The organism is Actinomyces gerencseriae DSM 6844, from assembly GCF_000429265.1.
GTDB classification, from domain to species: domain Bacteria; phylum Actinomycetota; class Actinomycetes; order Actinomycetales; family Actinomycetaceae; genus Actinomyces; species Actinomyces gerencseriae.
Genome location: NZ_AUBN01000014.1, coordinates 1 through 57,671, shown reverse-complemented (window position 1 = coordinate 57,671; position 57,671 = coordinate 1). Strand labels below are relative to the sequence as shown.

Sequence of the window (57,671 nt, the reverse complement as noted above, 5' to 3'; positions counted from 1 at the left end):
CCGTGATAGTGCCTGGAGCGTGCCGGCGCGCGCCCCGTCGCAAGCGGTCCGAGCGGCCACCGGCGGATGGTCGCACCGACCGTTCCTGCCCGATCGGACGACTGCTCGAGTGCTTCCCGTGCTACCGGGGGCGGCGCCCCTGGCTCAGACCCGTTCGATGACGGCGCCGAGCTCGGTCAGGCGCCTGGCGGTGGAGGACCGCAGCTCGCGGCCGGTGATGACGCGTTCGAGCTGGCGGACGTGTCCGAAGCGGGCGAAGGTCGAGTGACCGAACTTCGTGTGGCTGCCGACGAAGACGGCACGGTGAGCGGTCGCCAGGACCGTCTCCTTGACCTCCGCGACCGAGGCGTGCGGCGTCGTCAACCAGCCCTCCTCGTTCACGCCGTTCGCCCCGACGATGGCGAGGTCCGGCTCCATCTCCCGCAGCATGCGGGTGGCCCAGCGCTCCACCGCCGCCAGCGTGATGGGACGGATTCTGCCGCCGATGACGACGACCTGCGTTCGGGGCCTCTCCGCGAGCTCGATGGCGGTGGGCAGGGAGGCGGTCACGATGGTCAGATCGCGGTCGGCGGGCAGGGCGCGGCCGACGAGGAGCGGATGGAAGCCCTCATCGAGGAAAACGGTCTCCGCGGTGCCGAGGTGCTCCACGGCCGCCCGGGCGATGCGCTCCTTCTCGTCGACGAGGTGGGAGATGCGGAACTCGCGGCTCGACTCGAAGGAGCCCGAGTCGGCGGCGGCGACCCGCCCGTAGGAGCGCCGGATCCGTCCGGTGGACTCCAGAAGGCGCAGGTCGCGGCGAATGGTCTCGATGGAGACCCCGAAGAGCCGGGGCAGGTCGGCGACCGAGGTGCTGCCCTGAGCCCGCAGGTGGGAGACGAGAGCCTCCCGACGCTCCTTCGCGTCCGATGCGGGGCGGGCGCGCTCGGCTCCGGGGCGCTCCGACGCGGGGGCGGCCGGGGGTGAGGGCGAGATGGGCTGCGTGGAGGAGGGAGGCGAGACGGCCGAGGGCTGAGTAGGGGCCATATGTCGATTCTGACGCCGCTCGTGGCTCCGCGTGCGGAGTTCGAGCGTCCCGCCCTCCTTCGTCGAGATCGGTGCGCAACCGGACCGATCTCGAGCCGGAACTCGACCGATCTCGGCGAGGGAGAGGGACGGAGAGGAGGACGGGAGGGGGAGGAGGCCCGCGGCGCTCAGTGCGCGATGACGACGCCGAGGTTGCGCGGGCCGTGGACACCCTGGACGCGCACCAGCTCGATGTCGGCCGTCGCGCTCGGGCCCGCGATCCACGTCATGGGACGGGCGGGGTGCTCGCCGAGCACGTCCACCGCCTGCGGCACGGTCGGCACGATCGACTCGCGCTCCAGGACGCACACGTGCCTGTCCGGCACCAGGGTGATCGCCCGGCGCCCTTGGTCGGGCTCGCCGTCGAGCACGATGGTGCCCGAGATGGAGATGCCGACCCGCGAACAGGTGACGACGGCGTCGACGCGGTCCAGGTCGAGAGTCGCGATCGGTTGCTCGGGGGAGTCCTCGACGAGCTCGCGCCCGGACCGGGCGGCGGCCCGCTTATACGCCTCGGGCAGCCCGGTCGGCACGACGACGAGTCGCGCCTCGCCCAGCAGGTCGTCGATCGCCTCGGCGATCCCGGCATCGGCGGACTCGGTGCGCACGACGGCGTCGTAGTCCTCGAGCTTGTCCACCATGTCCGCCACGACCGGCGGGGATCCGGGGGCGTGCTCGCCGACGCGGATGTAGTCGCGCGGAACAGGCCGGGCCGGGCCGCGCTGGGAGCGGGCGATGGCGTCGCGGGCGCGTGCCAGGATGGCGGTGCGGGCATCCATCACTTCTCCTCCTCGTGACCGATTCCGGCCGACGGCGTCGGGCCCGCCGGTGCCGACGGCGACGGCGTCGCGGCGGCCGGGGCGGTGGATCGCGCGGCCGTCGTGGCGGCCGCGGCGGCCGGCGTCGTGGACCTCGCCGACGATCCGGGCGCCGCCGCCTCCGGATGTGTGCGGGCCCACCACTCGCGGAAGTTCTCGCTCGGCGCCTCGGGGAGGTCGCGGGCCCCGGTCCACATGGAGGCCGGGAAGGGCAGCGCGCCGATCCTGCCGTCGCGGCCCACGAGCCGGGACGCCTTGACGGCCTTCTCCGCCAGGCCCCACAGCCGACCGCTGCTCATGGCCGGTCGGGCGGCGCTCATCGCGACATCCCACATGTCCGGGAGCACCTTGCGCTTGACATCGACGGTGCGCGCTCGCAGGTGGATGAGGATCGTCGGGATGTCGATGCCCACCGGGCACGCCTCGCCGCAGGCCCCGCACAGCGAGGAGGCGAAGGGCAGCGTGTGCACCGGATCGTCGTCGGCCAGCCCCTGGGTGAGCTGGGGCGTGATGATGGCGCCGATGGGGCCCGGGTAGACCGAGCCGTAGGCGTGGCCGCCCACGTGCTGGTAGACGGGGCAGATGTTCATGCAGGCCCCGCAGCGGATGCAGTGGAGGGCCTCCCGCCCGATCGGGTCGGCGAGCGTCCGGGTGCGCCCGTTGTCCATGAGGATGAGGTGGAACTCCTGCGGACCGTCGCCCGGCGTCACCCCCGTCCACATGGAGGTGTAGGGGTTCATGCGCTCGCCGGTGGCAGAGCGCGGCAGCAACTGGGAGAAGATCTCGATGTCCTGGAAACGGGGGACGAGCTTCTCGATGCCCATGAGGGTGATGAGCGTGTCGGGCAGGGTCAGGCACATGCGGCCGTTGCCCTCCGACTCGAAGATCGAGACCGTGCCCGTCTCGGCCACGCCCATGTTGGTGCCCGAGACGGCCACCGGGGCGTGGAGGAACTTCTTGCGCAGGTGCGTGCGGGCGGCCCCCGCCAGCTCGACCGGGTCGTCGGACAGGTCCGGCGGGGCATCGCCCATGCGATCCAGGAAGATGCCGCGCACCTCGGAGCGGTTGCGGTGGATGGCCGGTACGACGATGTGGGAGGGCATGTCGTCGGCGAGCTGGACGATCATCTCGGCCAGATCGGTCTCGTGGGCGGTGATGCCCTCGGCCTTGAGGTGCTCGTTGAGGTTGGTCTCCTGGGTCGCCATCGACTTGATCTTGACGACGTCGTCCACGCCCTTGGACCTGATGATCGAGGTGACGATCCGGTTCGCCTCGGCGGCGTCGCGCGCCCAGTGGACGATGCCGCCGCGCGCGGCGACGTTGGCCTCGAAGCGCTCGAGCAGCTCGGGCAGATGGCTCATGACCTCGTTCTTGACGGCGCTGGCGGCCCGGCGGAGCTCCTCCCAGTCCGGCATCTCCTCCACTCGCACGGCCCGCTTGTTCCGGATGGTGCGCGTGGCGTGGCCCAGGTTGCGGCGCAGCTGGGTGTTCCGGAGGGTCTTGTGGGCCGCGGCCGGGAAGGTCTCGCCCCACCGCAGCGTGTCGTCGGGGATCTCGACCGTGGTGCGCCACCCGCCGGTGCGGGTCGCACGGGACTCGGCGTCCGGCACCGCCGGCATGCCCAGGAAGGTCTGACTCATCGGGCCGTCGCCTCCTCGGCGGTGGGGGCGAAGGACACGTTGCCGTCGAAGGGCTGGTCCTTGGTCGAGGCCAGGATCTCGGCCAGGTGCATGATCCGCACCCCCGAGTTCAGGCGGGACAGACCGCCGCCGACGTGCATGAGGCAGGAGTAGTCGCCCATGCACAGCACCTCGGCCCGGGTGGACATGACGTTGGAGACCTTGTCGGCGAGCATGGCCGTGGAGGTCTCGTAGTTCTTCATCGAGAAGGTGCCTCCGAAGCCGCAGCACACCTCGGCGTCGGGCAGGGGCACCAGGTCGATGCCGTCGACGGCCTCCAGGAGCCGCAGGGGGCGGTCGCCGACCTTGGCGATGCGCATCGAGTGGCAGGTCGGGTGATAGGTGACCCGGTGGGGGAAGGAGGCGCCGACGTCGGTCACCCCCAGGACGTCGATGAGCAGCTCGGAGAGCTCGTAGGTCCTCGCCGCGACCTCCTTGGAGCGGCGCGCCAGGGCGCTGTCGCCCACGTGCTCGGCCACGAGAGCCTGCTCGTGGCGGGTCGCCCCGGCGCATGAGCCGGAGGGGACGACGACGGCGTCCCACTCGCCGTCGAGCACCGGCTCGAAGGTCCTGACGTGGTTGCGGATGAGGGAGGATGCCTGCGTGAAGTACCCGGTGTTCGCGTGCATCTGTCCGCAGCAGACCTGGCTCTCCGGGAAGACGACCTCGTGTCCGAGTCTCTCCAGGATGGCGACGGTCGCCTGCGGCGCCTGCGGGAACATCGAGTCTGCTATGCAGGTCGCGAAGAGTGCGATGCGCACGGATGGACCTTTCGTCGACGTCATTGGCCGTTGCTGGCCGCCGTTGGCTCAGGCCTCACCGTAGGTGCACGGGGGCGCTTCGGGGGCTCTTCGTCGGGCGAGCTTGGGGCGACACATGCGAAGGGGCGTCGTCGCGGGGAAAAATGCGGGTCGCCCCGTGGTCGGCGCGGAAACGTCCCCCTGCGCCGGGGCGATCGGGCGATCGGGTTTGCGCAAGCGTCGCCTGAGGTTTATGACGGAGTGTCGCCAGAGCTCATGAGTGATGGACGCGGTCCGCGTCGGCCCGCGGAGCGCGGCGGATGCATGCGTCCGCCGCGCCGGATGCGAGGCGTGCCATGCGATGCCGGTTCGGCTCCCGGTTCCCTCTCCCCGTGGGGGAGAGCGCGGCGCCGGGACGACCGTTCCCGTCCAGCCCGCCCGGAGCCCCCTCCCCGTGGGGGAGAGAGGCCATGACCCTGCGGGGGAGGTTCCGGCGTCGGCCCTTTTCTAGCGTGAGGCCATGCGGCTCACAGCGTCATTCACTGGTTCTCGGGGCGTGCGCTATCCGGCGCCCGACGTGGCCCGGGGCTTCATGCTCCTGCTCATCGCGGGGGCCAACGTGTCCGTGTGGCCCACGATCGCGAATCCGGACTCGACCGGCGGGGAGGCGGCCGCCGGCGCCGGGGGCATGGCGGACGTGGCGGACACGGTCTGGGTCTGGGTGCGGACCCTGCTGATCTCCGGTCGTGTCTACCCGCTCTTCGCCATGCTGTTCGGTTTCGGACTGGTCACCATGATCAACCGGCGGATCGAGAGCGGTACGAACTCCTACCTCAGGGGACTGGATGGGGCGAGGGCGGGGCGTGAGCCGACGCCCGCGGAGATCTCCTGGGCCCATGAGCGGGCCACCGTGGACGCGCGACGCCTCGTGAGGCGCCGCGGGCTGTGGATGATCCTCTTCGGCCTCGTCCACGGCGTCTTCTTCTACGGCGACATCATCGGCACGTACGGACTGGCGGCGGTCGTCTTCGCGGGATGGCTGGCGCGGAAGCATCGCAGGCGGGCCATCGCGGTCAGCGTTCTCCTCATCCTGTGGCTGATCTGGACGCAACTGAATACGGGCGGGACCGCGGCGATCATGGGCACGACGTACGCGCAGGCCGTCGCTCAGGAGCAGATGCCGGCGACGGGGCTGCTCGTCTTCGCATCCAACGTGCGGCACTGGGCCATGAACACGGTCGTGACGCTGACGATGAGCAGCACCATTGTGCCCGCCATGTTCATCGGCGCCCGTCTGGCGGATACCGATGTCATGGCCGATCCCCGCGGGCATCGCCGCCCGCTGATCGTCGTCGCTCTCGGCGGGCTGATCATCGGTGCGGTGAGCGCCGTCGGCATGGCGCGCTGGATCACCGGCGGGAGGCTCATGTTCTGGGACCTCGCGGTCGCAGAGGTCTTCGGTCTGGCCGGGGGATGCGGCTGGTTGGCCCTTCTGGCTCTGTACGCGGGCGGGCCGAGGCCGGACGGACGACTGACCGGTCTGCGGTGGCTGGCCTCGAGCGTGGGTCGGAGGTCGATGACGGCCTACCTGAGTCAGACGGTCCTGTTCGGGGCTGTGTTCGTGATCGTGCCGGGGCTGCTGGGGACCCGACTGGTGGTGGGGGAGGCCGCGTCGGCGGGCATCGCCGTGGCGGTCTGGCTGGCCGCCGTGCTCCTGTGCGCGATCCTCGAACGAGGCGGCCACGCGGGGCCCTTCGAGACTCTGCTGCGCACGGCGGTGGTCCGCACTGAGCGCTCGCGCTCCCCCTCTCCGCGCTGTCCGCGAGATCGGTCGTAATCCGCGTCGAGATCGGTTCGGTTCCGGCTCGAGATCGGTCGGGTTCCGGCTCGAGATCGGTCCGGTTCCGGCTCGAGATCGGTCCGATGGCGGTGCACCCGGCTACCGGAACCACGAGTCGGGCATTCCTGTGCGAGTCCGACGACGCCGCCGTCGGACTCGCGCCGAAATGCCAGCCTCGCGCGAAAAAGCCCGACTCGACGCGGGGCCCGGGCCGGCGCCCTCAGGCGGGTGCTCTCAGGCGGGCATGTAGGCGCCGAGCCATCCCTGGGCGGCGATGAAGACCATCGCCCCCAGCAGGACGAGGAGGCCGAGCGAGAACGGCGCGGCCTTCTTGAGGATCTCCGCGTCCGTCCCGGGCGCCTGGACGGCCGTGGTGACGACGGCGAGGTTCTGAGGCGAGACGATCTTGCCCAGGCCACCGCCGATGGTGTTGGCCGCCAGGAGGATGCGCGGGTCCAGCCCCGCGGTGTGCGCGGCGGTGGCCTGCAGGTTCGCGAACAGGGCGCCGGCGCTCGTCGCCGAGCCCGCCACTGCCGTGCCGACCCACCCCAGGACTGGGGAGAGGAATGCGAAGGCCGCACCCGTGGTCGCCAGAGCCGCACCCACGGCACTGGTCTGACCCGAGAAGTTCATGATGTAGGCCAGCGCCATGACGGTGGCGATCGTGAGGATCGACATGCGCAGTGTGTAGACCGTCTCCGGCAGCGCTCGGAGCATGCGTCGCGCGCTCACCTGGAAGCGATCGCCCGAGGAGCGCCGGGAGTAGACGATCGTCACGATCACGGCCGTCAGGAAGATCCAGGTGCCCGGATTGGAGAGGGTCTGCAGGTTGTACTCGGCGCTGTCGGAGACCTCGCCGGCGCTGGTGAGCAGCCGGCCGTGGACTCCGGGCCACGGGATCTTGATGTCGGTGCCGGACAGCGCCTTGGACAGATCGACACCGATCTTCCACAGCTTGGTGATGCCGATCATGACGACGACCAGGACGTAGGGCAGGAGAGCGAGAACCACGCGCTCGGTGTCGGGCTTGTCCGCGGCGCTGGTCTCCGAGCGGAACTCCTCGGGAGTGGTCGGCGTCCACACGAGGAGGAAGATGTAGGAGGCGGCGAAGCCCAGAAGGGCGGCCAGGACGCTGGTGAGTTCGTAGGACACGTTCGGCGCGACGAAGTGGCCGGCTCCGGTGGCCAGCCCGGCGATGAGGGCCAGGGGCCACAGCTGCCGCACGGCGCGGACACCGTCGAGAATCGCCAGGAGGAGGAAGGGCATGAGCACGCAGATGACCCACGTGAAGTGGGTCATGAAGGATCCGACGACCGCGGGGTTCTCCCCGCCGCCGAGATTGGCGGCCGTGGTCACGGGAATGGCCATGGCGCCGAAGCCCACGTAAATGGCGTTGCCGACGATCGTCACGAGTGCGGCCTTGATCTTGTCCACGCCGAGGGTCACGAGCATGGCGGCGGTGATCGCCACCGGTGCCCCGAAGCCGGCCAGTCCCTCGAGCAGCCCGCAGAAGCAGAAGGAGACGATGAGGGCCTGGGCGCGCATGTCCCCCTTGCCGATGGCGTTGAACACGGCCCGCAGGTCCTTCGAGCGCCCGGAGACCTCGGTGAGGTTGTAGAGCCACACGGCGGCGATGATGATGTAGATGATCGGGACGAAGCCCATGGCCAGGCCCTGCGTCCCGGACAGGACCGTCATCCCCACCGGCATGCGGAAGCACACGATGGCCAGCACCGCGGACAGCGCGAGCGCGATGATCGAGCACCAATGAGTGGCGACCTTGAAGGCGCCCATGAGAACGAAGAAGGCGATCAGGGGCACGAGGCCCACGATCGCCGTGAGGAACACGTTGCCGCCCACCGCCGTCGTCGACGGGGTGAAGGACGCCTGAGCGGCGCCGAGGAGCGGGAGGACGTCGAGGGGCATGCGGGACTCCGAGATCGAGGACGGACGACGGTCGATCGTGAAGGGCCGGGGCACCGGTGCCGGGGCGCGCCGCTCACAATGAACTGAGTCGATCATGCCATGCCGGCCATCGCCGTGTCAGCGCTCCCGAGGACGACCGAATCGTTCCGCGGCGCGCAGCCGATGACGCGGCTCCCTCGTGGGCTCGCCCCGATCCCCCGTGGGCGCGCCCCGACCTCACCCCGAGCACCCTGGTGGCCCGCCAGACGCGAGCTCCTCTCCGTGCGCGCGCCCCGGCCCCGATCGCCGGAAGCGGACCAGCAGCAGCGAGGGCATGAGGGTTCCTCCATACGCGCGTGTGCGCGCCCCGACCGCTGGGCCGGGCGGTCGGGGCGCGAGAGGATATGGTGCCGGAAAAGCAGAGAAATCAGGCGGGATAGGGCCGACGGCGTCCTGCGGGCGCCCTGTGGCTCGGCGGCTCGGCTACGTCTCCTCGCCCGATGCCGCCGTCACGGACGACGACGCCGACCGGACCCGGCGTCGCGAGGCGACGTACCTCAGGACCCCGTGCTCCATCCCTACGACGCCGAGGGCGGCGGCGATGAGCAGGGCGATGGCGACCCGACTGTAGACGATGCAGTCATGGTAAAGATTCTCCGTGATCTCGAGACGGGTATCGAGCATGAAGAGGTAACTGCCTCCGCACATCCGTTTACCGGCGGTTGTGGCGTGCTCGACATCCCTCAGCGTGTTCAGCAGCAGAAACCCGATGGCGATCGTCGCCGTCAGGCTCAGGGCGAGCTTGAGGCCGGTCGGGGCCCGGCGGATACGGCTCCGACGCCACCAGGGAAGGACCAGTGCCACCAGTGCCAGTACGGCGAAGACGGCGAGGACGACTTGTCCGGCGAGGATTCCTGGGCGCATGGGCCATCCTTTGCTGAGGGAGCACGGAGGGGGGAGTGGATTTCGGGCGAGCGTCTTGACTACCGCTTCAGGCCGTACCACACGATATTCGACTTGCCCTGATTCGTGGCATTCCTGATCGATTCGCTGAGCGGGATGTCGGACCTGTTGGGGGTCTTGCGCACCTCGCTGCTCGCCGAAGTGACGGGGACTCCATCCTCGATGAGGCCGTCGCGAATGTAGTGAACCGTCTGCTCGGCGGACGTCGGGGTTGAGGCTCCTGTTGAGGCGCTGCTGTCCGTCCACTCCCGATCGAGGGTTGCCTGGTAGTCGGTGATGACCTTGGTGACGGTGTCCGTATCGGGCGCATCGATCGTGACGGTGTCGGGCGAGGATTGTGCGGCGTTTGCTGCGGAGAAGGAAAGGGTGGAAAGTGTCGTTGTCGTAGCCAACGCGAATGCGCCCGTACGCTGCAATGAGACTTTCTTCTTGGTCATCAGTGCTCCTTCTGATGTGCGGGCGTGATTCGTGTGCGGATCGACGGCGGCGCCTTCGGGCGACGCTACGTGGTGGTGCGGGGAGCGGCCAGGGCGAACGAGCACTTTATGTAAATGTTAACATATTTCTTAGAGTTCTTGAAGGTGATGCGGAGGTTGTGTGTGTGGGGGGGCGCTGGCATGAGTATTGCTAAGCAAGACGTGCATGACATGAGCATTGCATGATAGGGATATTGCAAGCGATCGGAGCGGCCTCTCGGTTCTCCCTCGCCGAGATCGGTCGAGTTCCGCGTCGACATCGGTTCGCACTGGCGATTCTCCGTGTGGTCGTGTCCGGGGTTGCGCCTCAGGGGCTGTCCGAGGATGGGGAGCGCGCGCAGAGGGTGCGCCTGCTCGACGCTCGGACTTCTGGCGCGTGATCGTGCCTTTGCGGTGCGAACGGGGTCTCTACCTGTACGGCTTCGTGGTTCCCCTGGTCGGATGGGAGGGGCGCGCGTGCCGCGGATCGTCGACGACGCCGGTCGGCGGGGCGTGCGGGAGAGGCGGCGCGTCCTCGCCCATGGGAGTCGAGGGCGGGTGCGACCGGGCTCGGGTCGGACGGGGGCGAGGCGGATGGGCGAGGTGGTGGTGCGCGGGGTGCGACCCGGCTCGAGTGGGACGGGGACCGGGCCGACTGCATCGCCACGTGGCTCGGCGCCCGAGTGCCGGGCTCGGGCGGGACGGGGACCGGGGCATGTCGTGGGGCTGCGTCCCCGCCCACGGCACGGTCTCTGCCCGCGCTGCCGGACCGATCTCGAGCCGGAACTGGACCGATCTCGAGCCGGAACTGGACCGATCTCGGCGCGGAACCGGACCGATCTCGATGCGGCCAACTCTCAGCCTCTCAGGGAGACGACGCGGTCTGCACAGGGCCCGGCCTGATGGGGTCGCGCTGAAGGTCGGCGGGGGCGACGCTGTCGACGAGGGCGATGATCTCGTTGATCATGGGCCTGACCTGGGCCGGAGTGGTACCCCAGACGCGCATGAGCACGTCCACGGGCACCGTGGGCAGACCGGCCTTGCGCAGGACGACCACGGCGCTCGGGCGCACGGTCGAGCCCATCGAGGTCCCGTCGGCGAGCGCCCAGTAACCCGCCGTGCTGGGGTTGGGGCGCAGCCGGTGCGGCGCTCCGCCCGGCAGGTTCTCCTTCAACAGCGCCAGCTGAGTGGCGTGTCGGCCCTGCTTGGAGCTGTCGTCATAGGCGATGACCAGGCTCAGATCCACGACGAGAACGCCCTGCAGGTCGGTGCCCACGTACAGAAGACGAGCCAGCGGGGCGCGGCGCTCCATTCGCCTCAGGGTGACCAGGAGCTCCTCGAGCTTGGCGCGTCGACGAGGATCCGCGCCGGCCATCCCCGATGTGCGGCGACGAGCCTCCGCGCGCTCCCAGCCCGGCGGCGGGAACTCGGGCACCACGATCCATACCGAGGCGTTCGGGGTGACGGCGATCTGCATCCTGAAGACTCCTTGTGCGTCACGTGTGCCGTGACGATCGGCGCTCGTAGGACGTTGTCCATCCTATGCTGTAGTCGTGCCAGCAACAGTTCCCGTGCCCGCCTCGCCCGTACAGCGCCTTCTGGCCGGCGGGATCGACATTCTGCTCGTGGGCGGGATCTGCGGATTCCTGCCGATCTCCTTGGTGGGAAAGCTGACGTGCGCGGGGCTCGTTCTCGCGGCGCTCGTCGTGCTGCAGGCCGTGATGGGCGTCGGACCCGGCGGGGCCGTCATGGGCATGCGGCTGCACCGGGTCTCGCGCGGCGGCAACAGTCCGGGCCTGGCCGCCCTGGGGCGCGCCGGTCTCATGGCGGTGGCCGCCGTGGCGACTCTGGGGATCGTCCCCGTGATCATGGTGGTGCGCGCGGACGTGACCGGCCTGCGGCGCACCTGGTTCGATCGGATCTCGGGGACCATGCTCGTCTCCAGGCGCTCGCACACGATGTACACCCTCGTCCTCGACGGTCGTTCCGTCCTGGTGGACGCCCCGGTGCTCCTGGGGCGCGCCCCCGAGCGGAGCCCCGGGCGCGAGGGTGTGCGATTGGTCTCCGTGCCCTCCGACGACGCGACGGTCTCCAAGACGCACGCGCTGCTCGAACCCACTCCGGAGGGTATCTCGGTGACCGATCTCGGCTCGACGAACGGCACCTACCTGGTCGATTCCCATGGCAGCCACGAACTGGCTCCTGGAATGGCCGAGACAGTGCCCAGGGGAGGGGCTATATACTTCGGCGAGGCCGAGTGTCGTGTTCGGTAGCGTATCCGGCGAGCCGGAGACGGGCTCCGGACACGCTCGGTAAACGCTACCGCGTCGTCGCATAGTCACCACGCCACCCGCCGGGTGGGTCGAAGGAGGGACCGTGTCCGAACACGGCATCGCACGCTGGAGTCGTTGGGCCGAGGGGAGTTGGACGGCCGCCGTCGCACCGCATGGCGTTCTTGTACTGCCCCCGACGCTGTCCGAGGAGTCCGTCATCGACTTATGGGAGGAGCTGCGATCCTCTCAGGGCAGCTTGACGGCGATCCTGGATCGCCTGGTCATAGCCGCCGGGGGGCATCTGTCGAAGATCCCGGACTTCGCCCTGGTCGTGACCGCGTCCGACGGCGTGCGCATAGCGGCCCGAGGCCAGGTCGGCCTGGAGATCGACGGCGAGTCCGTCGAGGCTCGCAGCGTATCGACATGGCGGGAGATCTACCTTCCCGGCTCGCCGAGGATCATCCTGCGAGCGCCGGAGCCGACGGGTCCCGTGCTGCGCCCGGTCGTGGACGCCGTTCTGTCCGTTTCCGCCGTGTTCCCGGCAGAGGCGCCGGGTTCCCCCGCTGGAGAGGAGGAGTCCTCCGACGCCGAGGACGAACCCGACCCCGACGCCTCGGCAGTCCTCGCTCCTCCCGGTGCGGAGTCGTCCCCGGCTGTCCCGCCGGCGGAGTCGTCCCCGGCCGCCGGCGGCTCATCGGCCCCGGTCGTCTCGCCCCTGACCCCCGCCTCGCCCGCCACGGCGTCGGCCTCGCCCGCCACGGCGTCCTCCCCGGCCGCCGGCGGCTCATCGGCGTCGGCTTTCTCCCCCGCTACCCCCGCCTCGCCCGCCACGGCATCGTCCCCGGCCGCCACGGCGTCCTCCCCGGCCGCCACGGCGTCCTCCCCGGCCGCCACGGCGTCCTCCCCGGCCGCCGGCGGCTCATCGGCGTCGGCTTTCTCCCCCGCTACCCCCGCCTCGCCCGCCACGGCATCGTCCCCGGCCGCCCCGCCTGCGTCCTCGTCGGCCCCGGTCGTCTCGCCCCTGACCCCCGCCTCGCCCGCCACGGCGTCCTCCCCGGCCGCCCCGCCTGCGTCCCCGTCGGCGTCCTCATCCGTGTCGCCCGCCTCACCATCGACTTTCTCGTCGCCCGACACCGCGGTGGACGGCTCGGAGGTCGTCGAGCTCACCGAGGCCGAGGAGCTGCCGATCGCCGGGTCCTACGGCATCGACGTCGACGACGTGCCGGTGGACGGCTCCCAGGTCGTCGAGCTCGCCGACGCCGACCGCCCCGCCGACGTCGACGACGTTCCCCGGATGGTGTCCGCCGATTCCCCTATGCCCCCTATCGGCTCGGCACTCCAGTGGGATGAGCCGTACGACGGCGCCGACGACCGCGATGACGATGACCTTGACGACCTCGATGCCGCCGGTGACGAGCGCGCCGTCGTCTCCGGCATCTCCGGCGGGGGCGAGGACGACCCCGATCAGCCGGATGGTGAGCCCGGCCAGTCCGAGCAGGAGGAGGACCTCCCCCCCGAGGGCGGGGACCATGACGGCTGGACGCTGGCATCCCTGCCCGGTGACCTGGTCGATGAGCTCGGTCCCCTCGCGTCCGGACGGCCGGGCGCCTTGTCCCGCGCCCAGTCCCAGGCCAAGGAGGCGGCCTCGGCCTTCTACGCTCACGAGCCCTCGACCGATACCCCCGTGTCCATCGCCGTGGGCATCCGCCGGCCCGACTACCCGGCGGCGGGCCGCCAGGCCCTGTCGGTGCTGTGCCCGGAGGGTCATGCCAACCCGACCAACTACGTGCGCTGCCGCGCCTGCGGTGCGGAGCTGTCCCAGCCCGCGCGCATGATCACCTGCCCGCCGCTCGGGCGCCTGCGCCTGTCCTCCGGGCAGGCCGTCACCCTCGACCGTCCGATCCTGGTCGGCCGCCAGCCCTCGTCGATCGATGTGCCCCAGCTGGAGGGCCAGTCGCCGACGCTGGTGACGGTACCCAGCCCGGAGCAGCTCATCTCCCGCAATCACGTCCTGATCGAGCTCGACGAGTGGTCCGTCCTGGCGCGCAACCTCTCCGCGGGCAACGGCACCGTCCTCAAGCGCGACGGCGTGTCCCCGCAGAAGCTGCCTTACACCGAGCCCTTGTTGCTGCGCAACGGTGACGTCCTCGATCTCGGCGACGGCCAGTCGCTCGTGCTCGAGGACCTTCCGTGACGGGTTCCCCCCACGCCGCTCACCCTGACATCCCCGGGTACACCTACATGCGCGAACTCGGGGCCGGCGGATACTCGCGCGTCTATCTCTACGAGCAGCACATGCCGCGGCGCGAGGTGGCGGTCAAGGTCATGAATACCGATGTCGCCGGCAGCTCGGCCTCCCGCTTCGAGTCGGAGGCCAATCTCATGGCGAAGGTCTCCTCGCACCCGGCGATCCTGTCCGTCTTCGGCGCGGGCGTCTCCTCCGATGGGCGCCCCTTCATCGTCATGGAGTACTGCCCGCCGCCGCAGCTGGGGATGCGTCTGCGGCAGAAGATCATGACCATCCCCGAGACGCTGGACACGGCGATCCGCATCGCCGGGGCCGTCGAGACGGCGCACCGCGCGGGCATCATCCATCGCGATATCAAGCCCGCGAACATCCTGTTCACCGTCTACCGCCGCCCCGTCCTGGCCGACTTCGGGATCTCGGCCATGAGCGGGCCGCGCGACGCGGGCGACGCCCCCAACGAGCTGCGTGGCATGAGCGTGCCCTGGGCCCCGCCGGAGCAGCTCGTCGGTTCGCGCAACGCCGAGCCCGCCACCGACGTCTACTCCTTGGCGGCGACCATCTATGCGATGCTCACCGGCCACAGTCCCTTCGAGACGCCGGGGTCGTCCGAGGGCGTCTACGAGCTGGCGCGTCGCATCGTCAAGGACGCGGTGCCCCCGCTGGGGCGCCCCGACGTCCCCGCCTCGCTCGTGAGGGTGCTCACGGTCGCCCTGGAGAAGGATCCGGCCAGCCGCTATCCCACGATGCTCTCCTTCGCAAGGGCCCTCCAGCAGATTCAGGGCGAGCTCGAGCTGCCCACCACCGCGGTCGACCTCTACGACGACGGGGAGGACCAGAACCCCGACCGGGCGCTGCTCGACGTCGATGATCCTGAGGCCACCCGCTTGGGGGTGTTCTCCCGCGTCGAGGAGCCCGTGGTCGTTCCGACCGAGCCCCCACCGGCGTCTGCCGCCGAGCCGGAGGGGGGCGACCGCCCCAGCACGTTGACCCGCGTGCTCGGAGGTGCGGCTGTGGTGGTCCTCGTCTCCGTGGTCGCGGGCGCCGTCTACGCCTCCCACATCGCGCAGGAGAACCGGCCCTCACCGACCTTCGCCACCCTGGCGCCGGGGCGCTCGGATCCTCTGGGCGCCGCCGTGCCGGCTCCGCGCAACCTTCAGGGGGTCGCTCGCGCGAACGGGCAGGTCGACTTCACCTGGGAGGCCCCCGAGGACGACTGGGCCGGCGACTACCTCTACCGCAGCGACGTCGCCGGCAAGGAGAACAAGTCGTTCGAGCCGACCGGGGGCACGAGCGCATCGCTGCCCGCGCAGGAGGGAACGACCTGCATCGAGGTCTTCAGCAGGCGGCAGGACGGCAGGACCTCCGATGCGACCCGCGCCTGCGTGCCCACGCCCTGAGGGCCCTGGACGCTCCTCGCGCGGACGTGTCAGTCCTCCACGCGGTATGCGGCGCTGCCCAGCACGATCGTGGCTCCGGTGGGCACGGGGATCGACTCGCCGGGCCTCGCCACAGTCACATGGCCCTCCTCCTCGATGCGGGTGCCGTTGGTCGAGTGCAGGTCGGTGATCCACAGGCCGCCCGGCGCCAGGGCGAGCGCCGCATGCGTCTTGGAGATGGAGCGGGTCACGTCGTTCAAGGAGACGCAGGCGGCGCCGGGGTAGTCGGAGATGTTGTCCGGGTCACGGCCCACGACAGTGGTGCTCTCCAGCTTGATGGGGGCGCCGCCGGTCAGCGGGACCAGACGGTTGGCGCGCGGATCCTCGGTGTGACGGTGCCTGCCCCGGGCGGCGGACGGCGAAGAGGCCGAGACCACGGGGTGCGCCGCAGGGCCCGGATCCGTTCCCGGGCCGGAGGCCATCGCCGCGCTGGACGGCGGGGTGGGGTCTGCGGAGGGGACCGAGGCCAGCGGGCCGGAGGCCATCGCCGGGCTGGACGGCGGGGTGGGGTCTGCGGGGGGGACCGAGGCCAGCGGGCCGGAGGCCATCGCCGGGCTGGACGGCGGGGTGGGGTCTGCGGGGGGGACCGAGGCCAGCGGGCCGGAGGCCATCGCCGGGCTCGACGGCGGGGTGGGGTCTGCGGGGGGGACCGAGGCCAGCGGGCCGGAGGCCATCGCCGGGCTCGACGGCGGGGTCGGGTCCGGGGTCGAGATCGGGATTGACTCTGTGCTGATGATGGGCTCGGCCGCGGACCGGGTCGCCATGCGGGACCGGGCGGGCGGGGTCGGCCGGGAGGAGAACGGGGACTCGGCCGACGGCACGATGACGGGCTCCTGCGGCAACGGCGAGCGAGGAGCCGATGCGGGAGCGGCCACGGGGGAGACGGCCACGGGCTCGTACTGGGCCGGTGGCGACACGACGTCGGACGCGGGCGTCGGCATGGCTGTGGTCGCAGCGGCCGCGGGAGGCGAGCTCGCCGTGCCGGAGGGCGTGAGGGGCGAGTCCTCTCCGGTGGGGGAGTCGACCTGGGTCGGTACCGCGGCCCAGGGCACGGAGTCGATGATGGCGCGGTCGGCGCTCGGCGGAAGGACCACGGCGCTCGTCGTATCGACCGTGCTGCCGATGTCCGTCGTGGAGCCGTCGGGGCTGAGGAAGAACGCATTGTCGGGGAACACGTGGGCGCGCGCCGAGGTTCTCGGGGCCGCGTGCTGGGGAGGGACGGCCGCTTGCTGCTGGTGCCGGATGGACTGCCGCCTGGGCGTCTGCCGCTTCGGAAGTCGCTGCTCGGGCGCCTGTCGCCCGGAGTCCTGTCGCCCGGGGACCTGTCGCCCGGACTCTCCGGCGGAGCGCGAGCGCGTGTCCACGGCCATCGTCCCGGCCATGCGATCGTGCTGACCCTGCCCTCGTGGGTCGGCGGCGGCCGAGCGCATGAACACGATCGCCCCCGCACCCAGGGTCACGCACAGCAGATCGGCGTGGATGAACAGACGCGTCGTTGGTGCGCCGCCCGTGGCCGCGTCCACCAGTCGCACACCCATGATCCGTCCGCCGGGGCTCCAGCCGGTGATGGCGAGGACCAGCTCGCGGGGCACCACGATGATCACGGCCGCTGCGGCCCACGCGATGAAGTTCTTGGGGATCACCAGGGTGAGGAGCAGGCTCAGTCCCACCCACAGCGCGCCGCAGCCGACGAGGTCGATCGTTCCGGCGATAACCCGGTATCTCACCGCGGCGGGCGGAGCGGTGACCCGGCTGTACGACGGCGTCGAGGTCACTGGCGTTTCCTCCTCCTGGATGCGAGACGATCCGCGGATCGTCGGGGCGTGCGGGGGCGGGACCTGCGTGAGCGCCCCAAGGAGCGCGGCGACAGGCGAGCGGCGAGACGCCGTAACCGGGAGCGGTCCGATCCCATGGCCGGAACCATGGCGTCGGCCGACTCCCAGATTGTGCCCACAGCGTACGACGACGGTATACCCTTCCCGAAGACTTGCGCATCCACAGCCGCCGCGAAGCGGTTCAGCTCGGCGGTCGGGAAGGCCGGCGCGAGCGCCGACGCGGCCTCGCGGCGTGTGGCCCGTGGAGGCGTTCCGCGCCCGAAGTCGCGCGCCCGGTCCACGACCTCGTCCCATGCGCCGAGGACGCCCTCGACACCGTCGCGGTGCCGGCGTCGTCGTCGTCTCAGGGCCTTGGCCGCCAGGATCGTCGCGATCGGCAGCAGCACGATCCCCAGCCCGCCGGTGACCAGGGCCACGATCCTGCCCACCCCGCGACCGTCCTCGTCATTGGAGTCGTCGCGCTCCTCGTCCTCGTAGGACGGCGGCAGGTGGGCCGGGTCCTGCAGGGGCAGAGGGGGCTGAAGCACCTGGGGCTCGGGATTGGAGACCTTCTCGGTCGTCTGCTGCTGCGGCACCTGGTCGCGGTCTGGGACCACGTCGACGGTGACCCACCCCATGGTGTGGAAGGGGATCTCCACCCAGGTGCTGATGTCCTGCCCGGTGACGTTCGCGGCATTGCCGTCCATCGCGGGCTTGAAGCCCATGACGACCCGTGCCGGGATACCCAGGGAGCGGCACATGAGCATCATGAGAACCGAGTACTGCTCGTCGTCGCCCACCAGCGTCCCGGCGTCCACCATGGAGGCGATGCGCGCGGCGCCGTGTCCGGGCGGGGAGGGGCTCTTCGTGCCGTCCGAGTAGTAGCCGGTGCGCAGGGCCTGCTGCAGCAGACGGATCTGGGCCAGCGGCTCGGACGTCGAGCCGACCAGCGTCGTGGCCAGGGTCTGCACGGAGGGGGGCACATCCTTGACGGGCCCCAGGGGGACGTCCTCGACACCGAGCTCGGTCAGCTGGGCGTCCGTGGCCGTCGAGGGGTCCTCGACCTGCTCGGTCAGCACGTCGCCGCCGGTCAGACCCGCAGTGGCGATGCCGGTGGTCGAGAAGACGTCGTAGTACATGCTCTGGGAGACCAGATCCGCGCGGGGGCCCGAGACCGTCAGCCCGAGGGTGTTCGCGACGGTGGGCACCCACGGGAAGTTGTAGTCGTCGATGCGCACGGTCACCTCGCGGGAGTCCTGCGAGGCGACCGCGCCGCCGGCGGTCAGCGGGGTGTCCTGGCCGATGCGCTGGAAGCGTGCCGCGCCGTTCGCGGATGCGCCGATGCGAGCCGACAGCCCGTCGTACGAGTCCAGTGCCGCCACCCTGATACGAGTGGACTCGTTCGCATCGGATGCGGTCATGAGAGTGGTCGAGGCCATGTCCGTCTCCAGGGTTCGCACCAGGGACAGCGGCGTGGCGTACTCGTTGAGGTCCAGCGGCGGCTCGAAGAGGTCGCGCAGCACCATCCGGTGGTGGGGAACCGCGGGGAGGGCCAGCGCCACCACCGTGCCGGTGACCATCAGCAGGCCGAGGGTCCGGGCGAGTCCCCGTCGCGAGCCCCGGCCCACGCCCGAGTCCGTGGACTCCAGCACCTCGACGACGCGCTCGCGTCTGCCGCGCTGCGTCGTGATGGCCCACAGCAGGAGGACGCCCGTGACCAGGACGACGCCCAGCTCGGTGGGGGCCAGGACCGTGCGGTCCCCCCAGGCGATGGCCAGGCCCGCCTGGGCCACGACGGCCATGCCGGCGATGAGCACCCGACCCGACAGGACCGCCCGCGTGGCGACCACGCCGGTGATCAGGCCCGCCAGCCACGGCAGCACCGTCATGGCCGGGAAGGCGGTCAGCGGTACCGGCAGGGTCAGGGAGTCGCGCCACACCGTGACCGTGGCGGCCAGGACCGCGCGCGCCGCCTTCCACCCGCTGCCGGCGTCGGGAAGGACCCACGGGGCCACGCCCACATGGACGAGTGCGGCCAGCGCCAGTGTGGGGGCGGGCCCCAGGCGGGCGCCGGTGCACACCAGGGCGACGACCGCTCCGGCTCCGACTCCACCGGCCGCCGCCGCGGTGCCGACGAACGAGCCGAAGGGCGGCACGAACAGGACGGAGGCGATCAGCGCCAGGACGACGACGAGCCCCAGGTCGGTCCACCGCGCCGGCGGCAGGCCCCGCAGGCCGTTCCCGGTGGCGCGGCCGCCGCGACCGCGACGACCGCCCAGGGGCGCCGGGGCGCTCACGAGGCCTTCCTCATGATGCGGGGGAGGGACTCGATCCTGTCCAGGTCGTAGGCGGTCAGCCCGCCCGCGGAGTGGCGTCCCATGGCGTTCGAGCCGCAGCGCAGTGCCAGCACGACCGCGTCCAGCGGGGTCAGGGTGCGCACGTGCGCCAGCGTCCGCTCCGCGCAGTGCTGCCCGGTGACCAGGATGATGACGGAGGCCTCGGGGTGCCGGGAGGAGGCCTGGCGGGCCAGGTCGTCGCAGCCCTGCCGGGCGGTCGGGGTCACTGAGCAGGAGGCGTCGAGCAGGCGCAGTCCGGTGGCCGTGGGCAGCTCCTCCTCCTGGGTCGCCAGCGTCGCCTCGCGGCCGTCGGAGATCGCGTCCAGGGCCAGGGAGCAGGCGACCGACACGGCCGTCTCGAAGTCCTCCTCCACCTCGTAGTCCTCGATGAGGCAGTCCAGGAGGATCAGCAGGCTGGAGCGGTGCGTCTCCTCGAACTGGCGGACCATGAGACGCCCGGTGTGGGCGGTGGTGCGCCAGTGCACGTTGCGGCGGTCATCGCCGGGCACGTACTCGCGCAGGGCGTGGAAGGAGACATCGGAGCTGGACAGCTCCTGGGTGATGGCCCCCTCGACGTCGCGCATGAGGCCGTGCAGGGAGGAGCCCACGCGGACGGTGCGCGGGTGGATGTGGACGAGCTGCGCCCGGGTGCGGGTGCGCTCGTGGCGCAGCAGGCCGATGGGGTCGGCGGACACCGAGACCACGGGACCGACGGTGACGATGCCGCGCCGCGCGGTGGGCAGCACGAAGCCGCGCTCGTGGATGGCGGCGGGGCGCAGAGTGGGAACGGCGAAGACGGCGGTGCCCGGGCCCACGGGCATCTCCATGCGCGCGGGCAGCAGCGGACGGCCGGTGGGATTGAGGACCGTGAGGTGGATGATCGCCTCGTCGCCGACCGTGACTCGTGGTTCGAGGAGCTCGTGGGAGACGTGGTGCGCGCCGCGCGGCAGGAGCCACAACCAGGAGGTGCCCACGACGACGGCCAGGACCGCGGCCGCGCTCCACGCCTCCTGCCAGCCCAGACGGAGGGCGGCCAGACCGGTGACGAGCAGGAGCGCCAGGCACGCCCAGCCGGTGGGAGTGACCAGGCCCAGCGTCCAGTTCCGAGTGGAGACGCCGTCGATGATGCGGCGCAGCGGGATCGACTCGTGCCACATGTGCGCTGGGGGTGCTGAGGACGCCGAGGGCGCCGGGGACGCCGAGGTTACGGCGTCGCGCGGGCGGGCGCCGTCGCGTCCCGTCCTCGGGCGCGCGGGTGGGGGCTGGGGCGTGGGCATGCTGCTGCCGCCGTCAGGCCTGGAGTCGGGTGGTGGGCGCCGGCGTCTCCTCCAGGGCACGGGTGATGACGCCGCGGGCGGTGGCGCCGGAGAACTCGGCGTCGGGGTCCATGACCAGTCGGTGGGCCCAGACGACCTCGGCGAGCTCCTTGATGTCGTCGGGCAGGACGTAGGGGCGCCCGCGGGAGGCCGCCCACACGCGGGCGACGCGCGTCATGGCGATGGCGCCGCGGGTGGACACGCCCAGGCGCGTGTCCGGGGACTCCCGGGTGGCCTCCACGAGCGCGCCGATGTAGTCCAGGACCGAGTCCTCGACGTGGTTGCCCGCGGCCAGGTCGGCCATCTGGGCGACCGCCGGGGCGGTGATGACGGTGTTCAGGGACTTGGAGCGGTCCGGGTTGGCGGAGTCGGCGAGGATCCGGGTCAGGGCCCCGCGGTCGGGGTAGCCGATGGTGGTCTTCACCAGGAAGCGGTCGAGCTGGGCCTCGGGCAGGCGATAGGTGCCCGCCTGCTCGATGGGGTTCTGGGTGGCGATGACCATGAAGGGGCGGCCGGTCTCGTGGCGGTCGCCGTCCACGGTGACCGTGGACTCCTCCATGACCTCCAGCAGGGCGGACTGGGTCTTGGGCGAGGCGCGGTTGATCTCGTCGGCCAGGACGACGGAGGCGAAGACGGGGCCCGCGTGGAACTCCCACTCGCGGCTCTTCTGATCGAAGATGGTCACGCCCGTGATGTCGCTCGGCAGCAGGTCGGGGGTGAACTGGATGCGCGAGTGGGTGCCCTGCACGGTGGCGGCCAGCGCGCGGGCCAGGGCGGTCTTGCCCGTGCCGGGGGCGTCCTCCAGCAGGAGGTGCCCCTCGGCGAGCATGGTCGTCAGCGCCAGGCGCACCACGTCCTTCTTGCCCAGGAGGGCCTGGCCGACGTTGTCGACGATGCGCGTGAAGGTGTCGGCGAACCATGCCGCATTGTCCTGAGAGAGGGCCATGGACGGGCGTGCCTCCTAGAAAGCTGAACGTGTGAGGGGGATGCGGTGTCGCACGCAGTAGGTTACCGTCGCGCACCGCGGGCCCCGACCGCGCGGATCCGGTGCGGGCGGGGAGGGGCCGTCGCCGCCGCCCGCGTCATGCTCGCCCCCGCGGCGCGGATCCGGTGCGGGCGGAGGGACTACTCGCATCTGAACCAGGTTCCCGGGTTGTAGTCGCGCGTGTAGAGCCTGCCGGTGTACCCGCCGCCCGTCCACACCGGGGAGTCGCTGTAGTTCCCGCGGCTGTCGGTGGTGACCGTCGTGGAGTACGTGGAGTCCTCGAAGTACCACCACGTGGTCCCGCGGCACGTGACCTGGCTGTTGGGCGGCCAGCCCCTCAGCGAGACCGTGAGCCTCTTGGTCCAGACGCCCCATGCGTCCCACTCGGCGCCGCCCTCGTAGTCGCGGGAGTACTCCTCGGCGGTGGTCGCGCTGTCGCAGTTGGTCGCCCCGTGGTTCGCGCCCTGCTTCGCGGTCACGCACAGCTCGACCTTGGCGCCGTGGCCGACGGTGAACGTCTCGCTGCCCGAGGCCGCCACCGTGCCGGACCTCTGGCCGGAGAGCTCGTAGGTCGTCGCCATGCCGCCGTCGCTGCCGCCGGACCAGCTGCAGGTCACGGTGGTGTCACCGGCCTCGCAGTGCATCGTGGGCGAGGTGGGGGATCCGTAGGGCGTGGCCGAGTTGCCGGTCGTCGAGGAGGAGACCGAGCCGTCGCGGGTGGCGACGACGCGGGCCTGCACGGTGTAGGCCGTGCCGTTCGACAGGCCGGTGAACTGCGTGCTCTCGCTCCAGTTGGCGCCCCCGTTGATGGAGTACTGCACACGGAGCTCGTCGGCGGTCCAGCCGTTGCCCGCGCTCGCGTAGGCGGGGGTGACGACCTCGAGCGCGCCCGAGACGCCCCGCGCCTCGATGACCGGCGCCGACGGCGGGCTCGGAGCGCCCGTGACCTGGAAGTCCGTGGACGGCGACTCCGCGGAGCTGCCGCCCTGGGAGGCGGTCACGGTGACGCTGTAGCTGCCGGGGGACAGGGCGACGTACGCGCTGGTGCTGGTGCCGGCGCTGACCGACGACGAGGCGTCGCCCGAGATGTTGACGGTGTAGGTGACCCCCGTGGCCCGCCCCGCGGAGCTCCAGGAGATGTTGACCCCGCCGTCCGTCTTCCGCACCTCGGGCTTGCCCGGGGCGCTCCACGGCCCGGCGACGTTCGATGTCGCCCACTCCGAGGCCTCGCCTCCGGGGATGACGGCGCGGACCTTGGCGACGTAGCTGTCGGAGTCCACGGAGAAGGTCGCCGACGTTCCCCTGGTCGTCTGTGTCTGGCCGTCGTCGAGCTGCACCTCGTAGGAGACGGCCCAGCCGTCCGCGTCCACGGGGACCCACGAGGCGGTGACCTCGCCCTGGCCCCCGGTGAGGGTCACGCCCGTCGGCCGCTCCGGGGTGGCCGACAGCGCCGTGGGCGCCGAGGCGGCCGAGGGCTCCGAGGAGCCCGAGGCGTTGGTGGCCACGACCCGGAAGGAGTAGGTGCCGCCCGTCCGCAGGCCGGAGGCCTCGCAGGGCGAGCCCGTGCAGCGCCACGTGCCGGCGCCGCCGACCTCGGTGAGGGTGTAGGAGGTGATCGTCGATCCGTGGTCCGCCCCGGGCGTCCAGCTCACCGACATGGAGGAGGCGCCCCGGGGCTCCGCGCTCACCCCGATCGGGGGATCCGGGACGCCCGAGACCGTCACGGTCACCGTTCCGCTGACCGCGCGCGTCGCGGAGCCGGTGGCGTCCAGCACCCGGTAGCCCACGACGAGGCGCCCGGTGAAGCCACCGGCGGGGCTGATGGTCAGGGTCGTTCCGGATGCCGACACACTGCCCTGCCCGGAGGTGACCGCCGGGGTCTCCGCGAGCGTGATGGGCTTGCCGGGGAAGGGGTTGGTGACCAGCGACGCCACGTCCACCGTCACCGGCGAGCCGTCCGAGGTCAGCGTGGCCGGCGCCGTGGTCATGAGGGGCTTGGTGGACTCGACGATCCTCAGCGGCAGTTCGGCGCTCACCGACGGATTCGTCCCGTCGCTCACCGTGATGGTGATACTGCCGGTGGTGCCGATGGAGGCGTTCGCGGCCGCGCTGACCGACAGCGTCGAGCCGGACAGGCTCGCCTCGAAGCCGTCGGACGCCGATCCGGCGGTGAAGGAGAGGCGGTCGCCGTCGGGGTCCTTGGTCATGGCGGCCAGGTCCGCGGTGGTGGCCCCCTCGCCGGGCGCCACCACGATCTGCGTCGGGGTGAGCACGGGGGCGGAGTTCGTCGTCGATTCCACGACGACCGGCAGTGTCAGGGTCGAGCTCAGGGCGTCCTCGCCCGTTCCGTCGGCCACCGTCATCGTCACCGAGGTCTGCCCGAGGAAGCCCGCCGTCGGCGTCAGCGACACGGTGCCGCCGCTCGAGCCGACCGTCGCCGAGTCCAGGCCGTTGCCCGTGCGCAGGGTGGAGGTGTCGGTGACCGTCGGCGAGGTCCCGGCGCGCGAGGCGATGTAGGACGACAGGTTCACGTCCGTGCTCCGGCCCGCGGGGATGCGCACCGGAACCGCGGTGGAGTTCAGGCGCGGCCGCAGCTCGGAGCGGGCGGGCACGACGACCACGGCGTTGCCCGTGAGGCCGTCGACGTCGGTGACCGTGTAGAGCACGAAGCGCCGTTCGTCGCCGACCGTCACCTGGATCGACTCGCCGTCGACCACCTGCGCGGTCGGGTCGTCGGTGGTCAGGGTCAGATCCCAGGGGGAGCCGTCCGCGTCGGAGTCGTTGTCCAGCACCGGTACGGTCACCGAGCCGTCGGCGTCCACCTTGTCCACGGTCACGTAGTCGTCCACGCCCACGGGACTGGCCGAGGGCGCGTCGGCGGCCACCTGCACGGTCAGGGTGCCCACGTCGGTGCCGCCTCGGGAGTCGGAGACGGTGTAGTGCACCGTGCGGACGCCCTCGGTGGCCGGGAGGTTCAGCACGATGCGGTTGGAGCGCACGGACACGCCCAGGGCGTCGTCGTCCGGAACGGGCGTGCCCTCCAGGACGAGATTGTCGCCGTCGGCGTCGAGGTCGTTGTCGACCACGTCCACGGCCACGGTGCGCCCCGGCTTGGCCATCACCATGTCGTCGGTGGCGACCGGCGCCGTGTTCGTCGCCGAGGTCGGCGCCACCCCGACGCGCACCGTGGCGCTCGCCTGGGCGCCGAAGCGGTCCTGAACGGTGTAGGTGAAGGTGTCCGTGCCCGTCGTGCCGTCGGTGGGGGTGTAGGTCAGCCAGGTGCTATCGACCTGGACCGTGCCGCCGGTCGGGGGCTGGTTCAGTCCCACCAGGCTCACCGAGTCGCCGTCGGCGTCGATGTTGTCCAGCGGCACGGTGATATCGACGGGCGCCCCCGCCACCGTGCTCGCCTCCAGGTTCTGCGGGCTGGGGGCGGCGTTGGAGGCGTCGTCGCGGTCGCGCACCTCGATGTCCAGCCGGCCGGTGGCGGTCTGGCCCAGCGTGTCGGTGGCCGTGTAGGTCAGGGTCGTGCGCCCCGGGATATCGCCGGCCTTCATGCGCACGGAGTCCTCGGAGACCCAGGCGCTGCCCAGCGAGTCCCCGACGGTTCCCAGCTCGTCGGACAGCGACAGGGCCAGCCCCGACGGCGAGGTGTCGTTGTCGAGCACCGGTACGGTGACGACGTCGCCCACCCGCACCACCGCGGTGTCGGAGGCCGTGACCGGGACCTGCGCCTCGCTGGAGGAGATGGGGACGACCGTCACGTGCCCGGTCGCCGTCGAGGCGCCGTTGGAGACGACGTACTCCAGCTCCACCTGCTCGGGCACGCCGCCCGCCGCGGTGATCTGCAGCAGCGAGTGGTTGACCACGGTGACCGCCACCCCCGACTCCGGGGGCGCCGAGGCCGACTGGAGCACGAGGATCCCGCCTGAGGGATCGAAGTCGTTGTCCAGGGGGGAGATCGTCGCCGCGCCGCCCTCGCGCAGCAGGGCGGTGTCGTTCTCCGGCACGGGCGGCACGGAGGAGTCGGAGGCGGCCGCGACATCGACGCGCACCACGCCCTGGGCCACCGCCGCGCCGGCCGAGACGTCGTAGGTGAGGTAGTAGGTTCCCGCGGCCTCCGCCTTGAACGTGACGGTGCCCGCCTGCCGGTTGATCTCGGCGGTGGTCCCCGCGGGGGCCTCCTCCAGGCCCGCCAGGCTCAGCGGCTCCCCGGTCGGGGAGGAGTCGTTGTCGAGCGGCGAGAAGACCGTCTGGGAGCCGGCGACGACGTGGACGTGATCGGCGTTGGCGATCGGCACCGCCGCGTCGGCGGACTGCACGTCCACATCGACCGTCCCCGAGGTCGTCTCGCGGCCGTCGGAGACGACCACCGTCAATGGGCGGGTGCCCGGGGTCCCCGTCAGATCCCGTACCGTGACCGTGCCCTCGTTCGTCGTGCGCACGTCCAGGCCCTCGCCCTGGGCGGAGACCAGGTAGAGGGTGTCCCCGTCGGGGTCCTGCCAGGTGCCCAGCACGCTGGCGGAGGCGGAGGCCGTGCCCGAGACCACGATCTTCGGCGTCGTGTTCTGCTCGGGGGCTCCGTTGACGTCCCAGGGGTGCACCTCGACGGTGGCCACGGCGGAGTCGGACAGGCCCCTCCCGTCGTCGGCCGTGTAGGGGATCGTGAGGGTGCCCGTGGCGTCCTCGGCCGTGTTCAGGCGCAGGGCCAGGCCGTCCTGCGCCTGCGTCACCACGCTGCCGGCCGCGCCCTCACCGGGGGTCGCGGTGAGCACGTCGCCGTCCTGGTCGGAGTCGTTGGCCAGCACCGGCAGAATGGTGGAGCGGCCCGGACGCGCGCCGAAGGAGTCATCGACCGCCTCGGGCGCATGGTTCTCCTCGGTGCGCTCGGGCAGGGACTGGGACTCGCTGGTCTGGGCCGAGTCGTCCTTGTGGGTGGCGTCCTCATCCGTCTGCGAGGTGACGTCCGTCCAGTTCTCGACCAGCACGAGCTCCTCGTCCGGGAGCCACACGGTGCCCTCGGCCACGTCGTTGAGGACGATGGCGTCCCTGTTGACGCGGAAGACGGGGGTGGTGGAGGAGGCGAGCTTCTCGTCGTGCCGGGTCTCGGTGGTTCCCGAGCACTGGCGCACGAACTGGCCGGATCCTGACCAGGCGGCGTAGACGCAGCCGCCCAGGCGCACCGGAGCGGCGGCCACGCCGACGGGGGCCTCCCCCTCGTCGGCCGAGGGCAGCGTCGTGGAGCCCGAGCCGTCCATGCGCACGCTCAGCAGAGAGGTGCGGGAGGCGACCAGGACGGTGTCGGAGTCGGGACCCGGCTGCTGAAGGGACAGCCCCGACTCGCCCAGGTCGATGGTCTTGCCGTCGGGCAGGTGGAGCACGCCCGTGCCTCGCTCCAGGACGACGGTCTGCTTCCCGACGGCGGTCACGGCGACGTCCGTGCCCGCCGTGAGCGACACCGACTCGGTCCTGGGCTTGTCCCAGCCGGTGGAGCGCACGGGGACCGTCGTGATCGTGCCGGTCTTGGCGGACACGGCATGGACGGAGCCGTCGGTTCCGGCCACCGCCACGACGTCCGGCGTGTTCTCGATGAGCGCCGGGGACGTCGATAGCGAGCCGACGGTGCTGACCGTGGTGGCGCGCACGGTGCCTTCGACGGAGTTGACGGAGATGACCCGGTCGGCGCCCTGGGAGACGGTGACGCCACTGGTCAGCGGCGTCCCCGCGGACAGCGAGACGGTCGTGGGGTCCACGGTGGAGACGGAGGAGGCGGCCGTGTCCGGGACCAGGACGTGGTCGGCGCTCTGGGTGACGTCGAAGCTGTCCGAGGCCGTGCGGATGGCGCCGTCGACCTGACGGGAGGGGTAGTTCAATCGCGCCACGAGGTGCTGGGTGGTGCTGGTGACCCATACCCCGCCGTCGTTGAGCTCGACGTCGGCCTGCGAGGCCCCCTTGTGGAACCAGGCCGCGGCCGCCAGCGCGGCGAACGCCAGGAACACGAGCACGGTGGACAGCCTGCGGCGCGCCAACGGGGAACCGCGACGCAGGCGTGGGCGTCGCGGCACGTGAATGCGCACTCGTAGTCACCTCCCGTCCGGCACGGGGGTGCGCGCAGCAACCTCCTGAGCGAGCACACGACGCAGCATGGTCGAGGAGGTGGTGGGGGTGTAGGGCAGATAGACCACCCGTGCGCCCACCTCCATGATCTGCGCCTCGAGGGCGTCGCCCTTCTCGGTTCCCTTCCAGTCGGTGCCCTTGAACAGGATATCGAAGGGGGAGCGCTCCCAGGCGAGGCGCTTGTCCTGATCGAGGTCCGGCACGACCGCGTCGACCATTCGCAGGGCGCTGACCAGGGCCATTCTCTCGGCTTGGGGCACGATGGGCGGGCGCCCCTTCATGCGCTCCAGGGAGTCGTCGGTGGCCACCCCCACGACAAGGCGGTCGCACCGCGCGGCGGCGGAGGTGAGGATGTTGAGATGACCGATGTGGAGCATGTCGAAGCCACCGGGTACGTAGCCGGTGAGCATCAGTAGGCTCCCCGTCCCCCGACGACCGCCTTCAGAGTGTTGGCCAGGATCTCCACGTCGAGCTGTGCGCCGCGATTCTCGACGTAGTGCCGATCCAGGGCGACCGTGGAGTCCCAGGACAGATCCGAGCGTCCCGAGACCTGCCACAGGCCGGTCAGCCCCGGTTTGACGAGGAGACGGCGACGGGCCTCGGCGTCGTACTCGGCGACCTCCTGGGGCAGCGCCGGCCGGGGACCGACCAGGCTCATGTCCCCGCGCAGCACATTGAGGAGCTGGGGCAGCTCGTCCAGGGAGGTGCGGCGCAGGATGCGCCCCACCCGGGTGATGCGGGGATCCTGGCGGTCCTTGAAGAGCACCTTGTTGCCCGCGTCTCCGCCGGCGGCGACGACGGCCGCACGGCGCGCGTCCGCGTCGATGTACATCGAGCGGAGCTTGAACATGGTGAAGTGCCGGCCCCGTTCCCCCACGCGGGTCTGGGTGTAGAAGGCGGGACCGGGGGAGTCCAGGCGGATCGCCGCGGCGGCGGTGAGGAGGACCGGTCCGGCGACGAGGAGAAGCGCGATGGCGGCGAGGCGGTCGATGAGGTCCTTCGTCACCAGCCGCACCCGGCGCAGGCGCACGTCGATGAGACCGCTCCAGCCGTGCGTGACCGGCAGGCCGCGCATGCGTCCGGGAACGACGTCCTGGAGACCGGGGGCGACGACGAGGCGGGCTGAGGTCGTCTCCAGGGCCCGCATGATGGAGACCAGCGAGTCCGGCGTCACGCCGCCGAGGGTCATGACGACGTCGATGTGCTCGGAGTTGACCGTGTGCCTGATCGAGTCGGCGTCGCCCAGGGGAGCGGCCGAGGGGGAGCGGCTGGTGGTGGCCGACAGGTAGCCGACGACCAGGAAGCCGTCGCCCGGGTGGCGGTGCAGCTGACGCAGGATGACCTCCGCGCCCGTGCCCATGACGATGAGCGTGCGGCGCAGGCCGTGGCCGTCCATGCGGCAGCGGCGCAGCCAGGCGCTCTCGATGCTCCTGTTGACGATGGCCAGTGCGGTCTGGACGGCGAGCAGGACGAGGAGGACGATGGTGGAGGACGACAGCGGGGGGGCCTGGTTGACGATGATGGCGATCGGCGCGATCACCGCCGCCGCGGTCAGCAGACGGCCCCACCCGGAACGGGCCTGGTCGACGACATCGACCCGCAGCGATCCGAGGGCCCAGGCCAGCAGCATCGTGGCTGTGCCGGTGGCGAGGGTCATGAACGCCGCGAGGACGTCGGTCGAGCTGAGCAGGGCGCGCAGCAGCGTGGGCGCCACGATGGCGGCGAGGTCGCCCAGGAGGAGCCAGGTGAGCAGGTCGCGGCGCATGACGGGCCAGGAGGTGAAGCCGGGCGAGTCCAGCGGGGGGAGGTAGCCGCGCGCGCCCGCCCGCAGCGAGCGCCTCGAGGCGGAGCGCTGTGGGGACTGGAGCGGGATTGTGGGCTGCAAGGTGTCTCCGTGAATGGCGTTAGGTCCGGGATATCAGGGGTCGGGTGTGGAATGTCTTCTGAGGCCTCCGGCTCCAGAACGTCTCTGGAGTTCTTCGAGGCGATGTCTGTGAACTGTCTCTACTGTCTCTGAACTTGTCTGAACGTGTCCGATTGTCGCGACCGCCGTCGGGGCGGTCGTCCGATGATGCTACCGTGACGACGACCCCTGGCGGAACGCGCGTGAGAGGAGTCACCCTACGCGCGCATCTCCCATATTATCCACCCTTGACCAGCTTTTGGTGAGGAGATCGTCCCATGACTTGGACTCGTTCGGCGCCTCGGTCCGGCGCCTGGGGGCCGGTGCGCCGCACCGCGCTGGCCAAGATCGTCGTCATGGGGGCGGCCGGGATCTTCGGCCTGATCAACACCCGGCTCATCACCAGCCACTTCGGCGCCGACGCCTACGCCCAGTACGGGCTGCTGGCGTCCTTCCCGAACCTCATGCCGTTCACCGATCTGGGCATCGGCGCGGTGATCCTCAACACGGTGGCCGGGTCGAGCGATCTTCGTCACGACATGATCGTGCGACGGACTCTGACCACCGCGATCCGCGTGCTCCTCGGGTCCGCGCTCGTCATCGCCACCACCGGCATCGTGCTCGGGCTGCTGGGCGCGTGGCCGACCCTCCTGGGCGCCAAGCTGATGGATGGCGGCGGGGCCACCGCCTCCTTCTGCCTGCTGGTGTACGCCGCGGCCCTGCCGCTGAGCGTCGGCCAGCGGGTCGTCGTGGGCATGGGGCGCACCGCCACCCAGGTGATCAGCCAGGGGGTCGTCTCCCCGGCCCTGACCTGCATGCTGCTGGTCGTCGTCATTGCCCGCATCGACGCGGGCAATGCCGTGTCGGGGCTGTCCTACGTGGCCAACACCCTCGTGTCGATCATCTGCGTGGTCGTGGCCTGGCGGGCCACCCGCCCCCTGCTGGCGGGGGCGCTGCGCGACGTGCCCCGACTGCACCGGGTGCGCGGGGTGAAGATCATCGACACCGCGGGCCCCTCGCTCGTCCAGGCCCTCGTCATCCCGATCGCCTTCCAGACCGATCGCCTGCTGCTGTCCCACCTGGGGGGCGGGCAGACCCTGGCCCAGTACAACCTCGCCTTCCAGCTCTTCAACATGCTCACGCAGACGGTGACGGCCACGGGCATGGCCATGTGGCCGCACTTCGCCAAGGCGCGCGCCGACGGCCGCGTCGAGTCCCCCTTCGGGGCGGCCGCCGCCTTCGCGGCGTCGGGGGGCGCGCTGGGCGTCTGCCTGGCGGCGGTGGCGCCGTGGGCCGCCCCGCTGCTGTCCAAGGGGCAGATCGTCCTGCCGACGGCGCTGCTGGTGGCCAACGTGGCCAACGTCGTCGTCGAGGCCGCCAAGCAGCCCCTGGGCATGTACATGACCGATCCGCGGGGGCTGCGCGCCCAGATGCTGCCCGTGCTCATCGTGGTGCCGGCGAACCTGGCGCTGTCCTGGGTGCTCATCGCCCCCCTGGGGGCGGCGGGGCCGCTGGCCGGCTCGGTCATCACGGTGATCGTGTGCCAGCTCGTGCCCTACGCCCTGTGGGTGGCCCACGACCTGCGGCGTCGGCGCGCGAAGGAGGCCGGCGACGGTCTCGAGCACCCCGAGGCCGCCCCCCGCGAGTCCCACGAGGCGCTCGACGAGGATCCCGGGGAGGCCGTCCTCGCGGCCGCTCGGACGGGCGCCGGCGGCCCGACCTCCACGCCCGCGGGCGGGAACGGGCGTACTGTCGTCCTGGACGGCGAGCCCGCCGTCGGTCCGGGCGGCGCCGGTCCGAGGGCGTCCGATCCGCGTGCCGCCTCCGACGATACTGAGAGCCCCGATCCACCCTTCCCGACCCAACCGGAGAGATGATGTCCGCAACCACATCCGCGCCCGTCGCCCGACCCCGCGTCTCGGAGTCCATCCGCGCGCTGTCGGCGGCCCAGAAGTCCAACGCGGGTGCCCCGCTCTACTCGCGCGTCATCAACCGTCCGGCGGGCCGTGTGCTCGCCGCCGTCGCCCATCGCGTCGGCATGACGCCCGACCAGGTGACGTTGCTGTCGGCCTGCTGCACCTACCTGGCCGTCGTGCTCATCGCCGTCTGGGCGCCGTCGGTGGTGGCCGCGGTGCTCACATCCCTGCTGCTCATGGTGGGCTACGCGCTCGACTCGGCCGACGGCCAGCTCGCGCGCCTGCGGCACGGCGGCTCCAGGGCCGGGGAGTGGCTCGATCATGTGGCCGATGTCATCAAGCTGTCCACGATCCATGCGGCGATCGCCATCAGCCTGTTCCGCTTCAGCCTGGATGATCTGGCGGGGCCGGCGGTGCTGCTCGTGCCGCTGGCCTTCGGGGCCGTGCAGAACATCCACTTCTTCAGCTACATCCTCACCTACCAGCTGCGCTACCACGGGGGCACGCCGCTGGCGAGCGGCGAGGGCAGGCCCGGGCTCACCAAGGCGGTGCTCTCGGCGCCGACCGACTACGGGCTCATGTGCTTCGTGCTCATGCTGCGCTCCGCACCCGTGGTGTTCGTGTGGGTGTACGGCCTCATGCTGGTCGGCTACACGCTCTACGTCGCCCTGGCCCTGCCCAGGTGGTACCTCGAGCTGCGCCGCAGCGCCTGAGCGGCCGCCTCGTCCCGCCCCGCGAGATCGGTTCGGTTCCGCGTCGAGATCGGTTCGGTTCCGCGTCGAGATCGGTCGGGTTCCGCGTCGAGATCGGTCCGACGGCGGGGGAGGCCCTCCCGTCTCTCCCGCTCCGCGCCTCAGGACGGCGTGCTCGCGCTCCCCGCCAGCAGGTCGTCGACGACCTCGGCCATCGCCCTGCGGTAGCGCTCGACCCCGAAGCGCTCGGCGGCCTCCCGCCTGGCGGTCCGAGCCAGCGCGCGGGCCCGCCCGGGGTCGGCCGCCAGGCTGAGCAGCGCGTCCGCGAGCGCTCGCGGCGATCCGGGCTCGACCAGCAGCCCGGTGACGCCATCCGTGACGACCTCGGCCAGTCCCTGCACTCGGGAGGCCGCCAGGGGTCGCTCGGCGTGCATGGCCTCGACCGCCGTGTTGCCGAAGGGCTCGACCCGCGAGGGGACGATGACGGCATCGGCGTCGTAGAGCACCGGCCAGGTCGGATGCACGTAGCCGAGTAGTTCCACGTGACCGGCCAGGTCGGGTTGCGCCGCGCGCTCGCGCAGCTCCTCCTCGTACCACTCATAGCCGGGGAACACCGATCCGCACACCTGCAGGGTGGCGTTCAGCCCATCGGCGCGCAGGTGCCCCAGTGCATCCAGGGCGACATCGACGCCCTTGCGCGGGGAGAGCCTGGCCACCATGGCGATCCGGAAGCTCGCCTGCGGCAGGCGCTCGCGCAGCGGGCGCGGAGGGGCCTCCGGCGCGGGAACGCCGTTGTGGACCACCTGCGTGCGCCGTGCCAGCAGCGGTTGCGCCCGTACGAGGGTGTCGTGGGCCGCCTGCGAGTTGACCACCACGCGGGAGGCCGCCAGCAACGGGGCGTTGAGCCCGGCGCGCACCAGCAGGTTCTGGGTGTCCTCCGCCTCGTGGACGTGCGCCAGGACCGGCACGCCGGCGGCGCGACCGGCCGGGGCCCACCATGGCAGGGTGACGGTGTTGACCAGGACGAGATCGGCGTCGTTCGCCTTGATCAGGGCCCGCAACCGGGAGATCTCCCCGCCGGAGCGGGCCGCCAGCCCGAGGAGCCCGCGAGGGCTCAGCAGGGACTTGCGCAGCACCGTGAAGGGCACGATCGCCGCCCGTGCCCCGAGCGCCTCCAGCTCCGCCAGGAGCGGCCCGTCGTCGGGCAGCGCGGCGTTGACGCGGTGACCCGCGTCGGTCAGGGCCCGGATCGTCTCCAGCAGCTGGCGATCGGAGCCGTAGAGGTCGGGCGAGGGGTGGGCGACCAGGACGGTGCTCATCCGTCCACCCCCGCGCGCCTGCCGCTGGGGCGGTGCGAGGAGGGGCCGGCGGCGGCCAGGCGCCGGGCCAGCGCCTCGTAGCGGTCCGCGACCTCGTCCCAGTCGTAGAGGCGGGCGCGCTCCAGGGACAGGGCGCCGCGCTCCAGCTGGGCGGCGGGATCGGCCTCCGCGGAGGCGATCAGGGCGGTGACGTCGTCGGCATCCGACCAGTACCGCCCGGCCTCGCCCAGGACCTCGCGGTTGAAGGACACGTCGAAGGCGTTCACGGCGGTCCCCGCGCCGATGGCTCGCAGCAGGGACGGGTTGGTGCCGCCCACGGAGTGACCGTGGTGGTAGACGAGCGCCCCGGTGTAGAGCTGGTCGAGCAGCTCCTGGTCCCACACGCCGCCCAGGAGCCGCGTGCGGGAGTCGGCCAGTCCCTCCACCCGGCGGGTGTAGTCGTCGGAGTAGGGGGCCGAGCCGACGACGACGAGCGGCCGGCGGGCCGACGAGCGGGTGTAGCCATCGACGACGACATCGACGTGGTTCTCGACCTCGAAGCGCGCCACCACCAGGTGGTACTCGCCCGCCTCCAGGTTCAGCTCGGGCAGCCGGTCGGTGCGCGTGGGCACCTGCGGGGCGCCGTAGGCGATGAGCTCGGTGGGGGCGGAGAACTCCCGGGCGTAGTAGTCGGCGATGCCCCGGGCGTCGGCGATCAGGGCGTCGGAGTAGCGGACCGCGAGGGTCTCCGCCGCACGGTAGTAGCGCCGGCCGGTCGGTCCCCACTTGCCGCGCTTCCACTCCAGGCCGTCCACGTGCGTGGCCACGGGGATCCGCGCGGCGCGCAGCGCCGGCAGGAAGGGGGAGTTGGCGGCGTTGAAGACGAAGGCGACGTCCGGGTGGACCCGCGGCAGCAGGTGCGTGATCGAGGCTCCGGTGTGGGAGAGGGTCTCCAGGCTGCGGCGTCGCATGGCGGGCAGCTCGATCACGCGCATGCCCCTGTAGGTGCGCGGCAGAGGCGCCGAGGAGTCGGGGTTGCGGGAGTAGACCAGGACGCGGTGGCCCCGGTCGGCCAGGCGGCGGCCGACTTCCTCGATCGCGGTCTCGAAGCCGCCGTAGCGCGCGGGCACACCACGCGTCCCGATCATCGCGATTCTCAGGCTCTGGGGGGAGGAGACGGTCACGGTGGCCTTCCATGGGGGCGGGAGCGGGATGACACGGCCAGGCTATCGCGCCGGGTGGCGACGATGCGCGTGATGGGAGAATGCGCCTATCCTGCGCCAATGAACAGACCCTTGCGCATCACCGCCCTCGTCCTCCTTCCGCTCACCATGGCGGGCGCCGTGCTGACCGGCTGCTCCCGCTCCGACTCCCCGGCGGCCGACGCCAGCGCCTCCGCGGAGCCGTCCGACGCGCCCGAGACCTCGACCGGCACCCCCGATCCGGCCGCCGTGCCGACCGTCGCGACGACGGCCCCGCCCTCGCCGACGGCGACGGAGTCCGCGCCCGCGACTGACTCCGCCGACGGCGACGACTCCGGCGACTCGGCTCCCGGCGAGCTCCCGGCCCAGGGCCTCGACCAGGCCGCGGCTCTCGACAACGGCCTGAACGTGCAGATCGGCGCTCTGAGGGCGGCCGATATCGCAGCCGCCCCCGGCGAGATCGGCGGCGCGGGCATCATCGTTCCCGTGACTGTGGGAAACTCCACAGGACAGGACATATCGCTGAGCGGTCTTGTGGTTACAGTCACATATGGTGCGGATGCCGTGCCCGCGGACGCGGTCGAGGGGGCGTCCGACGTGGTTCCCGCCTCGCTGGCGCCCGGGCAGGGCATCGTCGTCGAGTACGGGTTCGTCGTCCCCGTTGAGGAGCGCGGATCCGTCAGCGTGGTCGTCGATTCGGGCGCGGAGTCGCGCGCGGCCGTCTTCCAGGGGGAGGCTCCGACGTCGTGACGGCGCGTGTCCTGCGCGGGTGCCTGAACCGATTGCGCGGGCGGGCTCCGACGTCGTGACGGCGCGAGCGCGTCAGTGGCGCCCGTGGACGCCCTGCCGATGCCCCGTGCGGGAGGCTCGCGAGTCGCCCCTCCCGACCTGTTCCCCATACGCGTCTCAATGGGGTAACGTTTCCCATTAATCCCGCGTCGCTCCCCCTGCCTGGCGGAGGGCGGCGCTTCCCAGCACAGCCAAGGCGCCCGCCGCACCCCAGTGGGCGCCGAACCAATCTTTGGACGGAGCCGCCTCGTGCCTCGCCACTTGCGAATTTCGCTACCAGCGTTCACATTGAGTATTCTCCTGCTCGTCACCGGTCTGCTGCCGGTGACGAGCGCCCGTGCCGACGAATCGATGAGTCAGACGCCCGCTGATCAGCAGGTGCCCGCCGATCAGGCCGATCGGAAGGACGCCGCCCAGAAGGCGGGCGATCAGAAGGGCGCCGACCAGAACGGCGCCGACAACGGCGATAAGGGCGCCGCCGGTCAGGACGGCGCCGACCGGGAGCGGGCCGCCGACGGCGAGCAGCCTCCCGCCGATCAGAAGGACGCCGCCCAGAAGGCGGACCAGACCGTCTCCGCCGACGCCCTGCCCACCGCCCAGATCGGGAACGGCGTGGTGTGGGACCAGGAGGTCGTCGGCAACACCGTCTACGTCGCCGGGAAGTTCGACTCGGCGCGCCCCGCGGGCTCGGCCGTCGGTGAGAACGAGCAGTCCCGCTCCAACCTCATGGCCTACGACATCAACACCGGCGAGCTGCTGGGCTGGGCGCCGACGACCAACGGCGAGGTGCGCTCCATCAAGGCCTCCCCCGACGGCTCCACGCTCTACCTCGGGGGCAGCTTCACCAAGATCAACGACGTCGGCACCTATCGCGTCGGCGCGGTCTCGGCCGCCGACGGCTCCCGTCGGCACCTGGGCCTGGCGGCCAACGCCACGGTCAAGGCCGTGGAGCTCTCGAAGGACGGCTCGACCCTCTACATCGGGGGCGCCTTCACCGATGTCAACTCCCAGACCCGGCAGCGAGTCGCCGCCTTCGACCTGGGCTCGCGCAAGCTGACGGACTTCGCCCCTCAGGTCGATAACCGCGTGGTGATGACGATCGCAGTCGCTCCGGACGGCAACGGCCTGGCCATCGGGGGCAGCTTCACCTCCGTCAATTCCTCGATGGATCCCGGCTACGGAATGGCGATCCTGGAGAACGACGGCAGTGTGCGCATGAACAGTCTCAACTCGGTCGTGAGCAACGCCGGCGACTCCGGGGCCATCATGAGCCTGAAGGCCGACGACCAGGGGCTCTACGGCACGGGTTACTCCATGAACAGCAGTCAGGCCAACATCGAGGGCCTGTTCCGCGCCGACTGGACCACCGGTGAGCTGGCGTACCTGGCGGACTGCCACGGGGACACCTACGACGTCCAGCCCATGGGCGACGTCGTCTACGCCTCCAGCCACACCCACGACTGCTCGAACATCGGCGGGCTGCCCAACGCCAGGGAGTACCACCACGCCGTGGCTTTCACGAATCGCGCCACCGGTAAGGTCCTGCCGAACACGGCGCGCTGGTACGCCGATCACCGCGGCCAGCCGGCGCCCACCAACCTCAACTTCTACCCCACGTTCACGACGGGCTCCTTCACCGGTCTGAGCCAGGCGACCTGGACGGTCGAGGGCAACAAGGACTACATCGTCTACGGCGGCGAGTTCACCGCCGTCAACGGCACCGGCCAGCAGGGCCTGGTGCGCTTCGCCCGCCGCGACCTGGCTCCCAACAAGATGGGGCCGGAGAACAAGGGCAGCGCCTACAAGGTGACGGCGGACTCGACCGACTCCGGTGTCGTCAACCTCTCCTTCCCGGCCAACTGGGATCGTGACGATCAGGAGCTGACCTACAAGGTCTACCGCGACACCGCCGACTCCAAGCCGGTGTCGACTCAGACGGTCTCGGCCAGCTTCTGGGACCTGCCCCAGCTCAGCGCCAGCGACACCGTCAAGCCCGGCAGCTCTCACCGCTACCGCGTCGTCGTGGAGGACCCGTGGGGCGCCTCCGCCTACTCCGACTGGGTGGACGTCACGGCGGCCGGACAGCCGGGGGATGACGAGCCGGATCAGCCCGACCAGCCGGATCCGGGCGGCGATGTCGGCGTCGGCCAGGCCTTCTTCGAGGACTCCTTCGACCGGACCACCCAGGGCGGTTGGGGCTCCGCGGCCAAGGGCGGCGACTGGACGATCGACTGGGGCCGGAGCGGCTACTCCACCGCCGACTCCAAGGGCATGATCGCCATGAAGGGGGCGCGCTCCTCCTCCTCGGTCCACTCCCAGGTGATCGACTCCACCTCCACGGAGTCGCAGGTCGACATGTCCCTGGACGCTCTGGCGAGCGGTAACGGCACGTACATCACCTACATCGGTCGCCAGACGGAGGCCGGCCGCTACCACGCGGAGTTCCGCATCGGGGCCGACGGCGCTGTGACGATGACGGTCGGGAAGAAGGTCGGCGACACCGATACGGTGATCGGCACCGCCAACGTGGGAACGTACACGGTGGGGCAGCCTCTCCACCTGCGTTTCGCTCTCGACGGCGCCGAGTCCACCGCCGTGCGCGCCCGCGCCTGGATCGGCGACTCCGAGCCCGATCAGTGGCAGGTGGACAAGACCGATGACGACGCCGCCCTGGCCGCGCCGGGTTCGATCGGCTTCGGAACCTACGTGTCGGGGTCTGCCGGCCCCGAGACGATCAACCTCGCGGTCGACTCGGTGAAGGTCACGCGCCTGCGCTGATTCCGCGCTCCGTCCCGCGCTGGGACGATGAGTAACGCCGGTGCGCGCCGAGGACCCTCAAGGGCCCTCGGCGCGCACCGATGCTGTCCGGAAGGCGTCCGGACTCGGGCCGTGGATTGGGTGCGCAGTTTTCTCGCGCGGGCGGATGCGGGCGGAGTCCACGCCGGTCGTCGGGAAGGACTCGCAGACTTCTCGCGCGCGGGCGGATGCAGGGCCTCGTAGTCGTCTCGTGGTGAGCCGTGCCCGCGCCGCGCTGCACCACCCCGCGCCGGTGGCTGTACGGCGGTTCTCAGCGGGTGAGCGGTACGCCCTCGGCCGGCGGCTCGCCGCGCTGAATCCGGCGCAGGAGCCGCAGTCCGTCGCGAGTGCCCGCCCAGGCGGCCCGCAGCGAGGAGCGTGAGCTGAGCAGCTGGCGCCGCCCTCCCCGTAGGACGATCTCCCGCGCGGCCGCCGCCGAGGTGGCGGCCCAACGGCGCTGCTCGGCACGGTCCAGCCGAAGGGCCGCGTAGAGCAGACGATTGCGCGCGTTGTAGTAGTAGTAGGTGTCGGACTTCGCGCGTCTCCCGTCGGAGGCGGTCTGGTCCGCCTGGGTGCCGCCCTCGTCGTGGACGGCCGCCGCGCCTCGGGCGAGCATGAGGGCGCCGCCGACGTCGAACACTCGTGCGCAGAAATCGACGTCCTCCCAGTACAGGAAGTAGCGCTCGTCGAAGCCTCCGGTGACCTCGAACAGACGCGTGGACAGCGCCAGACAGGCTCCGCTGAGCCACGGGCGGGTTCCGCCCGGGGGAATGGGCTTGGTCGAGCGCGGTGAGCGCATGGATCCGTCCGCCAGGCACACCACCGTTCGATCCGCCACGACCCGTCCCTCGGAGTTGGTCAGTACGGGAGCCACCAGCGTCAGCGGCTCGGCCCGCACCCGGCTGACGAGCCGGATGAGGTTCTCCCGGGAGATCGTCGCATCGGGATTGAGCAGAAGGAGGATCTCGGCGCCCTCGTCGCGGGCGCGAGCCGCGCCGAGGTTCACACCGCCGCCGAAGCCGGTGTTGGTGTCGGGCGTCTCGACGGTCCAGTCGTGCTCGCGCGCCAGCGCGAGTGTCGCCTCGCGCGCCTCGGGGGTCGAGAAGCTGTCGACGACGACGAACCGGGCCTCGGGGACATCCCGGCAGACCTGAGTCAGATTGCTCTCCAGGAGTTCGGGCGCGGCGTAGCTGACGACGACGACGGCGGTGCGGGCGAGCAGATGGGAGGTCGTCTCCTCCGACGTCTCCTCCGTCGTCGATGCGGTGCTCGTGTGATCGGTGCCCATGGTGGCCTCTTCCTGAAGTGCGGTCCGTGAGGTGGCCGGGACCGCGGCGCCCTGGAATAGTACCGTCGAGGCCGACCACGCAGCGGAGAGGGGAGCGCGGTGAACGCTCGAGACGAGGAGGTCAGGGGTGCACGCGCCTCGCGCCGTCGTGCGCCCGACGGGCGCTCCCGGCGGGACGTGCCGACCCGCCCGAGTTTGACCGTGGCGATTCTCACATATCGGCGGAACGACTATCTCGCCGAGCTTCTGCCGCTGCTGCTGGATCAGGTCGAGCAGATCGGTCGGGAGGCCGAGGCGCGCGTCCTCGTCGTCGACAACGATCCGCTGGCGGGCGCCGCCGCTGTCGTGGCCGGGGCCGCCGGGTCCCCGGCCGGCGGGGCGCCCCGGCTCAGTCACGTCCATGAGCCGGTGCCGGGCATCGTCGCGGGCCGCAACCGCGCACTGACCGAGTGCGACGATCGGGACCTGCTGGTCTTCCTCGACGACGACGAGCTGCCGCGCGAGGGCTGGTTGCGCGCGCTGCTGGCCGCCTGGCGCGAGTACGGATGCGCGGCGGTGACCGGTCCCACCCCGCCGGTCTACGAGGAGGCTCCGGATGCGTGGGTCGTGGCCAGTGGCGCCTTCGACTCCTGGCGCGCCGCCGACGGCGCCCGTGTGCCCAGCGCGGATACCGGCAATCTGCTGCTGGATCTGGCCGTCGTGCGCGATCTGGCGCTGCGATTCGATCCTCGATACGGGCTGAGCGGGGGCGAGGACTCCCTGTTCACCCGCAGCCTGACCCTGGCAGGTGCGACCATTCGCTTCGCGGCCGGCGCCGTCGTCGATAAGCGGGTGCCGCCGACGCGCGCCACCCGCGCCTGGGTGCTGCGCCGATCCTTCCGCTCGGGCTCCTCATGGGCGCGTGTGCGGATCGACACCGCTACCGGGGCGCGCCTGCCCCGGCGCCTGGGCTACGCCCTCAAGGGGCTGGCTCGGGCGGGGCGCGATGGTGCGCGCGCGGTGGTCGCCCGCGGGCGGGGCGACGACGCCGCTCGCGCCGTGCACGAGGTGTCGTGCCGAGGCGGTCTGGGCATGGTCGTGGGCGCCTTCGGGGGGCGCGTGCTGGAGTACGGCCGCGCGAAGGATGCCTCATGACCGCGGCGAGCGGTTCCGGCATCCCCCGTGCGCACGACGGTTCCGGCGGCTCCGGCGGGTCTCCCGGCTCCGGCGGATCCGGCGGCACCGGCGTCCCCGGCGGGCCGGGTTCCGGTCGCTCGGTCCTCTCGGGGGGCCTGACGATCGCCATTCCGACCTACCGCAGGCCCGATGCCGTGGCGCGCGCCGTGCGCGGGGTGCTGGCTCAGACCGCGGAGATCGCCTCGGACGCCCTCGACGCCGTCGAGGTGCTCGTGATCGACAACGATCCCTCGGCCTCGGCGCGCTCGGTCGTGACCGCGTTGTGCGCAGAGGCTCCCGACGGGGTGGGCCTGCGGTACGAGGTCGAGACGCGCCCCGGCGTCGCCGCGGTGCGCAACCGGGCTCTGGATGAGGCCGCCGGCCGCAGGCTGCTGATCTTCATCGACGACGACGAGGAGCCCGAGCCGGGCTGGCTCGCAGCGCTGCTGGCCGTCTTCGACGCCACGACGCCCGCTGCCGTGGCCGGGCTCGTCGTGCCGGCCTATGACATCGAACCCGATGCGTGGGTGCGCGCGGGCGCCTTCTTCGAGCGGCGCACCTGGCCGACGGGCACCGTGCGGCCCGTCGCCGCGACCAACAACCTCCTGCTCGACCTCGACGTCGTGAGGGGGCACGACCTGCGGTTCGACGAGGCCTTCGGCGCCACGGGCGGGGAGGACACCCTGTTCACCCGACGGCTCGTGGCGGCGGGAGGGGAGATCCGGTGGTGCGACGACGCCCGCGTACGCGATCACGTGCCGCCCGCCCGCCTGCGGCGGGACTGGATTCTGCGCCGCCAGCGCACCCATGCGGCCACCGCGGTGCGCGTCGAGCTCGCCCTGGCGGGGCCGGGTCTGCACGCCGTCGACCGTGCGCGGGCCCTGGGCGGTGGTCTCATACGGGTCGTGGCCGGGTCGGCGCGCGCGGGCGTCGGACTGCTCGGCGGGTCGCTGGTGCATCGGGCGCGCGGGGCGCGTCTGGTGGCCCGTGGACGGGGCATGGCGGCCGCCTCCGTCGGGCGCGGGATCCACCGGGAGTACGGCAGGCCGGACTGACTCATGACCGGCGCGCGCGGGCGAGGGGACGGGGTCCCAGGACTGTTCGGGGCCGCCGGGTATGGAGGACTGGCGCGCGGGCGAGGGGACGGGGTCCCAGGACTGTTCGGGGCCGCCGGGTATGGAGGACTGGCGCGCGGGCGAGGGGACGGGGTCCGCAGCCGTCTTCGCCGCCGACCCCGCGAAGACCGCCTCGCGCGGGCGAGGGGACGGGGCGGCCGATTGCGGTGAGCCCGGGACGGACCTAGGCCGACATGCGCTGGCGGGAGGGCTGATGAGGGGGCGGGGCCTTGCCCGCGTGCAGGGCCGCTCCCGCGCCGAGGACGAAGTAGGCCGGCAGGACCGACAGCGGGCCCACCGCGGTGTTCAGGAGCACGAAGAGCATCGCGAAGAGCAACCAGGACTTCAGATGCGCGGTCCCCAGGTTGTCCCACAGGGCGCGCAGCCCCAGCCAGACCGCGAACGCGACGAGCGCTGCTCCGGGCAGCGACAGGGCGATCCAGGCGTCCACGAGTCCCGAGTGCAGCTCGAAGCCGTGCCCGAACATGTAGTTGCGGACATAGCCGTTGTCGGGGTTGTAGTTCAAGGAGGCCATGCCCTGCATGGCGGTGCGCACGTCCTCGTAGCGGGGCTGGACCCCGGCCCCGTACCCCCATGGCCGATGCGTCAGCAGCTCCCACGAGGCGCCCAGCTCGGGGCGCGCCGCGAGAATCAGGTTGTTGGTCCCGTGGGACTGGAGCATGGTGCGCTGCTGGACCTCCTTCCCCAGGTATCCCGCGAGGGAGGCGGCGACGACCGCCAGTGTTGCCGCGCACGTCAGGCCGACCAGCAGCAGGATCTGGCGGGCGCGCATGCGAGCCGGCGACGGCGCGGTGATGGTGAGCTTGGCCGAGACGATCTGCAGAATCAGCAGGGCGACGATGAGCATGAGCATGCCGGTGGCGGCGCGGGAGTCGTGGACCAGGTAGAGGCCGCCCAGGACCGCCGCGGTGACGAGCTGCGCGCCGCGTCCGAATCGGCAGGCGATGGCCAGCGTCACGATGCTCACGGGGGCGCCCAGTCCGAACTTCCACGGGTTGTCCGAAGACCGCAGGAAGTGGAGGTTGCTCAGAATCATGCCGATGCCCAGGGCGATCGCAGCGCCCTCAAGACCGAGCCGCTCGCGTCCCCAGGCGAAGGCCGCGACGGCGGCGGGCAGGCCCACGGCCAGGAGCAGCTGCGAGCGCTGGATGGAGGAGACGACGATGAAGCGCTCGTAGGCCGCCAGCGAGAGCGCCCACCCGGTAGCGGCTGCCAACAGGGCGAGCATGAGCAGGAGCGCGAAGCGCCGTGAACGGCGCACGGCGGACCACGTCACGGGCAGGGCCGCCAGTGCCGCGCAGTCGCTGATGAGCAGTCCGCCGGCGATCTCGGTGCGCCAGCCCACCAGTACGAGCAGGACCGCGGCCAACGGCGGCTCCCAGGCCCACCGGGAGGCGGTCGGCGATCCCGCGGTACCGGGCGGGCCCGTTGCGGGGGCGGATCCCGCAGCGCCCATGCGCTCGCCGGCATCCGCGGGACCCGCGGCGGGCGCGGCGCTGATCGCCGACGCGGCGGCGGCGGCCGTGATGCCCTCGGAGGGAGGCGAGGGGAAGGGGAGTCCGTCCCTCACGTCAACGGCGCGGACGGTGAGCCCCCGGATCCGGTCGGGTGATAGCTCAACGGCATGGTCGGTGGTGCGCCGCTCGCGCGGCGGCCGACCCTGGCCGGGCCTACGACGCCGGCCCGGCCGACTCCCGCGGCGCCCGACACGCCACCGATGTCGGTGACCACGGCAAGACCCAGATCATTGGTGTCGTCGGTCACACCTCGTGCATTCTCCTGCGCGGCGGCCGGACTCAGCTTGCTCATGAGCAGGGCGGTCACCACACCGAGAATCGCCCCGGCGACCGCCCCGACGAGGGCGTAGCGGGTGCGCGAGGGGCCCGACGGCGAGGTCGGCAGCGAGGCGCGGTCGAGGTCGCTCAGCGTCAGAGTGACCTCCTCCTTCTGGATCGACATCTCACTGACGGCGTCGCGCAGGGCGTTGACCTCCCCCTGGGCGATGGCCTGCGCCTCCTGCGGCGAGGACGCCCGCGCCGTGACATCGATGATGAGACTGCTCGTCGGGGTCGACAGCGTGACCGCGCCGGCCACCTTGCTCCGCTCGATCCCGGTGGAGGCGGCGACCTGGTCCACGACTGACTGGGACGTCCCGATCTCCACCAGAGTGGGCATGATGGTCGTGATCACCGACGACGCCGAGGACACCGAGCGGGTCCCGTCACCGCCTTCGGCCGCCACGAGCGCCTTGGCCTGGGAGGAGTAGACCGGTGGGCTGAGCAGCGCGATGGTGAGCCCGATGATGGCGCCCAGGATGATGTGCGCCAGTGCGAGCGGTGCGTGCTTGCGCAGCGCGCTCACGATCTGTACCGGCTCCATTGTTTCTCCTCGCCTTCGGCAGCTTGCGCCCCGCGGACCGGCACCGGAGTGCGGATCGTGCCGACTCGCTGGTGACAAGTCGTGCGGGGACGACTAAGAGGCTACTCGACGACGTCGTCGTCGACCCACTCCAGGGTACGCGTTACGGCCTTCCTCCAGTTGCGGAATAGGCGCTCGCGCTCGGCGCCGTTCATGGCGGGCTCCCAACGGCGGCCCTCCGCCCAGTTCTCGACGACGTCGCGCGTGCCCGACCAGAAGCCGACCGCGATGCCGGCGGCATAGGCGGCGCCGAGCGCTGTGGTCTCAGTCACCCGCGGGCGCACCACCGGGACGCCGATCTGATCGGCCTGGAACTGCATGAGCAGCTCGTCGCGGGTCATGCCGCCATCGACCTTGAGCTCCCGGAGGGGCGCGCCGGACGGCCCGGCGTCCCGGTTCATGGCCTCCAGCACCTCGCGGGTCTGGAAGGCCGTCGCCTCCTCCACGGCGCGGGCGATGTGGCCCTTGTTGACGTAGCGCGTCAGCCCCACCAGGGCGCCGCGCGCGTCAGGCCGCCAGTGCGGGGCGAAGAGCCCGGAGAAGGCGGGCACGAAGTAGGCGCCGCCGTTGTCGTCCACGGAGCGGGCCAGCGTCTCGACCTCCTGGGACTCGGTGATGATGCCGAGGTTGTCCCGCAGCCACTGCACCAGCGAGCCGGCCACCGCGATCGAGCCCTCCAGGGCGTAGACGGGGGCCCGGCCCTCGATCTGGTAGCACACGGTCGTCAGCAGGCCGTTGCGGCTCCGCACCGGGGTCGCGCCGGTGTTCATGAGCATGAAGCAACCGGTGCCGTAGGTGTTCTTGACCTGGCCCACCTCGAAGCAGGCCTGCCCGAAGGTCGCCGCCTGCTGGTCCCCCAGGATCCCGGCGACCGGTGTGTCGATGAGCAGTCCGTTCTTGCGGCCGTAGCCGAAGACGCCCGAGGAGGGGCGGATCTCGGGGAGCATGGAGGCGGGGATCCCCATGTCGGCGCAGATCCCCTCGTTCCAGTCCAGGGTGTCGATGTTCATGAGCATGGTGCGCGAGGCGTTGGTGACATCCGTGGCGTGCACGCCGCCGTCGACGCCGCCGGTCAGGTTCCACAGCACCCAGGTGTCCATCGTGCCCATGAGGAGCTCGCCGGCCTCGGCGCGCTCGCGGGCGCCCTCGACGTTCTCCAGCACCCACGCGACCTTCGGGCCGGCGAAGTAGGTGGTCAGCCCCAGGCCCACGCGGTCCCTGTAGCGGTCGTAGTCGGCGCCGCCCGGTGCGCTCGCGGCGCCGGGGGTGCTGGCGGCGTCGGGGGCGGTGCGGTGGCCCGCCCGGAAGGGGGCAGACGATCCGGGGCTGCTGGCGGCGTCGGGGGCGGCGGCCGCCAGCCGGTCGCAGATCCTCCGGGTGCGGGTGTCCTGCCACACGATCACGTTGTGGACGGGCTCGCCGGTGGCCCTGTCCCATACGACGACGCTCTCCCGCTGGTTGGTGATGCCCACAGAGGCGATCTCGTGGCGATTGATCTCGGCCTTCGACAGGACTCCGGCCACGACCGAGCGCACGTTGCGCCAGATCTCCATGGCGTCGTGCTCGACCCATCCGGCGCGCGGGAGGATCTGGGCGTGCTCCTTCTGATCGACGGCGGCGATCCGGCCGTCGTGATCGAACAGGATGGCGCGAGAGGAGGTCGTGCCCTGGTCGATGGCCAGGACGTGGGTCTTCTCGGTCATGGGGAGCCCTTTCTGAGCGGCGCTGTGAGATGTGGGGCGGAGGCAGGGGCGGTCGCGGCCTCGTGCCCGTGGACCCGTGTCAAGTATCGGTGAGTTTCAGGGTTCTTCGTGTGCGAGGGCGCGGTCGGGGTGGGCGGGTGCCGGTGGTTCGGCGTCTCGGGGTCCTGCGTGGTCGTACCCGGGGTCCTGCGTGGTCGTACCCGGGGTCCTGCGTGGTCGTACCCGGGGGGCGCGTGGTCGTACCTTAGAGCCCCTCTAAGGTACGACCACGCGGAGTTGCGTACGACCGCGTGCACCGAGAGTACGACCACGCGGCTTTACATACGACCGCGCCGGACCGCGTACGACCGTGCGGGGCCGGTGGCGCACGGCGACGAAGCGGTGCGCGCTCCCCGGCGCTCCGGGCTCCGAGGCCGCGGCACGGGGCTGCGGGGCCTATGGGACGCAGCAGGACTCATGCGGGTGCCGGCGCCCGCGCCCGACCCGGGACCGTCGACCAGCACCCCGACGGCCCCGATGAGAAAAGGCCCGAGCAGCCGCATACACCTCACCCACCGCATCCCGGACACGAGGAACCGGTTTCAGATCGCACGGGTCAGGTGGGAGACCGCGGCGGCGTCGTCGACTTCCTCCTCGGCCGCCGCGATCTCGGCGACCCGCTCGGCGTAGGCCGCCCGCTCGGCCTCGACGTCGGCGTCGGACCATCCCAGCAGCGGCGCCATCACCTCCAGGACCTCGGTGGCGGGGGCCAGCCCGTGGTCCCGGCGCTCGATGTCCAGGCGCACGCGTCGCAGCAGGACGTCGTCGAGGTGGGCCGCGCCCTCGTGGGTGACGGCCCAGGCGACCTCGGCGCGCAGGAAGGCGGGCGCCCCGTCCAGGGGCCGGGCCAGGGAGGGATCGGCGTCGATGGAGGCCAGCAGCGCCGGGAGCTCGTCCCCGTAGCGGTCCAGCAGGTGGGTGACCCGCGCCAGGGTCCATCCGCGCTCGCGGGCGATATCGCCCGCTCGTGCCGCCAGGGCGCGATAGCCGGCGGCGCCCACCAGCGGCAGGTCGCCCGTCGCGCAGGGGTGGGCGTGGGCCAGGGCCTCGCCCAGGGCGTGGTCGACGGCGTCGCGGGCCATGACGCGGTAGGTGGTCAGCTTGCCTCCGGCGATCGCCGTCAGCCCGGGTGCCACGCGCGTGACCGTATGCTCGCGGGAGACCTTCGTGCTGGCGGTCTGCCGGCGGTCGGCGCCGGGCTTGAGCCGGGGCTGGATCAGGGGGCGCAGGCCCGCGTAGACGCCGATGATGTCGTCGCGGCTCAGGGGTCGGGACAGCACCTCGTTGGCGTGGTCCAAAACGTAGTCGATGTCGGCGGCCGTGGCCACCGGCTTGGCGGAGTCCTGGGACCACGGGGTGTCGGTGGTGCCGATGACCCAGTAGCGCGGCCACGGGATGATGAACAGGACGGACTTCTCGGTGCGCAGGAAGATCCCGGCCTCGGCGTCGATGGCGTCCTTCGGGACGACGATGTGGATGCCCTTGGAGGCGAGCACCTCGAGGCCCCCCGCGTCGGCGGCCAGGTCCTGGGTGGCCTCGGTCCACACGCCGGTGGCGTTGATCGTGCGGGCGGCACGGATCTCGTGGGTGGTGCCGGTCTCGATATCGATGACGGTCGCGCCGGTGACGGCGCCGTGGGCGCTCCTGAGGAAGCCGGTCACCTTGGTGCGGCAGGCGGCGAGCGCCCCCAGACCGACCGCGGTGCGGATGAGGTCGATGACGAGGCGCGCGTCATCGACGCGGGCGTCGTAGAAGCGGATCGCGCCGACCATCTTCGAGGGCTCGAGAGCCGGGGCGAGTGCGTGCGCGCCCCGACGTCCCAGGTGCCTCTGGAACGGGACGCTCCGGTGACCCCGGGCGCCGGCGAGGGCCAGGGCGTCGTACATGCCCACGCCCACTGCCGAGTAGGAGCGCTCGTAGTGATGCTTGAGAGGCCACAGGAAGGGCTGGGCCTTGACCAGGTGCGGGGCGGTGGTCTCCAGCAGGCGGCCGCGTTCGGCCAGGGCCTCGCGGACCAGGGCGACGTCGAGCTGGTAGAGGTAGCGCAGACCGCCGTGAACGAGCTTGGACGACCATGCGGAGGTTCCCGAGGCCCAGTCGCCCATCTCGACCACGCCGGTGCGCAGACCGCGCGCCGCGGCGTCCAGGGCGATGCCGGCCCCGGTGATGCCGCCGCCGACGACGAGGACGTCGAGATCGTCTCCGCCGTCCCGCCCGCTCATGGCCTCCAGGGCGGTGGCGCGCTGCTCGCGCGTGAGCGCTGTGAGGGCGGCGGTCTCCGAGGCGGTGGACGCGCTCATATGCGGACTCCTTCGTCTGTATTCGGCTGTCATTCGTCTGCGTCCGTCACGTCTGCATGCGCCTGCACTCGTCCGACGACGGACTCCCGGGTTCAGGATCATCGATTGATGAGATGATGAGCAAGGCGCGTGCACGAATGTGCACACCCCGACGAGGGGAGGGGAGATGATGGGCGAGTCGCAGTCGTCGCAGGGGGCCCGGCCCCGGCCGCCGAGGGCCGGGACGTCGGCGGACGAGTCCGTGCGCGCGGGCGCGGCCTGTGTCGACGCCCTCGCGGGCGCGCGGCGGGACGGGAACGAGCCCCCGCGGGCGCGCGCGGCCACCGAGGATCAGCGGGTCTTCGAGGCCGCCTCCATGTACTACGTCCAGGCCGAGACCATGGAGGTCATCGCCCGTCATCTGCGCTGCTCGCGCTCGACGGTCTCGCGCCTGCTCGCCCGGGCCCGACGGAAGGGGATCGTGCGCATCGAGCTGGTCCATCCCGGGGGAGCGGGCGGTCCGGAGGCGCGTTTCGAGGCCGAGTTCGGAGTGCGCGCGCATATCGTGCCCGTGCGCGAGGGCACCACGGAGATCCATCGCCTCCAGCAGGTGGCCGCTGTCGCCGCCTCCCGTTTCGTCGAGCTGGCCGGCGGGCTCACGGAGGCCCGCGGCCCTGACGGCGCCGGCGACTCCGACGGTGCTGGTGGCCCTGGCAGTACCAACGGCGCCGTCGGTCCTGACGGGCGTGATGAGGACGATGACGCGGGGCTCGTCGTCGGCTCGGCCTGGGGGACGACCATGAGCGAGGTGGCGGCGGCGCTGCCGACCAGGCGCATCCCGGGGCTGACCATCGTTCAGCTCAACGGCTCCTCGGACCCCGTGCACGAGGGGCCCTCGGCCGGTCGGATGCTGTCGCGGATGGGGTCCTCCCTGGGGGCGCGCACGATCGGCTTCCCAGTGCCGGCCTTCTTCGACCGGGCCGGCACCCGTCGGGCCATGTGGTCGGAGCGTTCGATCAAGCGGGTCCTGGCGGTGGCGGCCGCCGCGCGTCTCGCCGTCTTCGGCGTGGGCACCCTGGAGACCGGCTCGGGCGCCCTGCCCAGTCAGGTCTACGCCGGTGGGCACCTCAGCCGGGCCGATCTCGCCGTCGCCCGGCGCGAGGGCGTCGTCGGGGACGTGTGCACCGTCCTGCTGCGGGCCGATGGCACCTGGGGTGACATCGACCTCAATGCCCGCGCCACCGGTCCCACGCCTGCCCGGCTGGCGCGCATTCCGCGCAGACTGTGCGTCGTGGCGGGCACCGGCAAGGTCCGGGCCTGTCTCGCGGCGCTGCGCGCGCACGTGGCCACCGACCTCGTCATCGACGATGCCACCGCCCGTGCGGTGCTGGCCCTGTATCAGCGGAAGGAGACCCCATGAGCGATACGAGCCGCCCGAGCGGCGCCGGGGACGCGGCCACCGCTGCGTCGTCGAGACCCTGGCGCACGGTCCTGCGCGCCGCTCGCCCCGCGGACGCCCGCGCCATCGCCGAGCTCGTCCGGCCCTATTCCAATCGTCGCATCCTCATCGCCAAGGACCTCATCACCTACTTCGAGGACATCCAGGAGTTCACCGTGGCCGAGGGCGCGGGGTCGCTCGACGGCACTTGGGAGAAGCCCGACGGCATCATCGGCTGCGGGGCCCTGCACGTCATGTGGGACGACATCGCCGAGGTCCGCACGCTCGCCGTGCGCAAGGACTGCCTGAATCGGGGGGTCGGCGGCGCCATTCTGGGCGAGCTGCTCGAACGCGCTCGCGTCCTGGGCCTGCGACGCGTCTTCTGCCTGACCTTCGAGGTCGACTTCTTCATCGCCCACGGCTTCCACCCGATCTGGGGCACGCCGGTGGGCATGGACACCTTCGCCGAGATGGTGCGCAGTCATGACGACGGGGTCGCCGAGTTCCTCGACCTGGCGCGGGTCAAGCCCAACACCCTGGGGAACACGCGCATGCTCATCGAGCTGTGAGTTCTGCGAGACCCGCGGTCCCTGCGAGACCCGCGGTCCCTGCGGGGACCGTGGGCGGAGCGGATGCGATGGCGTCGTGCGACGCCCGGGGCGCGCCGTCCCCGCGGGCGGTCATCGAGTGGTACCGCGAGCACGCGCGGGACCTGCCGTGGCGCGAACCGGGGACGACGCCCTACGGGGTGCTGGTCTCGGAGGTCATGAGCCAGCAGACCCCGGTCGCCCGGGTGGTGCCCGCGTGGCGGCAGTGGATGGACCGCTGGCCGGATGCGGCCGCCCTGGCGCGGGCCGAGCCCGCGGAGGTCCTGCGGGTGTGGGGCACGCTGGGGTATCCCCGTCGGGCGCTGCGACTCATCGACTGCGCCCGCGCCGTCGTCGAGCGCCACGGCGGCCGACTGCCCTGCGACCTCGAGGCGCTGCGGGCGCTGCCGGGGATCGGCGAGTACACGGCCGGCGCCGTCCTGGCCTTCGCCTTCGGGCGCCGGGCCCTCGCGCTGGACACCAATGTGCGGCGCGTGCTCGCTCGCGCGGTCGGTGGTCGGGCCCTGCCTCCTCCCGCGCTGGTGCGGGCCGAGCGCGAGCGGGCCGAGGCGCTTCTGCCCGAGGCCGACGGCGAGGCGGCCGCCTGGTCGGTGGCGGTCATGGAGCTGGGGGCACTGGTGTGCACCGCCCGCGAGCCGCGCTGCGATGACTGCCCGTGGCGCGAGGAGTGCGCGTGGCTGGCCGCGGGCACGCCCCCGGATGAGCACGCCGAACGGCGACGCCGACAGGCGTGGCGGGGGACGGACCGTCAGGCGCGGGGTCTGATCATGGCCCGGCTGCGCGGGACCGACACGGGCGCGACGCTGAGCGCCGAGACGCTCCTGACGGCGGGAGCCGGTGCCGGGGCCCGTGAGGGTCGAGCGGCGGACCACGAGCAGCCGGGGCGCGCACTGGCCTCTCTCCTGGCCGACGGGCTCATCGCCACCGACGACGACGGGACGACCTTCCGCCTGCCCTGAGGCTCGCATGTCGGCGGGGCGAGGGGGCGGGAGTGCGTGCGCCGCGGGTGCTCTTCACTCCGACGGGGGACTGCCGCCCTTCCGTCGGCCGGATCTCGTCAAGCACGTCGAGGAGGTACTCCGACCTGGTTGTGCCTTCCGTGGGGACATCGCCGTCGTCTCCCACGCATCGCATTGCTTTCCGACATGCGTCATCAATGCGATTCACCTGTTCCCGGCTCATCGGGGACTGGGCTGGGAGCAGAGGGGTGGGCCGGGAGCGCAGGGCTGGGCCGGGAACGATGGCAGCGACTCGGGATCGTTCTCGGTGAGCACCTCCATGAGGAGGATTCTCATGGGCTTGTGGACTTGTCGGGGAAATGACCGTGAACGGGTTCTTCGTGTTCGAGGGTGCGGGTGCTGGCGGGCGGGTGCCGGTGATTCGGCGCGTCCGGATCTTGCGCGGTCGTACCTTGTGGCGCCAGGTCGTACCTTGTGGCGCCAGGTCGTACCTTGGAAGGGCTCCAGGGTACGACCGCGCGCGTTTGGGTACGACGTCGTGAGGAGAGGTACGACCGCGTGCATCCGGGTACGACCGCGCGGGCGGCTCGCGCGGCGGCACGACGCCGCGCGAGCACCCTGATGCCTTCTCGTCCGGCCCCGGCCGCGCGGGGATCAGCGAGGGGCGGAACCGGATGCAGGAGGAGGATTCGCCCTTCTGACGGGGCGTGCGGAGCGACGGGACTTGTTAGGGGCGGGCGTATCCGTATCTGCGGCAAAGGGACAAGCAGCCTGCCGGCATCGGCATCGGATCGGCTTTCCGCCGGGAGGACGTCGCGTGCTCGGGCGAGCGCGGAGGATCGCGCTGACGTGGCCTCACTCGCCGCGGCCCGGCGTCGCGTGCTCGGGCGAGCGCGGAGGATCGCCCCCGGAACCGCCGACCAGCACCCTGATGGCCGATTCCGGTGAGAAAGGTCCCCCATTCGCATATGCCCCGCCTACCGCTGATGCGTCTTGCTCTGAAGGCGACTTCTGCTTCTCTTTCTCTGCTGACCAGGTCTCGTCAAGCACGTCGATGAGATGCTCCAGCCTGGTTGTGCGTTCCGTGGGGACGTCGCCGTTGTCTCCCACGAATTTCATCGCTTTCCAGCATGCGTCATTAACGCCATCTACTTGTTCCTGAGTCATTGAGGATTGGGTCGAGAACAGCGGAACCAGCTCGGGGTCGTTCTCGGTGAGCACCTCCACGAGGAGGTTCCTCATGGACTCGTCGGGAAAATGGTCGTGAACATTCATGGGTTTCTCCATCCTCTGCTTCCGCGAGACCTGGACTGCTATGTGTTCTTCGGAGATTGTTCGGTGGTCTGGTTGGTTGTGGGGTGTGTTTAGGGGGTGGTTGGTTTGTTGGGTTGGTGGTGGGCGCGTTCGGCGCCTTGGGCGAGCCAGGTGGGGGTGTGCTGGGCATCGCGGGGGTGGAGGTGGAGTTCGTCGGCGCAGTCGGTGTCGGTGAAGCCGGGGTCGTAGTCCCATTCGTAGAAGGTGACCAGTTTGAGGTCGTCGGTTTCCATCGATATCTGTTCGCGGGTCCAAGCGCCTGCGTGTGGTTTGGCCTGGGTTTGGGGGCCGCGCAGTTCGGTGGTGATGGCGGTGATGGCCGAGGTGACTTGGTCGGGCAGGTCGATGTCGTGGTGGGTGGTGCCGTTGGTCAGGGTCAGGGTGGTTCGTAGGGCGGTGCGTCGTCCCAGGGCGAGGCTGTCGATGTCGATGCGCTCGGCGTCCTCCTGGGTGCTCAGCCAGTGGGCCAGGGCGTGTTCGAGGCGGTCGTAGATCTGGGTGGCGCGTCGGCCCCGGGCGGCGCCCTGGGCGAGCCAGGCCGGGGTGTGCTGGGCGTCGCGGGGGAAGCGCTCGAGCTCATCGGCGCAGTTGAAGTCGGCCGGTCCGACGTCGCGGTCCCAGTCGTAGTCGGCGTGCAGGACGAGCTCGTCGGCGCTCATCCACAGATGAGCCCACGTCCACGCCCCACGACCAGGAATCATCTGTTCCCCGCGCAGGTCGTCGACGCTGAAGGCGGCTTCTCGTGGAGTGGTCATCGCTTTGCGCTCACCGTCGGGGAGAGTGATATGAGTCGTTCTGGAGCCCCACATTCCCAGTGCTCGACACTCAATGTCGACACGAACAGCCCCCTGTTGCCTCATCCACTCTATTAAGGCATTTTGCACGGCGGTGAGAATCTCCTCAGCCGACATTCCCCATGTGTTCAACTTGGGCATAATTACTTCCTTCCCGCTCGGTTCGGGAAACTCTGATCCGGCATCGGCTTGCCGTACTCCTTTCCCGTAATCTCGATTTCCCGTGGTACTTTGTCGACGTCTGTGCCCGTCAGGTGGGGGTCGTAGTCGAGGGTGATGTCGATGTCGGTGTACTTCCCGGGGTTCCTGGCGGCGTCCGTCTCGAAGGCGTAGTAGCTCTTGAACTGGCCGTTGGGGTCGACCGGTTCGACGCCCCGCAGGCCACTACTGCGGTTCATCTGATCGGTTTGGGGGAACATGTTCAGTCTCTCCGGCGGACCGCCGAACTGGGTTCTCACGATGTGTCCGCCCTCGTACGTCCCGTCCAGTGAGGAGCCGTATCCGGCGACCTCCTTCTGGATGGCGGGGTCGCGCACGCGGTCGGCGGGATCCGTGGGAGGGGGGTGCGGTGCGCCGGTGCGGTGTGGTCGTGGTGTTGGTTGGTCAGCGGGCGGGGTCGTTCTCGTCGGCGATCTCGTCGAAGTAGTGGGCCTCGCCCCTGGCCGCCTCGTTGAGCGCCGGGGAGTCAACATCGATGCTGATGACCCAGCTGACGGTGCCGATGTCCACCGAGGCTCCGCTGGGTAGTGTCCATGCCGCGGAGGTGTGTTTGCGCTTGTTGCGTGTGCCCTTGCCGTAGACGGCGGTGAGGGCCTGGACGTAGGCCTCGAAGGCCCTGGCCGCGATGGGAACGGCCTCGTCCATGACGGGCTTGGGGATGCGGGAGGTCAGGGACAGGTGGAAGCCGGAGACGGTCCTGGTGCTCCTGCCGGCCTCGATGGTGGTGAAGGAGGCGTCCTTCTCATCGATGCCGTGGTCGGTGGTGAACAACGTCTCCATTGTGGGTGAGGAGGTCCAGCCGAGGCGGTCGCGCAGGGCGAGGGCCTGGGCCGGGCTCATGGGCCAGGAGTGCTCGGCCCAGGCGCGGACCGTCCTCAGGCCGGTGTCCACCGGGACGACCCGGAACACGCTGCCATCGGACAGGACCGTCTGGTGGGGAAAGCCGTCACCGGTGTCGCTGGGAGTCACAGGGTTATCCTCCTCGTCGGCGTGCCGCGGCCGGCGGGAGGGGGGCTCGGCGCGCCGAGTCGGTGCAATCGGCGGTCAGTTGTCCGGGGTGCTGGCGTAGGGGACGTCGTTCTCGTCGGCGATCTCGTCGAAGTACTGGGCCTCGCCCCTGGCGATCTCATTGCCCACCGGGGAGATGACGTCGACGGACACGACACGGCCGACGGTGCCCATGTCCACCGATGCCCCGTTGGGCAGGGCCCATTTTACTGACAGGACGCCTTGGCTGCGCGAGCGTGTGCCCTTGCCGTAGACGGCGGTGAGGGCCTGGACGTAGTCCTCGAAGGCCCTGCCCGCGATGGGAACGGCCTCCGGCCTGACCGGCTTGGGGATGCGACAGGTCAGGGACAGGTGGAAGCCGGAGACGGTCCTGGTGCTCCTGCCGTTCTCGACGGCGATGAACCAGGCGTCCTTCTCGCCGATGCCGTGGTCGGTGGTGAACATCTCCTCGTCGGTGGGTGAGGAGGTCCAGCCGAGGCGGTCGCGCAGGGCGAGGGCCTGGGCCGGGCTCATGGGCCAGGGATACTCGGCCCAGGCACGGACCGCCGCCACACCGGTGCCCACCGGGACGACCCGGAACACGCTGCCGTCCGACAGGACCGTCTCAACGGGGAAGGCATCGTTGTTGTCAGTCATCGGAGACTCCTCTTATCACTCATCATTTCATCGCTGGTTGCCAGTTTATCCCCGGCCGCTGTCATCATCACCGCCGGTCTGCTGGCCGCTCACACCGCCGTCGAGTTCACCGTCGCCGGTGGCGCCGTCCGATATTTAGGCTGCTGGGTGTTTTTCGGACACTGCTTGTTTTGTGCTTCAGGCTGTCTTGCTCAGGTCCGGGAATTCTTGATCGGCCTCATTAAGGGGCGGTATCCCAGGGGTGAGTGAAAGCGGGCATGATTGCATCTCAGCTCGATCCATGAGGCAATAACGTTGATCGCCTATCCCCTGGTGGGGTACGTTATTCGGTGGACCCTCTCATTCTTGAGTATTGGCGTTGCAGGACTCCGCCCAGGCGTTGTCCCAGCACATTCTGGTGTGCCCGACGGACGGGCGGATACCATAGGACCCCAGGTGGTCCAGGAACTTCTGAGACGTGTACCGGCCGCCCCGGTCGGAGCGGGAAGATCGTCACGCCCTTCTCGACCGGATATCCTCCAACCGCCATGTCGATGGCCTCATACGCCAGGGAAGCGCGCATGTGGTCGGCCATCGCATAACCCACGACTTCCTTAGTGCGGCAGCCTAGGACGGTTGCAAGACAGACGAACACGGCCCCTGACCAGGCCAGCCACTGGCGCAGCGCGCCGCGCTCGACCTCCAGGTCTTGGACGATCCCACGCACCGTCGCCCCCAGTGTCGTCTCGTACACCTCCATCGCCTGACGCCGCAAGCTCCTCGGAGTAGCTCTTCCTAACCATGCTCAGATCATCTCGCTCTCCCCAGCCCAAAGGCCGGAATCAGCGTGTCCAAACAACAGGGGCAAGCCCTGACTCACGGGAATAAAAACTCCCTCAGTCCGAGAAACACCGCGTACTCCGCTAAAACAACCTAAGCAACCCCATGAATAGGACTCCTTCTGCGGGGTTGGGTGTGTTTAGGGGGTGGTTGGTTTGTTGGGTTGGTGGTGGGCGCGTTCGGCGCCTTGGGCGAGCCAGGTGGGGGTGTGCTGGGGGTTGCGGGGGTGGAGGTGGGGTTCGTCGGCGCAGTCGGTGTCGGTGAAGCCGGGGTCGTGGTCCCATTCGTAGAATGGTGACCAGTTTGAGGTCGTCGGTTTCCATCGATATCTGTTCGCGGGTCCAGGCGCCTGCGTGTGGTTTGGCCTGGGTTTGGGGGTCGCGCAGTTCGGTGGTGATGGCGGTGATGGCCGAGGTGACTTGGTCGGGCGGGTCGATGTCGTGGTGGGTGGTGGAGTCGGTGAGGGTCAGGGTGGTTCGTAGGGCGGTGCGTCGTCCCAGGGCGAGGCTGTCGATGTCGGTGTACTTCCCCGGGTTCCTGGCGGCGTCCATCTCGAAGCTATGGACGCTATTCGAGTAGGGGCCGCCCACGCCGCGGTTGACGCCGTCCAGATGGAGGACCATGTTCAGTCTCTCCGGTGGGCCGCCGAACTGGGTTCCCACGAGGTGCCCGCCCTCGTACGTCCCGTCCAGTGAGGAGCCGTATCTGGCGACCTCTTTCTGGATGGCGGGGTCGCGCATGCGGTCGGCGGCCGGGATGGGGTCCATGGAGTCGACTTGGCAGCGGATTGTGCGGGCCTGGTCGTCGGTGGTGTAGTGGAACTTCTCGTCGACGGTGTAGGTGGTGTCGGGCAGTGGGTTGTTGAGGTCGGGGTTGAGGGTGCCTCCGTTGGCGACGGCCGAGCGGGTTTCGACGTGCGTGATCTCGCCGGCGTCGTTGGTGTGGAAGTCGCCGCGTCCCTCGGCGTGGTGGTGGGTGTTCGGTTCCAGCTGGTGGTCCTGGCCGAAGGAGGGGTGCCGGGGTCGGGGTGCGTGGTGTTCTACAGTTGGTCGGTGATGTCCTGGCCGGTGGTGTTGTCGTACCAGCGGCGGCGTCCGTTGTGGACGACGAGCTGGAGGTCGGTGCCCACGGGCAGGGTGTAGATGCCGATCAGGGCGGGCTCGATGTTGGCGATGGAGTTGAAGCTGGCCACGACGAGGTTGCCGGGCGTGTTGAGGAAGTCGTCGGTGTCGGCGTCGGACAGGATCCGCCATCCGTTGTCGACGGGGTTGACGG

Annotated in this window: 42 protein-coding genes; 13 read left to right on the top strand and 29 right to left on the bottom strand. The window is 71.0% G+C overall.

The annotated features are described in order from the left end of the window. Nucleotides 1-144: 144 nt before the first annotated feature. From G448_RS15565 to G448_RS0107190, 4 genes are all read right to left on the bottom strand, one after another. Entirely contained in the window at nucleotides 145-1,023 is an 879-nt protein-coding gene (locus G448_RS15565; RefSeq protein ID WP_084436462.1) for a DeoR/GlpR family DNA-binding transcription regulator, read from the bottom strand. A 167-nt stretch (nucleotides 1,024-1,190) separates the two neighbouring features. Then, nucleotides 1,191-1,841 carry a LutC/YkgG family protein gene (locus G448_RS0107200; protein ID WP_026407442.1) on the bottom strand — a complete coding sequence of 217 codons (651 nt, stop codon included), beginning with the start codon at nucleotides 1,839-1,841 and terminating at the stop codon, nucleotides 1,191-1,193. Beyond that, a complete protein-coding gene (locus G448_RS15560) occupies nucleotides 1,841-3,520 on the bottom strand; it encodes a LutB/LldF family L-lactate oxidation iron-sulfur protein (RefSeq protein WP_245572235.1) in 1,680 nt (559 codons plus the stop codon). The genes G448_RS0107200 and G448_RS15560 overlap by 1 nt, the downstream gene beginning before the upstream one ends. Further along, entirely contained in the window at nucleotides 3,517-4,320 is an 804-nt protein-coding gene (locus G448_RS0107190) for a (Fe-S)-binding protein (protein ID WP_026407441.1), read from the bottom strand. The genes G448_RS15560 and G448_RS0107190 overlap by 4 nt, the downstream gene beginning before the upstream one ends. Before the next feature lie 499 nt (nucleotides 4,321-4,819). Between G448_RS0107190 and G448_RS0107185 the strand changes: the two genes are divergently transcribed. Continuing rightward, nucleotides 4,820-6,136, top strand: coding sequence for a DUF418 domain-containing protein (locus G448_RS0107185; RefSeq protein WP_026407440.1), 1,317 nt, complete (start codon nucleotides 4,820-4,822; stop codon nucleotides 6,134-6,136). 237 nt (nucleotides 6,137-6,373) lie between these two features. Here G448_RS0107185 and G448_RS0107180 read toward each other — a convergent pair whose 3' ends face one another. The 4 genes from G448_RS0107180 to G448_RS0107160 all read right to left on the bottom strand — a co-directional run bounded on the left by G448_RS0107180 (nucleotide 6,374) and on the right by G448_RS0107160 (nucleotide 10,939). Continuing rightward, nucleotides 6,374-8,065: an L-lactate permease gene (locus G448_RS0107180; RefSeq protein WP_026407439.1), complete on the bottom strand. Its 1,692-nt coding sequence runs from the start codon at nucleotides 8,063-8,065 to the stop codon at nucleotides 6,374-6,376. Between the two features lie 462 nt (nucleotides 8,066-8,527). After that, nucleotides 8,528-8,968 (bottom strand): hypothetical protein, encoded by a 441-nt coding sequence (locus G448_RS0107175; RefSeq protein ID WP_026407438.1) that lies wholly within the window; start codon nucleotides 8,966-8,968, stop codon nucleotides 8,528-8,530. Between the two features lie 59 nt (nucleotides 8,969-9,027). Continuing rightward, nucleotides 9,028-9,444, bottom strand: a complete 417-nt coding sequence (locus tag G448_RS0107170; protein WP_026407437.1) for a hypothetical protein — start codon at nucleotides 9,442-9,444, stop codon at nucleotides 9,028-9,030. 883 nt (nucleotides 9,445-10,327) lie between these two features. Further along, nucleotides 10,328-10,939, bottom strand: a complete 612-nt coding sequence (locus G448_RS0107160) for a hypothetical protein (protein ID WP_026407435.1) — start codon at nucleotides 10,937-10,939, stop codon at nucleotides 10,328-10,330. Between the two features lie 76 nt (nucleotides 10,940-11,015). Here G448_RS0107160 and G448_RS0107155 point away from each other — a divergent pair, with 76 nt between their 5' ends. From G448_RS0107155 to G448_RS0107145, 3 genes are all read left to right on the top strand, one after another. Continuing rightward, complete coding sequence (locus G448_RS0107155) at nucleotides 11,016-11,735, top strand: FHA domain-containing protein (protein ID WP_026407434.1); 720 nt, start codon at nucleotides 11,016-11,018, stop codon at nucleotides 11,733-11,735. Nucleotides 11,736-11,838: 103 nt separating this feature from the next. Beyond that, nucleotides 11,839-13,929: an FHA domain-containing protein gene (locus tag G448_RS0107150; RefSeq protein WP_034494688.1), complete on the top strand. Its 2,091-nt coding sequence runs from the start codon at nucleotides 11,839-11,841 to the stop codon at nucleotides 13,927-13,929. Then, complete coding sequence (locus G448_RS0107145; protein ID WP_026407432.1) at nucleotides 13,926-15,380, top strand: serine/threonine-protein kinase; 1,455 nt, start codon at nucleotides 13,926-13,928, stop codon at nucleotides 15,378-15,380. Before G448_RS0107150 ends, G448_RS0107145 begins: the two co-directional genes overlap by 4 nt. Nucleotides 15,381-15,409: 29 nt before the next feature. Here G448_RS0107145 and G448_RS18100 read toward each other — a convergent pair whose 3' ends face one another. The 7 genes from G448_RS18100 to G448_RS0107110 all read right to left on the bottom strand — a co-directional run bounded on the left by G448_RS18100 (nucleotide 15,410) and on the right by G448_RS0107110 (nucleotide 29,872). Further along, a complete protein-coding gene (locus G448_RS18100) occupies nucleotides 15,410-17,194 on the bottom strand; it encodes an RDD family protein (protein ID WP_026407431.1) in 1,785 nt (594 codons plus the stop codon). Further along, nucleotides 17,191-19,530 carry a transglutaminase-like domain-containing protein gene (locus tag G448_RS0107135; protein ID WP_026407430.1) on the bottom strand — a complete coding sequence of 780 codons (2,340 nt, stop codon included), beginning with the start codon at nucleotides 19,528-19,530 and terminating at the stop codon, nucleotides 17,191-17,193. Before G448_RS0107135 ends, G448_RS18100 begins: the two co-directional genes overlap by 4 nt. Continuing rightward, entirely contained in the window at nucleotides 19,527-20,846 is a 1,320-nt protein-coding gene (locus G448_RS0107130; RefSeq protein WP_026407429.1) for a DUF58 domain-containing protein, read from the bottom strand. Before G448_RS0107130 ends, G448_RS0107135 begins: the two co-directional genes overlap by 4 nt. Before the next feature lie 13 nt (nucleotides 20,847-20,859). Continuing rightward, on the bottom strand, nucleotides 20,860-21,831 hold the full coding sequence (locus G448_RS0107125) for an AAA family ATPase (protein ID WP_026407428.1): 972 nt from the start codon (nucleotides 21,829-21,831) through the stop codon (nucleotides 20,860-20,862). Between the two features lie 179 nt (nucleotides 21,832-22,010). Then, entirely contained in the window at nucleotides 22,011-27,947 is a 5,937-nt protein-coding gene (locus tag G448_RS15555) for an Ig-like domain-containing protein (protein ID WP_084436458.1), read from the bottom strand. 6 nt (nucleotides 27,948-27,953) lie between these two features. Continuing rightward, on the bottom strand, nucleotides 27,954-28,397 hold the full coding sequence (locus tag G448_RS0107115; protein WP_026407427.1) for an FAD synthase family protein: 444 nt from the start codon (nucleotides 28,395-28,397) through the stop codon (nucleotides 27,954-27,956). After that, nucleotides 28,397-29,872, bottom strand: coding sequence for a sugar transferase (locus G448_RS0107110; protein WP_026407426.1), 1,476 nt, complete (start codon nucleotides 29,870-29,872; stop codon nucleotides 28,397-28,399). The genes G448_RS0107115 and G448_RS0107110 overlap by 1 nt, the downstream gene beginning before the upstream one ends. 296 nt (nucleotides 29,873-30,168) lie before the next feature. Here G448_RS0107110 and G448_RS0107105 point away from each other — a divergent pair, with 296 nt between their 5' ends. Together G448_RS0107105 and G448_RS0107100 are read left to right on the top strand one after the other, a co-directional pair. Beyond that, nucleotides 30,169-31,767 carry an oligosaccharide flippase family protein gene (locus G448_RS0107105; protein WP_026407425.1) on the top strand — a complete coding sequence of 533 codons (1,599 nt, stop codon included), beginning with the start codon at nucleotides 30,169-30,171 and terminating at the stop codon, nucleotides 31,765-31,767. Continuing rightward, nucleotides 31,767-32,519 carry a CDP-alcohol phosphatidyltransferase family protein gene (locus tag G448_RS0107100; RefSeq protein WP_026407424.1) on the top strand — a complete coding sequence of 251 codons (753 nt, stop codon included), beginning with the start codon at nucleotides 31,767-31,769 and terminating at the stop codon, nucleotides 32,517-32,519. Before G448_RS0107105 ends, G448_RS0107100 begins: the two co-directional genes overlap by 1 nt. A 140-nt stretch (nucleotides 32,520-32,659) precedes the next feature. Here G448_RS0107100 and G448_RS0107095 read toward each other — a convergent pair whose 3' ends face one another. Both G448_RS0107095 and G448_RS0107090 read right to left on the bottom strand, forming a co-directional pair. Further along, nucleotides 32,660-33,817, bottom strand: a complete 1,158-nt coding sequence (locus G448_RS0107095) for a glycosyltransferase family 4 protein (protein ID WP_026407423.1) — start codon at nucleotides 33,815-33,817, stop codon at nucleotides 32,660-32,662. Beyond that, complete coding sequence (locus G448_RS0107090) at nucleotides 33,814-34,980, bottom strand: DUF1972 domain-containing protein (RefSeq protein ID WP_026407422.1); 1,167 nt, start codon at nucleotides 34,978-34,980, stop codon at nucleotides 33,814-33,816. Before G448_RS0107090 ends, G448_RS0107095 begins: the two co-directional genes overlap by 4 nt. A 99-nt stretch (nucleotides 34,981-35,079) precedes the next feature. Between G448_RS0107090 and G448_RS15550 the strand changes: the two genes are divergently transcribed. Both G448_RS15550 and G448_RS0107080 read left to right on the top strand, forming a co-directional pair. Further along, the gene (locus tag G448_RS15550; RefSeq protein WP_211227977.1) at nucleotides 35,080-35,748 is read left to right on the top strand and encodes a hypothetical protein; all 669 of its coding nucleotides are present in this window, start codon (nucleotides 35,080-35,082) and stop codon (nucleotides 35,746-35,748) included. A gap of 327 nt (nucleotides 35,749-36,075) precedes the next feature. Then, nucleotides 36,076-38,565 (top strand): WD40 repeat domain-containing protein, encoded by a 2,490-nt coding sequence (locus G448_RS0107080; protein WP_245572233.1) that lies wholly within the window; start codon nucleotides 36,076-36,078, stop codon nucleotides 38,563-38,565. A 289-nt stretch (nucleotides 38,566-38,854) separates the two neighbouring features. Here the strand turns inward: G448_RS0107080 and G448_RS0107075 are convergent, their stop codons facing one another. Continuing rightward, nucleotides 38,855-39,871: a glycosyltransferase family 2 protein gene (locus tag G448_RS0107075; RefSeq protein ID WP_026407420.1), complete on the bottom strand. Its 1,017-nt coding sequence runs from the start codon at nucleotides 39,869-39,871 to the stop codon at nucleotides 38,855-38,857. Nucleotides 39,872-40,066: 195 nt separating this feature from the next. Here G448_RS0107075 and G448_RS0107070 point away from each other — a divergent pair, with 195 nt between their 5' ends. After that, on the top strand, nucleotides 40,067-41,005 hold the full coding sequence (locus G448_RS0107070) for a glycosyltransferase family 2 protein (RefSeq protein WP_315560045.1): 939 nt from the start codon (nucleotides 40,067-40,069) through the stop codon (nucleotides 41,003-41,005). Further along, entirely contained in the window at nucleotides 41,002-42,081 is a 1,080-nt protein-coding gene (locus G448_RS0107065) for a glycosyltransferase family 2 protein (RefSeq protein ID WP_084436456.1), read from the top strand. The genes G448_RS0107070 and G448_RS0107065 overlap by 4 nt, the downstream gene beginning before the upstream one ends. Before the next feature lie 244 nt (nucleotides 42,082-42,325). Here the strand turns inward: G448_RS0107065 and G448_RS0107060 are convergent, their stop codons facing one another. From G448_RS0107060 to G448_RS0107045, 4 genes are all read right to left on the bottom strand, one after another. Continuing rightward, nucleotides 42,326-43,732: a hypothetical protein gene (locus tag G448_RS0107060; protein ID WP_026407417.1), complete on the bottom strand. Its 1,407-nt coding sequence runs from the start codon at nucleotides 43,730-43,732 to the stop codon at nucleotides 42,326-42,328. After that, a complete protein-coding gene (locus G448_RS15545) occupies nucleotides 43,729-44,541 on the bottom strand; it encodes a YveK family protein (protein WP_034494685.1) in 813 nt (270 codons plus the stop codon). Before G448_RS15545 ends, G448_RS0107060 begins: the two co-directional genes overlap by 4 nt. Nucleotides 44,542-44,642: 101 nt before the next feature. After that, nucleotides 44,643-46,283 (bottom strand): FGGY family carbohydrate kinase, encoded by a 1,641-nt coding sequence (locus tag G448_RS0107050; protein WP_026407416.1) that lies wholly within the window; start codon nucleotides 46,281-46,283, stop codon nucleotides 44,643-44,645. Nucleotides 46,284-46,864: 581 nt separating this feature from the next. Then, entirely contained in the window at nucleotides 46,865-48,622 is a 1,758-nt protein-coding gene (locus tag G448_RS0107045; protein ID WP_034494683.1) for a glycerol-3-phosphate dehydrogenase/oxidase, read from the bottom strand. A gap of 355 nt (nucleotides 48,623-48,977) precedes the next feature. Here G448_RS0107045 and G448_RS0107040 point away from each other — a divergent pair, with 355 nt between their 5' ends. The 3 genes from G448_RS0107040 to G448_RS0107030 all read left to right on the top strand — a co-directional run bounded on the left by G448_RS0107040 (nucleotide 48,978) and on the right by G448_RS0107030 (nucleotide 51,606). Further along, nucleotides 48,978-50,021 (top strand): sugar-binding transcriptional regulator, encoded by a 1,044-nt coding sequence (locus G448_RS0107040; protein ID WP_245572242.1) that lies wholly within the window; start codon nucleotides 48,978-48,980, stop codon nucleotides 50,019-50,021. Beyond that, nucleotides 50,018-50,608 carry an amino-acid N-acetyltransferase gene (locus tag G448_RS0107035; protein ID WP_026407413.1) on the top strand — a complete coding sequence of 197 codons (591 nt, stop codon included), beginning with the start codon at nucleotides 50,018-50,020 and terminating at the stop codon, nucleotides 50,606-50,608. The genes G448_RS0107040 and G448_RS0107035 overlap by 4 nt, the downstream gene beginning before the upstream one ends. 68 nt (nucleotides 50,609-50,676) lie before the next feature. Beyond that, on the top strand, nucleotides 50,677-51,606 hold the full coding sequence (locus G448_RS0107030) for an HhH-GPD family protein (RefSeq protein WP_026407412.1): 930 nt from the start codon (nucleotides 50,677-50,679) through the stop codon (nucleotides 51,604-51,606). A gap of 855 nt (nucleotides 51,607-52,461) precedes the next feature. Here G448_RS0107030 and G448_RS18095 read toward each other — a convergent pair. The 7 genes from G448_RS18095 to G448_RS18380 all read right to left on the bottom strand — a co-directional run. Next, nucleotides 52,462-52,881: a hypothetical protein gene (locus tag G448_RS18095; RefSeq protein ID WP_156910958.1), complete on the bottom strand. Its 420-nt coding sequence runs from the start codon at nucleotides 52,879-52,881 to the stop codon at nucleotides 52,462-52,464. An 89-nt stretch (nucleotides 52,882-52,970) separates the two neighbouring features. After that, complete coding sequence (locus G448_RS15540) at nucleotides 52,971-53,675, bottom strand: hypothetical protein (protein WP_156910957.1); 705 nt, start codon at nucleotides 53,673-53,675, stop codon at nucleotides 52,971-52,973. Between the two features lie 182 nt (nucleotides 53,676-53,857). Further along, entirely contained in the window at nucleotides 53,858-54,250 is a 393-nt protein-coding gene (locus tag G448_RS0107020) for a DNA/RNA non-specific endonuclease (protein ID WP_026407411.1), read from the bottom strand. Between the two features lie 67 nt (nucleotides 54,251-54,317). Further along, complete coding sequence (locus tag G448_RS0107015; protein WP_281170945.1) at nucleotides 54,318-54,812, bottom strand: DUF6301 family protein; 495 nt, start codon at nucleotides 54,810-54,812, stop codon at nucleotides 54,318-54,320. Between the two features lie 165 nt (nucleotides 54,813-54,977). Next, nucleotides 54,978-55,577, bottom strand: coding sequence for a DUF6301 family protein (locus G448_RS0107010; RefSeq protein WP_026407409.1), 600 nt, complete (start codon nucleotides 55,575-55,577; stop codon nucleotides 54,978-54,980). A gap of 902 nt (nucleotides 55,578-56,479) precedes the next feature. Continuing rightward, nucleotides 56,480-57,250 (bottom strand): DNA/RNA non-specific endonuclease, encoded by a 771-nt coding sequence (locus G448_RS18385; protein ID WP_245572241.1) that lies wholly within the window; start codon nucleotides 57,248-57,250, stop codon nucleotides 56,480-56,482. Between the two features lie 185 nt (nucleotides 57,251-57,435). Continuing rightward, nucleotides 57,436-57,671, bottom strand: a 236-nt coding sequence (locus tag G448_RS18380; RefSeq protein WP_026406540.1) for an immunity protein Imm33 domain-containing protein, incomplete at its 5' end; no start/stop codon positions are given.

Bases quoted from the DNA above. Each gene is read 5' to 3' on its own strand.
- G448_RS15565 (WP_084436462.1), bottom strand. From the start codon at position 1,023: ATGGCCCCTACTCAGCCCTCGGCCGTCTCGCCTCCCTCCTCCACGCAG.
- G448_RS0107200 (WP_026407442.1), bottom strand. From the start codon at position 1,841: ATGGATGCCCGCACCGCCATCCTGGCACGCGCCCGCGACGCCATCGCC.
- G448_RS15560 (WP_245572235.1), bottom strand. From the start codon at position 3,520: ATGAGTCAGACCTTCCTGGGCATGCCGGCGGTGCCGGACGCCGAGTCC.
- G448_RS0107185 (WP_026407440.1), top strand. From the start codon at position 4,820: ATGCGGCTCACAGCGTCATTCACTGGTTCTCGGGGCGTGCGCTATCCG.
- G448_RS0107180 (WP_026407439.1), bottom strand. From the start codon at position 8,065: ATGCCCCTCGACGTCCTCCCGCTCCTCGGCGCCGCTCAGGCGTCCTTC.
- G448_RS0107175 (WP_026407438.1), bottom strand. From the start codon at position 8,968: ATGCGCCCAGGAATCCTCGCCGGACAAGTCGTCCTCGCCGTCTTCGCC.
- G448_RS0107170 (WP_026407437.1), bottom strand. From the start codon at position 9,444: ATGACCAAGAAGAAAGTCTCATTGCAGCGTACGGGCGCATTCGCGTTG.
- G448_RS0107160 (WP_026407435.1), bottom strand. From the start codon at position 10,939: ATGCAGATCGCCGTCACCCCGAACGCCTCGGTATGGATCGTGGTGCCC.
- G448_RS0107130 (WP_026407429.1), bottom strand. From the start codon at position 20,846: ATGCCCACGCCCCAGCCCCCACCCGCGCGCCCGAGGACGGGACGCGAC.
- G448_RS0107125 (WP_026407428.1), bottom strand. From the start codon at position 21,831: ATGGCCCTCTCTCAGGACAATGCGGCATGGTTCGCCGACACCTTCACG.
- G448_RS0107115 (WP_026407427.1), bottom strand. From the start codon at position 28,397: ATGCTCACCGGCTACGTACCCGGTGGCTTCGACATGCTCCACATCGGT.
- G448_RS0107105 (WP_026407425.1), top strand. From the start codon at position 30,169: ATGACTTGGACTCGTTCGGCGCCTCGGTCCGGCGCCTGGGGGCCGGTG.
- G448_RS0107100 (WP_026407424.1), top strand. From the start codon at position 31,767: ATGTCCGCAACCACATCCGCGCCCGTCGCCCGACCCCGCGTCTCGGAG.
- G448_RS0107095 (WP_026407423.1), bottom strand. From the start codon at position 33,817: ATGAGCACCGTCCTGGTCGCCCACCCCTCGCCCGACCTCTACGGCTCC.
- G448_RS15550 (WP_211227977.1), top strand. From the start codon at position 35,080: ATGAACAGACCCTTGCGCATCACCGCCCTCGTCCTCCTTCCGCTCACC.
- G448_RS0107075 (WP_026407420.1), bottom strand. From the start codon at position 39,871: ATGGGCACCGATCACACGAGCACCGCATCGACGACGGAGGAGACGTCG.
- G448_RS0107065 (WP_084436456.1), top strand. From the start codon at position 41,002: ATGACCGCGGCGAGCGGTTCCGGCATCCCCCGTGCGCACGACGGTTCC.
- G448_RS15545 (WP_034494685.1), bottom strand. From the start codon at position 44,541: ATGGAGCCGGTACAGATCGTGAGCGCGCTGCGCAAGCACGCACCGCTC.
- G448_RS0107050 (WP_026407416.1), bottom strand. From the start codon at position 46,283: ATGACCGAGAAGACCCACGTCCTGGCCATCGACCAGGGCACGACCTCC.
- G448_RS0107045 (WP_034494683.1), bottom strand. From the start codon at position 48,622: ATGAGCGCGTCCACCGCCTCGGAGACCGCCGCCCTCACAGCGCTCACG.
- G448_RS0107040 (WP_245572242.1), top strand. From the start codon at position 48,978: ATGTACTACGTCCAGGCCGAGACCATGGAGGTCATCGCCCGTCATCTG.
- G448_RS0107035 (WP_026407413.1), top strand. From the start codon at position 50,018: ATGAGCGATACGAGCCGCCCGAGCGGCGCCGGGGACGCGGCCACCGCT.
- G448_RS0107030 (WP_026407412.1), top strand. From the start codon at position 50,677: ATGGCGTCGTGCGACGCCCGGGGCGCGCCGTCCCCGCGGGCGGTCATC.
- G448_RS18095 (WP_156910958.1), bottom strand. From the start codon at position 52,881: ATGAATGTTCACGACCATTTTCCCGACGAGTCCATGAGGAACCTCCTC.
- G448_RS15540 (WP_156910957.1), bottom strand. From the start codon at position 53,675: ATGACCACTCCACGAGAAGCCGCCTTCAGCGTCGACGACCTGCGCGGG.
- G448_RS0107010 (WP_026407409.1), bottom strand. From the start codon at position 55,577: ATGACTGACAACAACGATGCCTTCCCCGTTGAGACGGTCCTGTCGGAC.